The sequence below is a fragment of the Pseudoalteromonas sp. XMcav11-Q genome (assembly GCF_040104525.1).
GTDB lineage: Bacteria > Pseudomonadota > Gammaproteobacteria > Enterobacterales > Alteromonadaceae > Pseudoalteromonas.
Genome location: NZ_JBECOX010000001.1, coordinates 634385 through 692055 on the forward strand (window position 1 = coordinate 634385; position 57671 = coordinate 692055).

General features: G+C 42.9%; 51 protein-coding genes and 2 pseudogenes (2 of these 53 running past the window's edge). 27 read left to right on the plus strand and 26 right to left on the minus strand.

The features are described 5' to 3' along the window. From ABMY45_RS03030 to ABMY45_RS03040, 3 genes are all read right to left on the minus strand, one after another. A protein-coding gene (locus ABMY45_RS03030; RefSeq protein WP_102057256.1) for a TonB-dependent siderophore receptor crosses the window boundary here: on the minus strand, positions 1 to 1362 show its 5' portion. It extends 912 nt beyond the left edge of the window; the window shows 1362 of its 2274 coding nt (coding positions 1-1362); its start codon is at positions 1360 to 1362; the stop codon falls past the left edge of the window. A 197-nt stretch (positions 1363 to 1559) separates the two neighbouring features. Next, positions 1560 to 1934: a rhodanese-like domain-containing protein gene (locus ABMY45_RS03035; protein ID WP_102057257.1), complete on the minus strand. Its 375-nt coding sequence runs from the start codon at positions 1932 to 1934 to the stop codon at positions 1560 to 1562. Further along, complete coding sequence (locus ABMY45_RS03040; protein WP_102057258.1) at positions 1931 to 2419, minus strand: hypothetical protein; 489 nt, start codon at positions 2417 to 2419, stop codon at positions 1931 to 1933. Before ABMY45_RS03040 ends, ABMY45_RS03035 begins: the two co-directional genes overlap by 4 nt. 113 nt (positions 2420 to 2532) lie before the next feature. Here ABMY45_RS03040 and ABMY45_RS03045 point away from each other — a divergent pair, with 113 nt between their 5' ends. Further along, the gene (locus ABMY45_RS03045; protein WP_349288364.1) at positions 2533 to 3051 is read left to right on the plus strand and encodes a hypothetical protein; all 519 of its coding nucleotides are present in this window, start codon (positions 2533 to 2535) and stop codon (positions 3049 to 3051) included. 415 nt (positions 3052 to 3466) lie between these two features. Next, complete coding sequence (locus ABMY45_RS03050; RefSeq protein ID WP_349288365.1) at positions 3467 to 5095, plus strand: methyl-accepting chemotaxis protein; 1629 nt, start codon at positions 3467 to 3469, stop codon at positions 5093 to 5095. 124 nt (positions 5096 to 5219) lie between these two features. On the opposite strand, the gene ABMY45_RS03055 is transcribed toward ABMY45_RS03050, so the two are convergent. Beyond that, the gene (locus ABMY45_RS03055) at positions 5220 to 6647 is read right to left on the minus strand and encodes a serine hydrolase domain-containing protein (protein WP_349288366.1); all 1428 of its coding nucleotides are present in this window, start codon (positions 6645 to 6647) and stop codon (positions 5220 to 5222) included. Positions 6648 to 6785: 138 nt separating this feature from the next. Between ABMY45_RS03055 and ABMY45_RS03060 the strand changes: the two genes are divergently transcribed. Then, positions 6786 to 8303, plus strand: coding sequence for a tetratricopeptide repeat protein (locus ABMY45_RS03060; RefSeq protein ID WP_349288367.1), 1518 nt, complete (start codon positions 6786 to 6788; stop codon positions 8301 to 8303). 25 nt (positions 8304 to 8328) lie between these two features. On the opposite strand, the gene ABMY45_RS03065 is transcribed toward ABMY45_RS03060, so the two are convergent. Together ABMY45_RS03065 and ABMY45_RS03070 are read right to left on the minus strand one after the other, a co-directional pair. Further along, complete coding sequence (locus ABMY45_RS03065) at positions 8329 to 9174, minus strand: hypothetical protein (RefSeq protein ID WP_349288368.1); 846 nt, start codon at positions 9172 to 9174, stop codon at positions 8329 to 8331. Positions 9175 to 9288: 114 nt separating this feature from the next. After that, a complete protein-coding gene (locus ABMY45_RS03070; protein ID WP_010606555.1) occupies positions 9289 to 9831 on the minus strand; it encodes a hypothetical protein in 543 nt (180 codons plus the stop codon). A gap of 216 nt (positions 9832 to 10047) precedes the next feature. Between ABMY45_RS03070 and ABMY45_RS03075 the strand changes: the two genes are divergently transcribed. From ABMY45_RS03075 to ABMY45_RS03095, 5 genes are all read left to right on the plus strand, one after another. Continuing rightward, complete coding sequence (locus tag ABMY45_RS03075) at positions 10048 to 10797, plus strand: SDR family oxidoreductase (protein WP_349288369.1); 750 nt, start codon at positions 10048 to 10050, stop codon at positions 10795 to 10797. Between the two features lie 116 nt (positions 10798 to 10913). Then, positions 10914 to 11261 carry a phasin family protein gene (locus tag ABMY45_RS03080; protein ID WP_017216260.1) on the plus strand — a complete coding sequence of 116 codons (348 nt, stop codon included), beginning with the start codon at positions 10914 to 10916 and terminating at the stop codon, positions 11259 to 11261. 62 nt (positions 11262 to 11323) lie between these two features. After that, positions 11324 to 13090, plus strand: coding sequence for a class I poly(R)-hydroxyalkanoic acid synthase (gene phaC / locus ABMY45_RS03085; RefSeq protein WP_349288370.1), 1767 nt, complete (start codon positions 11324 to 11326; stop codon positions 13088 to 13090). A 113-nt stretch (positions 13091 to 13203) separates the two neighbouring features. Then, positions 13204 to 13884 carry a hypothetical protein gene (locus tag ABMY45_RS03090; protein WP_174169935.1) on the plus strand — a complete coding sequence of 227 codons (681 nt, stop codon included), beginning with the start codon at positions 13204 to 13206 and terminating at the stop codon, positions 13882 to 13884. Between the two features lie 113 nt (positions 13885 to 13997). Next, positions 13998 to 14486 carry a hypothetical protein gene (locus ABMY45_RS03095; RefSeq protein ID WP_029215865.1) on the plus strand — a complete coding sequence of 163 codons (489 nt, stop codon included), beginning with the start codon at positions 13998 to 14000 and terminating at the stop codon, positions 14484 to 14486. Between the two features lie 3 nt (positions 14487 to 14489). Here ABMY45_RS03095 and ABMY45_RS03100 read toward each other — a convergent pair whose 3' ends face one another. After that, the gene (locus ABMY45_RS03100; protein WP_349288371.1) at positions 14490 to 14960 is read right to left on the minus strand and encodes a DUF4920 domain-containing protein; all 471 of its coding nucleotides are present in this window, start codon (positions 14958 to 14960) and stop codon (positions 14490 to 14492) included. Between the two features lie 138 nt (positions 14961 to 15098). Between ABMY45_RS03100 and ABMY45_RS03105 the strand changes: the two genes are divergently transcribed. Continuing rightward, the gene (locus tag ABMY45_RS03105; RefSeq protein ID WP_349288372.1) at positions 15099 to 17327 is read left to right on the plus strand and encodes a TonB-dependent receptor; all 2229 of its coding nucleotides are present in this window, start codon (positions 15099 to 15101) and stop codon (positions 17325 to 17327) included. 75 nt (positions 17328 to 17402) lie between these two features. Here the strand turns inward: ABMY45_RS03105 and ABMY45_RS03110 are convergent, their stop codons facing one another. The 4 genes from ABMY45_RS03110 to ABMY45_RS03125 all read right to left on the minus strand — a co-directional run bounded on the left by ABMY45_RS03110 (position 17403) and on the right by ABMY45_RS03125 (position 23536). Beyond that, entirely contained in the window at positions 17403 to 19133 is a 1731-nt protein-coding gene (locus ABMY45_RS03110; RefSeq protein ID WP_349288373.1) for a hypothetical protein, read from the minus strand. A gap of 256 nt (positions 19134 to 19389) precedes the next feature. Beyond that, a complete protein-coding gene (locus ABMY45_RS03115; protein ID WP_349288374.1) occupies positions 19390 to 21354 on the minus strand; it encodes a pre-peptidase C-terminal domain-containing protein in 1965 nt (654 codons plus the stop codon). A gap of 11 nt (positions 21355 to 21365) precedes the next feature. Next, on the minus strand, positions 21366 to 22037 hold the full coding sequence (locus tag ABMY45_RS03120) for a DUF1566 domain-containing protein (RefSeq protein ID WP_349288375.1): 672 nt from the start codon (positions 22035 to 22037) through the stop codon (positions 21366 to 21368). Further along, positions 22034 to 23536, minus strand: a complete 1503-nt coding sequence (locus ABMY45_RS03125) for an ethylbenzene dehydrogenase-related protein (protein WP_349288376.1) — start codon at positions 23534 to 23536, stop codon at positions 22034 to 22036. The genes ABMY45_RS03120 and ABMY45_RS03125 overlap by 4 nt, the downstream gene beginning before the upstream one ends. A gap of 184 nt (positions 23537 to 23720) precedes the next feature. Here ABMY45_RS03125 and ABMY45_RS03130 point away from each other — a divergent pair, with 184 nt between their 5' ends. Continuing rightward, positions 23721 to 25559, plus strand: a complete 1839-nt coding sequence (locus ABMY45_RS03130) for a di-heme-cytochrome C peroxidase (RefSeq protein WP_349288377.1) — start codon at positions 23721 to 23723, stop codon at positions 25557 to 25559. Between the two features lie 66 nt (positions 25560 to 25625). On the opposite strand, the gene ABMY45_RS03135 is transcribed toward ABMY45_RS03130, so the two are convergent. Together ABMY45_RS03135 and ABMY45_RS03140 are read right to left on the minus strand one after the other, a co-directional pair. Further along, positions 25626 to 26735 carry a GNAT family N-acetyltransferase/peptidase C39 family protein gene (locus ABMY45_RS03135; RefSeq protein ID WP_102057271.1) on the minus strand — a complete coding sequence of 370 codons (1110 nt, stop codon included), beginning with the start codon at positions 26733 to 26735 and terminating at the stop codon, positions 25626 to 25628. Further along, positions 26735 to 28183, minus strand: a complete 1449-nt coding sequence (locus ABMY45_RS03140) for a RimK family protein (protein ID WP_349288378.1) — start codon at positions 28181 to 28183, stop codon at positions 26735 to 26737. The genes ABMY45_RS03135 and ABMY45_RS03140 overlap by 1 nt, the downstream gene beginning before the upstream one ends. A 333-nt stretch (positions 28184 to 28516) precedes the next feature. Between ABMY45_RS03140 and ABMY45_RS03145 the strand changes: the two genes are divergently transcribed. The 3 genes from ABMY45_RS03145 to ABMY45_RS03155 all read left to right on the plus strand — a co-directional run bounded on the left by ABMY45_RS03145 (position 28517) and on the right by ABMY45_RS03155 (position 31352). Continuing rightward, entirely contained in the window at positions 28517 to 29344 is an 828-nt protein-coding gene (locus tag ABMY45_RS03145) for a hypothetical protein (RefSeq protein WP_010606540.1), read from the plus strand. 833 nt (positions 29345 to 30177) lie between these two features. Beyond that, entirely contained in the window at positions 30178 to 30330 is a 153-nt protein-coding gene (locus ABMY45_RS03150; protein ID WP_206473300.1) for a hypothetical protein, read from the plus strand. A gap of 293 nt (positions 30331 to 30623) precedes the next feature. Further along, positions 30624 to 31352, plus strand: a complete 729-nt coding sequence (locus ABMY45_RS03155) for a type II CAAX endopeptidase family protein (protein ID WP_349288379.1) — start codon at positions 30624 to 30626, stop codon at positions 31350 to 31352. A gap of 272 nt (positions 31353 to 31624) precedes the next feature. Here the strand turns inward: ABMY45_RS03155 and ABMY45_RS03160 are convergent, their stop codons facing one another. Together ABMY45_RS03160 and ABMY45_RS03165 are read right to left on the minus strand one after the other, a co-directional pair. Next, positions 31625 to 32596 carry a transposase gene (locus tag ABMY45_RS03160; protein ID WP_211868213.1) on the minus strand — a complete coding sequence of 324 codons (972 nt, stop codon included), beginning with the start codon at positions 32594 to 32596 and terminating at the stop codon, positions 31625 to 31627. A 122-nt stretch (positions 32597 to 32718) separates the two neighbouring features. Continuing rightward, a pseudogene (locus ABMY45_RS03165) lies at positions 32719 to 32862 on the minus strand (transposase); the annotation flags it as partial. 314 nt (positions 32863 to 33176) lie between these two features. Between ABMY45_RS03165 and ABMY45_RS03170 the strand changes: the two are divergent. From ABMY45_RS03170 to ABMY45_RS03190, 5 genes are all read left to right on the plus strand, one after another. Then, positions 33177 to 33362 carry a hypothetical protein gene (locus ABMY45_RS03170; protein WP_029215937.1) on the plus strand — a complete coding sequence of 62 codons (186 nt, stop codon included), beginning with the start codon at positions 33177 to 33179 and terminating at the stop codon, positions 33360 to 33362. Between the two features lie 310 nt (positions 33363 to 33672). Then, on the plus strand, positions 33673 to 34050 hold the full coding sequence (locus tag ABMY45_RS03175; RefSeq protein WP_349288380.1) for a MerC domain-containing protein: 378 nt from the start codon (positions 33673 to 33675) through the stop codon (positions 34048 to 34050). A 23-nt stretch (positions 34051 to 34073) separates the two neighbouring features. Continuing rightward, positions 34074 to 34712, plus strand: coding sequence for a DUF1826 domain-containing protein (locus ABMY45_RS03180; protein WP_235368739.1), 639 nt, complete (start codon positions 34074 to 34076; stop codon positions 34710 to 34712). A 12-nt stretch (positions 34713 to 34724) separates the two neighbouring features. Next, on the plus strand, positions 34725 to 35660 hold the full coding sequence (locus tag ABMY45_RS03185; protein WP_235368738.1) for an endonuclease/exonuclease/phosphatase family protein: 936 nt from the start codon (positions 34725 to 34727) through the stop codon (positions 35658 to 35660). Positions 35661 to 36070: 410 nt separating this feature from the next. After that, positions 36071 to 36973, plus strand: coding sequence for a DUF808 family protein (locus ABMY45_RS03190; protein WP_349288381.1), 903 nt, complete (start codon positions 36071 to 36073; stop codon positions 36971 to 36973). A 54-nt stretch (positions 36974 to 37027) separates the two neighbouring features. Here ABMY45_RS03190 and ABMY45_RS03195 read toward each other — a convergent pair whose 3' ends face one another. Both ABMY45_RS03195 and ABMY45_RS03200 read right to left on the minus strand, forming a co-directional pair. Then, positions 37028 to 38803, minus strand: coding sequence for a sulfatase-like hydrolase/transferase (locus ABMY45_RS03195; RefSeq protein ID WP_349288382.1), 1776 nt, complete (start codon positions 38801 to 38803; stop codon positions 37028 to 37030). Positions 38804 to 38997: 194 nt separating this feature from the next. After that, positions 38998 to 39738 carry a VWA domain-containing protein gene (locus ABMY45_RS03200; RefSeq protein WP_239422237.1) on the minus strand — a complete coding sequence of 247 codons (741 nt, stop codon included), beginning with the start codon at positions 39736 to 39738 and terminating at the stop codon, positions 38998 to 39000. Between the two features lie 406 nt (positions 39739 to 40144). Between ABMY45_RS03200 and ABMY45_RS03205 the strand changes: the two genes are divergently transcribed. Next, positions 40145 to 41011, plus strand: a complete 867-nt coding sequence (locus tag ABMY45_RS03205; protein WP_235368735.1) for an alpha/beta hydrolase-fold protein — start codon at positions 40145 to 40147, stop codon at positions 41009 to 41011. Here the strand turns inward: ABMY45_RS03205 and ABMY45_RS03210 are convergent. From ABMY45_RS03210 to ABMY45_RS03220, 3 genes are all read right to left on the minus strand, one after another. Next, on the minus strand, positions 41003 to 42178 hold the full coding sequence (locus ABMY45_RS03210; RefSeq protein WP_235368734.1) for an alpha/beta hydrolase-fold protein: 1176 nt from the start codon (positions 42176 to 42178) through the stop codon (positions 41003 to 41005). The genes ABMY45_RS03205 and ABMY45_RS03210 overlap by 9 nt on opposite strands. A gap of 121 nt (positions 42179 to 42299) precedes the next feature. Next, positions 42300 to 42869, minus strand: coding sequence for a hypothetical protein (locus tag ABMY45_RS03215; RefSeq protein ID WP_349288383.1), 570 nt, complete (start codon positions 42867 to 42869; stop codon positions 42300 to 42302). Between the two features lie 30 nt (positions 42870 to 42899). Beyond that, complete coding sequence (locus ABMY45_RS03220) at positions 42900 to 43733, minus strand: DUF2306 domain-containing protein (RefSeq protein ID WP_235368733.1); 834 nt, start codon at positions 43731 to 43733, stop codon at positions 42900 to 42902. A gap of 50 nt (positions 43734 to 43783) precedes the next feature. On the opposite strand from ABMY45_RS03220, the gene ABMY45_RS03225 reads away from it, so the two are divergent. Together ABMY45_RS03225 and ABMY45_RS03230 are read left to right on the plus strand one after the other, a co-directional pair. Beyond that, entirely contained in the window at positions 43784 to 44713 is a 930-nt protein-coding gene (locus ABMY45_RS03225) for an AraC family transcriptional regulator (protein WP_235368732.1), read from the plus strand. A 24-nt stretch (positions 44714 to 44737) separates the two neighbouring features. Next, a pseudogene (locus tag ABMY45_RS03230) lies at positions 44738 to 45016 on the plus strand (helix-turn-helix domain-containing protein); the annotation flags it as partial. A 14-nt stretch (positions 45017 to 45030) separates the two neighbouring features. On the opposite strand, the gene ABMY45_RS03235 reads toward ABMY45_RS03230, so the two are convergent. Both ABMY45_RS03235 and ABMY45_RS03240 read right to left on the minus strand, forming a co-directional pair. Next, positions 45031 to 45990: a hypothetical protein gene (locus ABMY45_RS03235; protein WP_211868233.1), complete on the minus strand. Its 960-nt coding sequence runs from the start codon at positions 45988 to 45990 to the stop codon at positions 45031 to 45033. 37 nt (positions 45991 to 46027) lie between these two features. Continuing rightward, on the minus strand, positions 46028 to 46798 hold the full coding sequence (locus ABMY45_RS03240) for an NAD(P)H-dependent oxidoreductase (protein ID WP_349288384.1): 771 nt from the start codon (positions 46796 to 46798) through the stop codon (positions 46028 to 46030). A 91-nt stretch (positions 46799 to 46889) separates the two neighbouring features. On the opposite strand from ABMY45_RS03240, the gene ABMY45_RS03245 reads away from it, so the two are divergent. Continuing rightward, positions 46890 to 47795: a LysR family transcriptional regulator gene (locus ABMY45_RS03245; RefSeq protein ID WP_174170757.1), complete on the plus strand. Its 906-nt coding sequence runs from the start codon at positions 46890 to 46892 to the stop codon at positions 47793 to 47795. Here ABMY45_RS03245 and ABMY45_RS03250 read toward each other — a convergent pair. Further along, on the minus strand, positions 47776 to 49125 hold the full coding sequence (locus ABMY45_RS03250) for an MFS transporter (protein WP_174170756.1): 1350 nt from the start codon (positions 49123 to 49125) through the stop codon (positions 47776 to 47778). The two genes, ABMY45_RS03245 and ABMY45_RS03250, sit on opposite strands and share 20 nt — an antisense overlap. A gap of 380 nt (positions 49126 to 49505) precedes the next feature. Between ABMY45_RS03250 and ABMY45_RS03255 the strand changes: the two genes are divergently transcribed. Together ABMY45_RS03255 and ABMY45_RS03260 are read left to right on the plus strand one after the other, a co-directional pair. Further along, positions 49506 to 50294 carry a CPBP family intramembrane glutamic endopeptidase gene (locus ABMY45_RS03255; protein ID WP_102056341.1) on the plus strand — a complete coding sequence of 263 codons (789 nt, stop codon included), beginning with the start codon at positions 49506 to 49508 and terminating at the stop codon, positions 50292 to 50294. After that, positions 50291 to 51355: a helix-turn-helix domain-containing protein gene (locus ABMY45_RS03260; protein WP_174170755.1), complete on the plus strand. Its 1065-nt coding sequence runs from the start codon at positions 50291 to 50293 to the stop codon at positions 51353 to 51355. Before ABMY45_RS03255 ends, ABMY45_RS03260 begins: the two co-directional genes overlap by 4 nt. 267 nt (positions 51356 to 51622) lie before the next feature. Here the strand turns inward: ABMY45_RS03260 and ABMY45_RS03265 are convergent, their stop codons facing one another. Beyond that, positions 51623 to 54175: an Ig-like domain-containing protein gene (locus ABMY45_RS03265; RefSeq protein WP_206472625.1), complete on the minus strand. Its 2553-nt coding sequence runs from the start codon at positions 54173 to 54175 to the stop codon at positions 51623 to 51625. A gap of 197 nt (positions 54176 to 54372) precedes the next feature. Here ABMY45_RS03265 and ABMY45_RS03270 point away from each other — a divergent pair, with 197 nt between their 5' ends. From ABMY45_RS03270 to ABMY45_RS03280, 3 genes are all read left to right on the plus strand, one after another. After that, the gene (locus tag ABMY45_RS03270; protein WP_010607842.1) at positions 54373 to 54846 is read left to right on the plus strand and encodes a VOC family protein; all 474 of its coding nucleotides are present in this window, start codon (positions 54373 to 54375) and stop codon (positions 54844 to 54846) included. 244 nt (positions 54847 to 55090) lie between these two features. Then, positions 55091 to 55258 carry a hypothetical protein gene (locus ABMY45_RS03275; protein WP_017217813.1) on the plus strand — a complete coding sequence of 56 codons (168 nt, stop codon included), beginning with the start codon at positions 55091 to 55093 and terminating at the stop codon, positions 55256 to 55258. A gap of 111 nt (positions 55259 to 55369) precedes the next feature. Next, positions 55370 to 55528 (plus strand): hypothetical protein, encoded by a 159-nt coding sequence (locus ABMY45_RS03280; RefSeq protein WP_167310207.1) that lies wholly within the window; start codon positions 55370 to 55372, stop codon positions 55526 to 55528. 69 nt (positions 55529 to 55597) lie between these two features. On the opposite strand, the gene ABMY45_RS03285 is transcribed toward ABMY45_RS03280, so the two are convergent. Then, positions 55598 to 56614, minus strand: coding sequence for a UDP-N-acetylglucosamine 2-epimerase (locus tag ABMY45_RS03285; protein ID WP_174170754.1), 1017 nt, complete (start codon positions 56612 to 56614; stop codon positions 55598 to 55600). Positions 56615 to 56727: 113 nt separating this feature from the next. Next, positions 56728 to 57671 carry the 3' portion of a nitronate monooxygenase gene (locus ABMY45_RS03290; protein WP_349288400.1) on the minus strand. Its footprint extends 103 nt past the window's final position, so the window shows 944 of its 1047 coding nt (coding positions 104-1047); its start codon lies off the right edge, out of view; the stop codon is at positions 56728 to 56730.

Consider the following 57671-nt stretch of genomic DNA (forward strand, 5'->3'; position numbering starts at 1 on the left):
AGAGTCTGTTACCGTCAAACTATCACGGCCTAAATCTTTAAATGGATAGCGCGGCACGTCACCTGTCCAATCGTGAAAATTTAACCCTTCTAATGAAATAGTAGTCTGGTCGGCTTCATTACCAAATGACGTACGCTCCCGCTTGAATTGGTTATAGCTGAAAATGACATCATGCGTACGACCAAATAACTCAACCGGCCCTTGCAGTGACAAATCAATTGTCTTTTGTTCATCTTCAGAGCTACTTATTACAGCACTGTAACCGAATCCATTATCGCTGCTGCCATCTGGGTTAATAGGCCCATCAGGATAAACGAAAAAGAGCTGCCCACCTTGCATCTCAATGGTATTGTAAGTCGCGATGGCATGGAGTTGCCAATCGTTTTCAAACGCGTGATCAAGCCCAACAAAATAGGTGTATTCTTCGATTGGCCAGCTACTCCATTTTGCCGTCATCCCGGTGTCACCACGGCGTCCCTGATAGCGACTACCATCAGCGTAAAAGTAAGGTTGAGAGTGGCTATTTATCGCCCCTTTTGAAGCAGTATCAGCATATTCCACACCGAGTCGCAATAAGGTGTAATCGGTCAGATCAGCCTCAACAGTAGAATATATAGACGTTTTCTCCTGGCTATAACGCTCAATGTAGGAATCTCTTTCATAATGTGCAGCAACAAAGCGGCCGCGAATACTGCCCTCTTGGTTTAACCCACTCGCCACATCCACCTCTGCGCGGTAATTATCCCAACTACCAGCCGAAACCGCCACACTGCCCTTAAACTCATCGCTTGTTGCACGTTTTCTTACTAAGTTTACGGTCGCGGTTGGGTCACCAACGCCAGTTAATAAACCATTTGCACCACGTACAATCTCAACACGCTCATAAGCAACCGCATCACCATTTACATTTGGTCTTCGGCCACCTGGGAACTGTTGCACACCGTCTATTTGGATTAAATTGACATCACCGCCACGTACAGAAAAACGTGTCCTATCAAGACTGGCTCCCCGCTTTGCATAAAAGCCCGTTGCATGTTCCAAGATCTCATCAATGTTAACCGTCTGCCAATCTTGCATCATTTGATTTGTGATAACGGTCACCGCTTGAGGCGTCTCACGCTGTGATAAAATCATTTTTAATGCCGCTTTGTTCGAAGACTCGGTGTAATTTTTTACACTCGTACCAGTCACATAAATATGCTCTAGTTCTTGAGCCCTACCATCACCCGCGGCATCAGCAGCTAACGTATCATCAGCAACTTCAGCGGCATGTGCATTGCCGTGTAGTGAGAACAGCACAAAAGTGGCGCAAAGAGAGAGTTTTAAAGAATTATTTATTGTACGTGAAGATGAAGAGCACATCGTTTTTCCCTAAATTAACTGCATTATGAAAACGATAGTGATTATCATTTATATTACCAACTCTTTCAAGTCCCTTTTTTAGTTATATGCCGTTATTTGAAGCGCAATTCAAGTGTGGCAGTGACCAAAACTTATTAAGCTTTGCCGTTTACCTTTTGTTTTTACCCGCTACTATTTACTCAAAAAGTAGGGAGCCCCTATTTCTTCACCACAGGTAAAGACTTCGCCAGCCACTTATTCATATCACCTTCTAGGTGTTTTAAGGTGTAGCCTTTTGGCGCTAGTGCCTCAATAAAGATGCCAGCCCTACGCCCAGAGCGGCAGTACACAACGAGTGGTGTATCAGTCAATTTAGTCAGTTCTTCCTGATGCGTCTCAATCTCGTTAAAAGGAATGTTTATTGCCCCTTTGATATGTCCTGCGGCAAACTCTTCAGGGCTTCGTACGTCCACTATGGTGTAAGCGTCTGCTGACATTTGATTTACCATCAGTGCTTGCTGTGTGATCGTTTCCGATTGGGCATAGCAAATACTGCTAACAAACCACATAAAGCTAATAATCAGTTTTCTCATTTTTCAGTCTCCTTTTTGTACAATCCATCAAATACTATTTGCCACTTTTCAGCCCCTTGCTTACTCAGCCAAACCTGACGTACCGTACCATCTGGGTTCGCAGTCCATGTTATCTTATCCGTCACCTTAATACCTGCTGCATTTTTCCTATCCCCTTGTAATACCATTTTCCCTTCATGAAACTCACCATCCAACCGTAACAACAGTCCGCTATTATCCACCCAAGTTTGATGCCAACGATGAGTGGATGCATCATAAATATTGATACTCTCACCACGATACCCAAGTTCGGTGGTATAACTTTCTTTAATAACACAGCCATCATACTCACGGGTAATGCGATTACGCCCAGACTCAAGGCCTCCTACACTCGTTACCGACCAATCTCCAAGCCAAAAATCAAACTGTCTAAATCCTTGATCTTCACATTTAGCTAAGCTATTACAGCTAAAAAACAAAATACTAATAACCAACCATACCTTCATTTCACTGACTCCTTATATCCAACCTTGTTAGCTTAGCGGGGATTAACCAAACAGCTAAAGAAATCAGGAAATACTCCGATACAGTTAGAAATAGAGATAACAAGGATAACGTTATGGAAATTCAAATGAAGCCACATCACTTTGCCGGCGCACTAAACGCAAACAACGAAACACCTACTGCCACGAGTAATTCCACAGAAGAAACGGAAGAAAAACCTAAAAATGAAGCCATATTGACTGAGTTTATGGACAAACAGGCAAAGAAATACAAAGGTAACAACCCAAATTTTAAGCAACAATATGAAATGTTAGAGCAGTCAGAAGCCCTAATGAAAGAGCAAATCCAGCATTTACAACAGCTTATTAGCGAGTTAAAAAAAACACCTCTACAACGAGCCATAAAAGTATCCACAGTAAGCGATGCTGATATCCCAACAACACAAGAAAATATCCTGAGATATGAGCATACCGGCGCAAAACAGTATCGCGATAATGAAACAGAAAAAGAAATTGAGATTTTAACCCAACAACTTGATGAACTTAAATCACAGCATGCTGATATAAAGCAACAGATGATCCAAATGGTACTTGATGAAATGACTAGGCAACGAGATAAAAGGTATGAAGTCTAAATAGCTCAAGCACTTCTATTACTTCATAACGAGTTAACGAAATCAATATTATGCAGTTTTTTACAACTTAAGTTTAGGGTGAATTTTAATTCACTTAGGCTACATACCTCAACTTTGTCCTTCAACGCTATTTATAAGTCTCCATAACGTAAAGATTTTGAACAAAAAAGTAAGTGATGTGGCAAAGTTAAAAACCGGACATTTTTTAGAAAAGAAAATCACAAAAAGAGGATAAAAAACCACACCACCTTTCAGCTAAAAAATCACAAATCTAAAACACAAAATATAATCAACAAATAATACAAACTGCAAACATTAGCAAAAAACATTTAATTATTAATATCACCTGCTTTTCAAATACAATACCGCCCCTTTAAATATCAATCATCATCCATGGATTCATTGAGCTTCAATAATGCAGTTAAAAAAACTATCTATTTCTAACCAAATAACGTTAAGTTTCACCTTACTTTTTGTCATTTTCATTGGAGTTGGCTTGATGAGCTACCAAGGAATGAAAGAAGTAAACGCCAATCTGAACGACATAGTCAGAACCAGTATTCCATCGATGGAAACCATCAAAGACATTAAAATTGACTTAGCAACGATACGTAAAGATGAGTTTAGTACTGCATTAAACCCTGAAGACTCAGAGGTACAAAACTGGCTCGCTATATTAAGAGATCTGAAGAAGTCATTAAATGACAAGATAGCATTTTATCAATCATTACCGGTCAGCACAGAAGAAAAAGCGTTATTCGACGCATTTATTAAAGCTTGGCAGCGATACGTCAATGCGACCTATCATTATGAAAGCCTTATCTTAAGTGGCAACGCAAAAGAAGCAAATCGTATTATTTTGGATAGCTACCCCCTGTTTGCCAACGCCATGTCTGAGCTTAGTGAACTGGAAGCATTAAATGATAGCAGTGTTGAAAATTCTGAGCGCTCGGCTATATCAGCAGTTAATAGCACCCTATTTACTTTAGCGATTTCTGGATTACTCGTTGCAGTAACCATAGTCATTATCTGCATACTTTTGAGTAAAGCGATTAAGACACCGCTTGCTTTATCCGTGGATCTTGCGAGTAAGATAGCCCGTGGCGAGCTAAATCACGCAATTGCACTTGAAGATACAGGTAAGAACGAGCTCGGTTTATTGACCCAATCTTTAGAAAAAATGCGTTCACAGTTACACGCCTTGATCACCATGATCAATGACTCAGCCATTCAATTAACTGCGGCAGTAGAAGAAGTAAATGCCATTTCTTACCAGAATGCACAAGGTATGAATGTACAGCAAAATGAGCTGCAATCCGTCGCATCCGCGATGACACAGATGCAAGCGGCGATTAGTGAAGTGGCTAAAAGTACAGAAATGGGCGCTGAATCAGCAAATCAGGCAAGTGAAAAAGCCAGAGAAGGCAGCGACGCACTTAAATCAAATATCAATCATATTTCAGACGTTGCACAAACAGTCACATCTGCAGGTGAACTTGCCAATAATCTCGAAAAAAACTCACACAACATTAATGTGGTTGTTGACGTAATCAGAGAAATCGCGGAGCAAACGAATCTATTAGCATTAAATGCTGCTATTGAAGCTGCTCGTGCAGGTGCTCAGGGACGTGGTTTTGCTGTTGTTGCGGATGAAGTCCGCTCACTGGCCCAACGTACCCAAGATTCAACCACGCAAATTGTCGAAATTGTCAATGACCTACAAACCAAGTCGAAGGAAACCGGCGTGGCAACCAAGAGCTGTGAGCAGGGTATTGCACTTTGCGTTGAGCAATCAGAAGTCGCCGGCAATATGATCCATCAAATTGAATCTCAAATTGATAGCATCGCAGCCATGAGTACACAGATCGCGTCAGCTTGTCATCAGCAATCTGTGGTTTCAGAGGAGCTGAACAAAAATATCGAGACTATCAATTACTCGGCTGTTGAAATGACCGAAGGCGCCAACCAAACCGCGACGGCGTGTAATGAAATGAGTAAACTTGCCCACGACTTAAAGTCGCAAGTCGACAAGTTTACGCTCTAAAATACCGCCATAATGGATAAATAGCGCCTAAGCCTAGGTACGGCTAGGCGCTATATAATTGAGGCACTCTATCATCAAAAAAACAATGCTCGGTAACAGACATAGCAAAAGTTGATTGCAGCGCTCACTTTAGGACGGATTCTACAAATCTCTTAGCCGCCTCATGGTTACTATCTAATTGCAATAGCTGCAGGTAAGTAACACGTGCATTGGTTTTATCTCCTTTAATCAGATACGCCTCAGCGAGACTGTCATAGGTATTCGCGCTTTTTGGGTGTGCCGCAACATTCAATTTGAAAAATTCAATTGCGGCGTCGTAATAACCGACTTCCAATAATTGATACCCAAAGCGATTTAGTTGGCGCTCACTTAATCCCTTCCCCGTACGAGCTTGGTGCTGATAACTTTTAATCGCAACTTCAACACCGTCAGATAAAATCGTTGCAAAAAGCAGCCGATATGGACTTAACTTGGGCGATGCTGCAGCTTTACCTGCAAGGATTTCAAGTATGCCATCAACCATCAGTGTCAATGGTGCACCGCCTGTATTATCCAGTAAAATAATAACCGTTTTGTCCTCCAATACTCTTGCAATCTTAGCCCCAAACCCTGGGATTCCACCGGCATGGTGAACCAGCGTTTTAATTTGACTGTCATCTCCTTTGTTGGTGATTTCCCAGCCAAATCCGTAATTTCTGTGTTTGGAAGGGGTAAATAACAATCTCTTGATTTCAGGCGTTAATAGTTTATCTGTGTATAATGCACGCTCCCACTTATACATATCTTGCACCGTTGAATACATTGCGCCCGCGGAAAAAGGCACTGTCATGTCAATAAAATCGGCATGTTTGAACCCCTTTAACGTGGTATCGTAACCATTCGCTAGGCCTTTAATTACCTGCTTATGATCGGCAAATCCAGTTTCTTTCATATCTAGCGGTGCTAATATTTGCTTTTCAAGTAGTTGCCAGTAGCTGTTTCCACTCACAAGCTCAAGGATACGTCCAAGTATAGTGTAGCCGGCATTGCTGTAACGAAACGCAGAACCCGGCTCAAACAACAAGTCTCCTGAGCAAAAATGGTCGATAAACTCATCGCGATTATAAGGGTTGTGACTTTGCACCTGACGAAATTCGGGGTGTTGAAACACATCTGGTAAGCCTGACGTGTGATTAAGTAACTGCCTTATGGTAATTTGGCCTCCCGTATCCTTTCGGTATGTGGGTAAATAGCTGGAAATGTTGGCATCAAGCTCAATCTTTCCTTTCTCAACCTGTTGTAATACCAAAAGTGCCGTAAACTGCTTGGTCACTGATGCTAGCTTAAATTTAGTGTTGGGTTGATTTGCTATTTGCCACTCTACATTGGCAAATCCATAACCTTGCTGCAGTAACACCTCAGATCCTCGAGCAACCAAAGCGGCACCATCAAACTCTTTAATTTGGTGATACTGCGCGATATAGTCATCTAGTTGTTTTTGCAGTTGAGTCGTCGCCTGAGCGGGCATAGAAAACAGGCATAAAAATAACAGTAAATGGGGTAATGCTTTCATGTAAATCCTTGTTTATTGTTATGACGAGTCTTACTCTACGTATTTAATGTTGGCTTGCCAGTGGGCTTTGGTGACATTGCGTGACAGAACAATTAAAAGCATTTAAATCAATAAAATAAAAAATACAGGATTTATTACTTGCAGTATCAGTTGAATCAAAAATGGGATTTTGATGTATCTTCTCGCACCATCAGTCATCGCGATGTATCTCATGTACTGACACCGCTCGCGCATAGATTGTTGCTGAACCTGATTGAGCATGCACCTCACCTTGTGAGCCACCAGCAATTAGAACAACAAGTTTGGCTTGGTCGAGTCGTGACTCATGATGCGATTAAAAAACAAATAGCAAGGCTACGAAAGCTCCTTGAAGACGATGCCAATAAACCAGAATATATCGTGTCTGAACGCAGCTTCGGATACCGCTTTAGTGCAACCGTTAATAAGATAAATCATAAACCGCAAGCGCCAGCAGTAAAGCGATTTACGACTCTAGCCGGCGGAAGTATCGGCCTAGCTCTGGCGTGCATTATTGGTATATATCACTCCCCTTTTACCTCACCATTTTCTTCAACAAGCTATGACGCAACATTGAGCATCGCCCAGCAACACTTTACCCAACAAACTTTAGAAGATAATTCACGGGCGATAGCGCTGTATCAGCAAAGCATCACTACATCACAAGATGTAGATGAGAGTTATAAGGGATTGAGTCGAGCATTATTGAGCGACTATAATTTATATAATCAGGTTGCAGACGCGCTGACAAAAAGCCGGAACAATACAGAAAAAGCACTGAATTTAACACCCGATAGTCCGTCGGCAAAACTGCTTTTGGCTCAAGTCCATTCTCTTCAAGGGCATTACCAACAAGCGCAAAAAATTCTAAATGACACCGTAGCAAATACGCCTAATTGGCCCTTGTTAAAGTCACATCTGGCCGAAACCTATCTCTTGCAAGGCAATACCATTGATGCATACCCACTAGCACGCCAAGCTTATGAGGCTTCTCCCAGCGAACCCAAAGTAGTTGCTAGCTACCTCCACTGCCTGCGCAAAATGCATATGGCCAACTGGTTTAACAAGGTACTTGTCAACCCCAGTCCTGAAGTAAAGGCATCTCCTTGGATACAACTAGAACACGTCCAGTTTTTGCAGCAACAAGCGCGGCATGAACAAGCCATCCAACAACTTAATTTATTAGCCAAAGCCGCGCCAAATTCCCAGACATTAAACTGGTTCACAGCCCTTTCTTATCTAAGTAACAATCATCATGATAAAGCGACCAATGTTTTAGCGCTGACGGTTGAAAAGCACAGTAAATACGCATTATTCAGTCAATTATACTTGGCACTCCTCACTGCTAAGCATCAATCAATAAGTAAATATACCAATGATATTGCCAACCAGATAAAGACCGGCAACCAAGACCCTGAATTGGTCTTTAGCCTCGGCCTCATCAGCCTTTACCATCAGCAAAATGACAAGGCTCAGAACTATTTCAAACAGGCTATTGACCAGGGATTTAGTGACGAGTTTAGGTTTAAAGCATTGCCCTTCAACATCACGGCAGCTCAAGCTCACTTTTTAGATAACATTGTTGAGCAGCTTACTCTGGCCAACTTAAAGAAAAGAATAAAGCGCACACCAAAATAGTCTCTGTGTTCTGTATACCAATAGATTAATTGGCAGGTCTTAGCATTTCGATGACCTGAGCATCAACCCAAAAAATCTCAGCATCTCTTGAAGGTGTGGTACGGTTAAAAAACAGATATTTGCCATCGGGCGTTACACTCGCTGACGCCTCTCGCGCACTCGTATTCACTTTGTCTCCCAAATTAACCGCTTCGCCCCAACTACCGTCTTTCAAACGAAAGCTGATATAAAGATCTGAGTTACCAAACCCTGAATCTCGAACCCCGTCCCATATAATGTAAGAATCATCGGGCGCGATAAATGGATGTGCATTATAAAGGCCAGTGTTAATTTCAGGACCTAATTTAACCGGTCTTTGCCGTTGACCATTTTTCACCTCAGAGATCCTAATAACATCGCCACTTTTATAATCGTCAAACACATACGTACCACTCGCAGATGCACTTAACCGCATGATCCCCCAGCTTTCTTTATCAAACATAGGACCAAGACTTTTGGCTTCAGACCAGCTCCCCTCTCGACGCGTCATAATATATTTACCCATATGCATGGTCTCGCCATCTGGTGCTAGCAATGGCCTGCCAACTCTTGGACCTACTGTCGTTTCATACCACTGTTCACCTCGCTGCTCGTATGCAATTAAACTCCAACGGTTCACGTTCAGGTCCTTTCGCGTAAAATAAAAAGTTTTCATGTCGGGAGAGAAAAACGCATTGTGATCTCTGTGCTCTGTTGACACCGTGCCAAGCGCAAATACTTGAGGTGTGTCCCCAGGTGGTGTTTGCCCAAGATAAGGACCGGATATAAGCTGCGCATAACTCTTAGCAGACATTGATATCATCAACAGCGCTAAACCAATGTTTATTTTCATTTTTATTACTCACTTTCTTCTGTTAGAGATTATTTTATGAGAGTGGGTAAGGTAACAATTTCAGCAAAATTCTCTTGAATTTCTGATGATTTATTAATGACCTTTATCTGATTTCTACCGTTTTCCTTTACGTTTAAGCTCCTCTAATCGCTCCCGCTCCGCTAAAATCATCTTTAACATCTGGATGCGAAGTTCCGCTTCTTGCTGTTTAAATTCAGAGAGCTGCTCTTCAAGCACTTTCACTTCATCTACTTTTGTTTGGTCACGATACTTTTTACTGCCTACATGTTCGATTAAAGCTTGCTGCTCATCATTAGTCGCGTCTGGGAGTTGTTCGACCCGTAAAAAACGCTGCTCTTGGGACTGCATTAGCTTATTAATTCTCTCTTGGAGCTTACGAATTTGCGCTTGAATGAGGTCCATTGCCTTTTCTAAGTTTTCATAATCCTCTTTAAATACAGGGTTATCTTCCTTATAACCAGCCGCTTCGTCATCGAGTTCTTTGGAAAGCATCGCGGGTACCTCTTGCTTTTCCTCCACATCGCTTTGGGATTGCGATTCTAACTGGTTTGAAGCAGCTTGAGCCGAGCCCTGTGATTTCAACTCAGCCAGTTGCTTTAACGGTGATAAGCCACCTTGATGTATTTGAATATCCATTTTCACTCCTTGGGATAGACACTGATTGTTATACATATCGGAAAAGCTGGAAAAAACTTAATTAAATTTATGTTGTGCGTTCCTAATTTCGTTTCCGCTGTCTTCAAACTGACATCAACTCGCGACCAATTTGTCATAAATACCAGCAAAAATACTCGATAAGCTAACTCGGCTAGGAAGTATGTTGGTATAGCCTCTTTTTTTCGCGGGAGCGTTATGGAAAACAAGCAAATTGCAGTGGTAACTGGTGCCTTTGGTGGGATTGGTTCTGCTATTACGAAAACACTCATTGAAAAAGATTTTTTTGTTATAGCGATAGCAAGCGAAAGGCGTAATGAGGCCGACTTTGATCTCTGGCTTAACACGCTACAAATAAATCCAGCTGCAGTAAAACCTTTATTCTTGGATGTGACTAACGCTGAACAATGCCACGCAGCGATGATTCAGGTCCTACAAGAATTTGGTAATATCGATTTACTCGTAAACAATGCCGGGATCACACGCGACTCAGCGTTTAAAAAAATGACCCACGCGCAATGGAGCGAGGTGATCAACACCAATCTAAATTCCCTTTTTAATATGACCAACCCTGTCTTTGCGGCAATGTGCGCTAATAAGCAAGGTCGTATCGTTAATATCTCTAGCGTTAATGGCCTAAAAGGTCAATTTGGGCAGGCAAATTATTCCGCTGCGAAAGCGGGCATGATTGGGTTTACTAAAGCGCTAGCCTATGAAGGTGCGAGAAGCGGTGTCACCGTCAATGCAGTAGCGCCAGGCTACACGGAAACGCCTATGGTAAGCGCCATGCGTGAAGACGTATTAAATAGCATAAAAGCACAAGTACCGATGCAACGTTTAGCCACGCCTGACGAAGTTGCAGCCGCAGTTGCTTACTTAGCATCAAATACAGCCGGTTACATTACTGGCGAAACCCTGTCGCTCAATGGCGGCCTATATATGCAATAACCTAAAAAACCTCAGGTTAAATACCACCGAGGGAGCGCGCTGTCCCTGATGTTCGGTGGTGCTAACTGATCACTATCATCCATTGTGTTAATTTAATCGATAACAAGGAAAAGACCATGTACAGCGATTTATTCAAAACATTCAACGAACAAACTGAGCAATTCTTTGCACCAGCGGTACAGTTTAACCAAATCGTAGCAAAAAACATCGAAGCACTCTCAAAAATTCAGCTGCACTCGGCTGAACAGATCACTAAAACATCCATTGAGCAGCTAAAGCAAGCGACTGAAATCAAAGATGCAAAATCTATGATGGATTTTAACGCAAGTCAGTTGAACGCGTTAAACGCTCTAAGCCAACAGATGATCCAAGATGGTCAAAAGCTTTCTCAATTAGGTCAAGAATTTAAAGACAGCTTAGAATCTCTTGGCAAAGAAACCCTAAAAACCGCGAAAGCGCAATAACCTGCAATTTTGGGCGACTTAGGTCGCCTTACCCGTTCAAACAACACAAAGGATCTACCTGTATGGGCACTCAAGAAAATATTGAGCAAGGGTTAACTGCGTGGTGGCAATATAACCAAGAATTGTGGCAGCTCGCAGCGACACATTTTGGTAAAGAGAATCCATTACAAAATGCATTAAATGAGCAAAACCAAGCCGACTTACAAAGCTGGCTCAGTGCACTCAATCAGCAACCGGAAACCTTTATTAAACAGCAAAATGCGTGGTGGCAGACTCAGTTTGCAATTTTTCAAAACAGTTTTATGCCACAAACTACCGATGATAAAGAAGACATTATTAGCCCAGAACGTGGAGACAAACGCTTTGTAGACCCTGATTGGCAAGAAAATCCTTGGTTTAACTACCTTAAACAAAGCTATCTTTGGTTTGGACAATCACTACAAAACACCATTGAAAATACTCCAGGCCTCGACCCAAAACTTAAGGAGCGATTAGCGTTTTTTGCAAGACAGTCCGTTAATTCAGTATCACCGAGCAACTTTGTTTCAACCAACCCTGAATTACTTAAGCTGACGTTAGAAAGTAACGGGCAAAATCTATTCGATGGACTGGCGCGCTTAAAAAAAGATCTAGCCAAAAGTACTGAAATGCTCCGAGTCAGCATGACCAATGAAAATGCGTATACACTCGGGGAAGACCTAGCTTGTACACCGGGTAGAGTGGTATTTCAAAACCACTTGTTTGAATTGATCCAATATCATCCGACTACGGAGCAAGTACACAAGACTCCCCTGCTTATCGTGCCGCCATTTGTTAATAAATACTATATTTTGGACTTGAGAGCAGATAACTCCATGGTTAAATGGGCACTTGAACAAGGCTATACCGTGTTAATGATGTCATGGAAAAACCCAGATCCAAGCATGGCAAATATTGCGTTTGACGACTACGTCGTAGACGGTGTGTTATGTGCTTTAGAGCAAACTGAAAAACAAACAGGCGAAACACAAATCCATACTGTGGGTTATTGTATCGGCGGTACTCTACTCACCTCATGTATGGCCTATATTGCTGCTAAGCGCATGAAACAAAGAATAAAAAGTGCAACCTTGCTGACCACGATTTTAGATTTCTCACAGCCAGGTGAACTTGGCGCATTTATCAATGAGCCCACCATTAATGCGCTAGAACAGTATAATAATCAAAATGGCGTGATGTCTGGGCATCTGCTCGGTACTTCTTTTAGTATGCTGAGAGAAAACAGCTTGTATTGGAATTACTTCGTTAATAACTACCTCAAAGGCAAAGCGCCTGCCGACTTGGATTTACTCTATTGGAATAGTGATAGTACAAATCTAACAGCGGCCTGCCACAACTTTATTTTGCGGGACTTATATCTTAATAATCAGCTTATTGAAGACAAGTCTGTCAGTATTCGTGGCACTAAAATTGACCTCAGTAAAGTAAAGCAACCTGTCTACTTTCTCTCTACCCGTGACGATCATATTGCGCTGTGGCAAGGCACTTTTGAGGGCGCCAAAAGACTCAGCAGCCCGCTCACTTTTGTGCTTGGGGAGTCAGGTCATATTGCCGGAGTGGTCAACCCGCCAAGTGCAAACAAATATGGTTATTGGTTTGATGGACAAGACCACGAGAACCCCGCTGAGTGGCTTGCCTCGGCAAAGCATGAAAGCGGGTCATGGTGGTCGCATTGGGCACAGTGGTTACATCAAATAAACCCAGAGCAAGTTCCAGCCCGTGCCGCGCAAAGTGATGAACAACCGGGGATTTACGATGCCCCCGGAGAATACGTCAAACAGAGTATTTAAGAAACTTACAATCAAATCAATTAGAGGCAAGCTATCTTGCTTCTAATATTTCCCGTTATTGACACACGCTACACATTCGGTCAGTCTAGGACGCAAAAATATAGGGAAATAACATGATTGGATTTCTTCTACTTGTTGCGGTATTTGTGGTCTTTGTTGGTGTATTACAATATCAAAAAGTAAAAATGACGGCGCGTAGACGTAGTTTTATTCAAGATTACGATCTCACGCATTTAAGACCCAAACTCAGTCAACATTATCCTGAACTTACCAATGAGCAACTTACACAGGTTGAATTGGGCCTTAAGCAGTTTTTCCAAGCGAACTTATTGCTCGAAGATCAGTCCTTAGCTATGCCCTCCCAGGTTGTCGATGCGCTGTGGCATGAATTTATTTTACACACACAAGAGTATCATTCCTTTTGCTATGAGGCCTTTGACCGTTTCTTACATCATTGTCCATCTGAGGCAATGAAAGGGAAAAACAAAGCTCAACTCAGTCTGCGTAAAACATGGAGAGCCTGCTGTAGCATCGAAGGAATATCTCCTCGCAGACCGGCTACTTTACCTATATTATTCGCAGTTGACGCTTTACTTAATATTCCAAATGGCTATTACTACTCGGCAACTGATTTTCGAGAGCCCATTGCCAAAGGCGACTCCAGCAGCACAACCTATGCGGGGCACATCGGGTGTACGTCAATGGACAGTGGCGACAGCAGTACCTCCTCGTCGAGTTCTTCAAACTCAAGTTGTAATAGTGGCTCAAGTTGTGGCAGCGGCTGTAGCAGTTAGTCTTAATAATTGATGAAGTAACCTTTTACATTCGTTAACGTTAAGACCTTATATTGACGCTTAAGATTAGCTACTATTTGTACCGGTTTAACTAGTTTTCGTTTGGTGATCCGGTGCCTATTGTTAACAAATATTACAGCTTAGTATTTTCAGCTTTACTGGTGTCAGGGTGTCATCAGTTGGGTGAAGGCCAACCTTTGTGGAAAATAGCCTCTGAGGGCATTATCTTTGACGGGCAGCTGCAAACACATCTTTCCGCTGCTTCAATTCAATGCGAACAGTGTGAAGTCAAGCGCCAGTCCGATATGCGCCCTTCTGGCCCCGCGGATTACACATTGGTGTCGGAAAACCACAAACTAAAAGCGATTTGGGGTAAAAGTAGTAATGCCGCTTTATATATTCCAAATAACGCCGGCAGAACCTTAATAAATTTAGCACCAGATACCGAAACTGGTGTCTGGATAATGGATTTAGATAGCACACCAAAACCCCTAAAGGTGGGTAAGGTGAATTATGTGATGCTTGGTGCTGACACTTACCAAGTGGTGATCAGCCCAAATTCACAGCGTACAAACTTCGAGTACGCCGTCCTTGTGAAATAGCTTTTATTTCGTTTCTAAAATCGTTACTGCATCCGGTTTGAGCCTAACTAGACTCATCCCCTCAGTGACTTTGCTTGCATCAAACGCTTCACCGTTTTCGTGCGCTCTATGGGCCAAATAACGCTTCGTTTTCTCAATACCTAGCTCGAACTGCTCAAGTACACCAGTCGCATAAGCGCGCTTGCCAATGGCTGACATTGGAAAAACCATATCGCCATCCCGTACCTTTACGTTTATTTCCTCACCATTATCTACCTTCAGTGTCATCCAACAGCCACGCTTTTTGCACACTTTTACCACTTCACCTGACAGCGTGATCTCACTTCCCGTAAACTGCTCCGAGTTTTTCAATACATCTGCGGCCGCAACAAGCTTGTTCATGTTCGCACCGCCGCCAAACTCAATTGTTTTAGCATCAGCCGTTGATACTAGCAGTGTGATAACTAAACCACAGAGTAAATTGTTTATCTTCATATTTTTCCTTAAAAGTCAGAATAGTAACGCCTTTATCTATATAACTATAAGTAATTATTTATTGCAATTAGATCTTATAACAACTAACATCTTCGCCGCAATTGCAAATGGTAATTATTTTTATTAAGGATTAATAATATGAAACTCTCTACTCTCTCTTTATCCATCCTTGCAACCTTCAGCGGCTGGAATGTATATGCTGAGCCGTCTTCCCCAACCAATTCCGAAATTGAAAAAATAGAGGTGTTGGGACACAAATTATCGACCTTAAACCATGATGTAGCGGCTTCAGTTTCAGCGCTAACGGAAGAGCAAATAGCGCGGCAACAAGCATCCGATTTAAACCAATTACTCAAGACTCTCCCCAATGTTGAACTATTTGGTAGCGTGACGCCGCTCTCTGGACAACCCGCCATTCGAGGGTTGTACGGTGAACGAATACACATCTCTGTAGACAATGTGAAACGTAAGATTGATTCGGATGGCAGCCAAAATATCGCGCAAATTAATTCCTTGGGAATAAACCCAGATCAATTAAAGCAAGTGCAAGTATTACGAGGTGCCGATTCTTTAACCGTCGGTTCAGGGGCCATCGGAGGGAGTATACGACTCGTAACCAAAAACGCTGCAGATTACCTAAATGACCAGCATGGATTTGGCGTCAAAGCTTCGGTCACACATTTATCTGTATCGGATGCCAATGATATTAGCGTCAGTCTATTTCACCTGAATGATCACAGTGATACGGTCTTGTCTCTTGGCCAAGTGGAATTTAACGATATTGATGTCGTGGCAGACACCAAAGCCGCAGAAGACGAAAGTATCCAGCAGATAAGTAAAATAAAGAATCAGTCAAAACGTCAAAACCTCGCGCTTAAAAATACTTGGTACATCAACGAACACCATACTTTGAGCAGTAAAATTGATTACAGTAAAACCGAGTCAATCGATCAGCCATATGCCCAGCGCATAGACTTAGCGTTGGCCTATCCGACACTTGCAGAAGATTACAAAAATGACTATCTGGAAGGAATGCTCAACTACACGTATCAAGGTGTTAGCGAGTTGCTTGACTTAGATATACAAGCATTCTTTGCACAAAAAACCTATGATGAAATCACCAAAGGTTATATTGAACGCGGCAGCAACAAAATTAACTATGATGGAGAGAAAAATGGAGAAAGTACGCGCAAAGGCTTGAGAGTCGCTAACTTGGCTACATTCACTGGGAAAATAAAGCACAAGCTAGCCATTGAAGCGCAGTACGAATCCGAAAGCTTCGACCAACAGCAATGGGACGAAAATCCTGCTGATAAGTCAACCTACTATGGCGATAGCGACGCCTCCAATTGGTCAATTTCTGTTATCGATCAAAGTCAGTTTTTAAATGAGAGATTACTCCTTACAGGAGGTGTGAGATTCGATAAATACACCCGCTCAAGTAACCATTTTGTCGCCTATTCCGATAATGATGATTCTGAACTCTCTAGCGAGCTAGGAGTAACTTTTAAAGTCGCGGATTATCTTAATTTTTACGCTAAAGCCGCGGAGGCATTTCGAGCACCTTCGCTTCAAGAGTTGTATAAAAAAGATGAGTGGAGATGTCATATTGGTGGAAAAATTTGCTTTAGCGAACCGCAACCAGATTTAAAAGCCGAAGACTCTCAAAGCTACGAAGTTGGTTTTGGTTTGAGTTGGCAAGACTTATCCTTCGCTGATAACTTCAGTGTAAAAGTCATGTACTTTGATAGTGAGGTAGATAATTACATCGACAATGTACCTTTTATGTACTACATCGATGAGAATGGCAATAAACAGCTCGGCTCACCCGGTCCCAATCCCAGCAATGGGGTCCCTGTCGCCACACACCGTGATTATAGTGCGAAAAACATCGGCAAGTTATTCAGTCACGGTATTGAAATTGAGGCACAGTATTCATTTAAAAAATTAGACATCTACCTAGGATACGCCTCTATGAATATGGATGTCGTCGGTGTACCTAATTTCTTTTTAGGCACTATTGACCATACACGCCAGCCATATTCTGAAGCACCAGCAGATAAGCTTACTTGGAATACCAATTATCAATTGAACAGTAATTTAAATCTGGGTTTTCAATTGTTACACTACAGAGCTCAACAGCGCCTTAGCGAAGATCTCATCACACGCGGATACGGTACTGGGACCTATACTATCTACAACCTCAACGTAAAATACCAAGGTGAGGGAGTATTATCAGGCTTTTCTGCCCGACTGGGTGTAGACAACCTAACGGATAAGCGTTATTTGCGAGCGCCAGCAAGTGAAGCGAACGACCCCGCAGAGCTTGGCAGAAACATTAAAGCGACAGTAAGCTACCAATTTTGATAAAGTAAATGTGATTTTAGAACAAAAATGCCGACTTAAAGTCGGCATTTTTAACATCATTTGGGTTTTTGCTCGTTATAGTTTTTTCAGCTTCATATCAGTGCCAAATACAAGGCCATGATCTGCAACATCCATACTAAACTCAAACACCATATTTTGCTGTAAAAGTGCATCAATACCTTCGGGCATTGGTTGACCAGTCGCTTTTGCCGCCTCTAACATTGGCGCTAAAAACGCTTGCATATCCATACTGAAATGCGTCATGCCATTAGTTTCTAGTGCTTGGCTTGCCATTTTCTCAGCAATAATTGTCGCCTTTTCACCCGTAAACAGCACTAAGTGATCGCCTTTAACCGCCAACTTGATATCCATACCCAATGGCTGCGGAGATGGAATGTACTGGTTAATTGAAACCGGAGTACCATCTTCTGGGATTTGAATTTGACCCAGCATAGGTGCAAGCCCTTTCACCGTATTAACAAGTACTAAAGGATCTTCAGCAGATAATGTGACTAGCGCATCAAACGTTTTAGGTTCTGGCATGCCTTGGTCGTTTGGCTCCATAACAAGATCAAAAACGGATGCACTCACGCCTTTAACCGAGTTCGCCATGCCTGTCATCATCGCAATAGCCATTGGACTGTTTTGTTTCGCTTGCTGCTGTAGTGCAACGAGTTCAGAACACTTGAATTCAGCTTTAGTAAAGCGGCCCCAAAGGGTGTTTACAAGCGGTGCAACTTTTGCAACATCAACACCATAGCCAAACCCTAGCACTTTCTCTTCGCCGTTGGTGACGTGCGCAGGAATAAAACCACGGATAGACCCAAGCGCTTTCATCAGTTCAGCATCTTTACCCACCACCACAGTATCAACTTCAAAGTCGATTGCGGAATTTGTAAATTTGATATTCTTGGTACCCAATACCGTCGCAGGCCACAGATTGGCGATTTCGCTGTAGTCCGCCTGACACTCTGGAGCACGTACCGCTGCTAATTTCTCAGTACCACCACCTAGCTGCAATAGATTATTTAACATACGAGTCAAATCAGACTGCTTGTTTGCAGTAATACCATCGACGATAGCCACATGGTTCAGAAACGCAATTGACGAACCATCAAAACCAAACTGCGTATTGTATTGCTCAAGTTTGCCAGATTGCGCCAGTGACTGGGCTGGTTTGGCAATACCCAAAGCAACTTTTAAATCCGCTTCGGTGTTAATTGGCGTGTTAAATGTTGTTGTTACCCATTGACCTTGCACGGATGTGATAAGCTCAATTTTAGCTTCTGGCGCGAACTCAAGCTGATAACGCGTTAATGCGACACCATCAAGCGTATCTTCTTGGTATGTGATTTCGGCATCTTTTGCAGCCATTTTTATCGTACGTTGAAAAGCCTCAGGATCCGCCAGTTCATAGCGCAATGTAGGCAGCAAACCAACTGTGTAGAATACACTTCTAACCGTATCACCCATGCCTAAGATAGCTTTCATTTGTTCAGGTGAAGTCAATGCTAAGTTGTATTGCTCAAGTAGCGTTGCTACAAAGTCCAAGTGCTTATCATTTTCTTTTCTAAGCAACCCAGTTATCTCTTCGATATTTTGAACCTGTCGAAGCTCTTCAGGCATAAAAGACAAATATTTTTGTTGCTCAAAAGGCGTTAATTGCCCCCAAAATACCGCGGTATCAGCCGGAACATATTCCAGTTGTTCCATCGCGATGCTTGAAGAAGATGATGATTGAGTGGTTACATAAGCACCAACGGCAATAGCCACAGCACCTAAGCCAACGAGAAGTTTTGTATTCATAATGTGATCCTTGTTATCACCACGGAACATAGCCAAACACGTGGTAAATTTATTCTTCCCTACGAACCGCAACGATTGCGCGCGTCAGAGGTCGTTGCATAAAGACAATTGCATGTCCAAAAATGCAGCGGTATTGTACCTCGATTATTGTCTCAATTCCATTAATTGTGAATGATCAAGCTACTCTCAATATTCGGTCAGTTTTAAAATGAGCTTGATCGTTACACCAATAACCACCAAGCTCTCATTTACAGGGTTATTGACTTTCTGCTTGTAGAGTCAACCCTGAAAAAGCGGCGTAACCATAGAGCCCAATATGCCAAGTTCCCGCATTTGGATTGGTGATTGTGCACGTTTCATTATTGCCATTTTCATAAGGCCGACATTCGTAGGTATTACTATTTGGTTGTTGACCAAAACGCAGATATAAATCAGCATCTCCAGTACCACCCGATGCCTTTACTTGCAGGCTCTGTGTTCCCTGTGCCACGTCAAAAGTATAATACTGCCACTGACCTTTACTGGCGGATTGATCCAACCATTGCTGGCTATTACCTTGATCTGGAGGAGTGTCAGTATAAACCGTAGCTGTTAACGCAACGCCCGAATAACGCTCATAGCCATCAAGCATGACATAGTAACGACCTGTTTGTACTGGAGTAATTGTACAGACTTCATTATTACCTGATTTATAGGGTCGACAATCGTAGTTTTGTGTCGTTGGTTCCGCATTAAAGCGCACATACATATCTACATCCCCACTGCCGCCCGCCGTTTCAACTCTTAGCTGCGTTGTTCCTGCTGGCACATCAATGTAATAAAGTACCTGAGAAGACTTAGCACCAGTGACATTCGCTTGTGTTTGACCACTGATAAGTTCAATTGCAGCTGGCGGCTCAATAATGGGAGTTTCTATCACAGATAGATTATTGCTTGCTTTGATCAGATTCAGTTCATCACCAATTTCGGCGGCATACCACCATGTCATATTCATAGGTAACGCAAGCGGATCGGCATCTCGCTGCGCCTTAGATAAGGCAGTTGCATTGCTTGAAAACTCAGCAGTTCGAACAGTAAGCTTATCATTTGTCACACTCAACACTTTAAACTGTTGAATACTCGCAAGGTCGATAGTCCAGCTTTTTGGATCATTGGCGCTTCTCGCTGGTGCACCCCAGCTTCCCTCACCCACATAAACGGTGCCGCCTTGGGTCGTTGCAGTAAAGCCATTGCTGGTAGGCGTTAGTGCGTAAGTCAGTTTATTGATATGAGTATCGGACTCTACCACTAAGTTCATCGCATTATTATAGAAGTCTTGTGCCCACCAAGTGTGTAATATGGTGTTGTCTGACTTACCTGAATAGTGAGGATACATCGGCTTGTGATACTGAGCGATACGCCACGTTGCGCTGTTGCCCTGAGACTGTAAGTCGCTTTTCAGCCAATTGTTCATCGCTGTGGCATAGCTCGACCAGCCACTATTTTTAAATTGGCTGTTTAAGGTATAAACCCTTAAAAGCCCCGCCACGTTAAAAGCACCATAGGTATCTTTTGCTGTACACGCACCATCTTGGTCATAATCTACGCCAAATACTTCGCATAGCGTTTTGTAGTTATCGTCTTCGTGATTGCCATGTGTTGCTACAAATGGATAAGTTCGCTTGTATGCAAGGCCATCAATCAAATCATCCGAAAAGGTTAATTGCCAATCTTTTAAGTATTCACGCATTTCAGAAACGGAGTTTGCATTGGTGTAATCGCCACCATGCATAATAAATAGCGGTCGAATTTTAGCGATCAACTCATTGCCTTTACGGCGTGTTGTCCAACCCGTGCGCGTATCACCACCAGCTACAGCAGTGATCCCTGATGCCGTTTGCGGCGCAGTTCTGAACCACAAACGCTGACCGCAACCTTGTGAATCACAAACACGATAATAAACCGCACTATCAGGGGTTAAGCCGGTTAATTTCACAAATGAACTTGAGAGGCCACCATCAAAGGTATGCGTAGCGCTGACCGCAGCACTTTGCCAACTCTGCTCATCCGTTGTGCTGCCATATTTTACAATATGATTAGTGCCTGATGTAGGTGTAAACCCTATTGTTGCTGAAGTGCTTGGACTGGTGTCCCACACAAGACGGTGGTAGTCACTCGCAGCAAAACTGCTGCAAGATAGACCTGCTGCAACCACAAAAGTTGCCATTTGAGTATATTTCATTTCCTTGGTTCCTAGTTTAGAGTAACAGGCTCAGCACGACTTTGAGCCAATGAGAGTGGTGTTGATGGCGTAGCCACCAACATGACAAATGCGGCGTTTGCGTATGGGAGCGAAAGCGCCTCTGCAGATTGAAAATTCACAGCCGTTGCTCCTAACTTTTCACGCTTAAATGACTTGGGTAATGGCACGCCAGCCTCACCACTCCAATAGTCACCATTTTTAATGTGTGGGAAAAAATCACTTGCGATATGGGGTTGTCCGGGACTATTTGGCGTTTGAATTAAAGAGCGTAGCTCATCAGGTGTAGGTAAGCGCCATTCGGCACTACCACATAAAGAAGCTTGGTTGGTTTTACGGATCAGATCTTGGCTATCGCAGTGGGATGCTTCGAAATAACAATCACCTTGATCAGCATGACCAAATTGACCGTCATACCAAGAGTAACTCCAATAGCCATCGTGGATAGACTCATCATCTCGTTTTACTTCCCAGAGCAGATTAAGCTTTTTGTCATAGACACAATGCCAAGGACCCTGCCAGACAGACAAAAACTGCATGTCATTAGTGACTTTAATAAAGCGTGTATGAGTTGGAATTTCTCGCTCAGAGGGGCTGAATAACAAGTAGCTAATCGCCACAGCGGCAATCGCTAAACTAAGTATTAAACGTGAGGCTACGGTCATAGCATATACCTCAATTGAATCGCTCTGTGCTGACGAGTATGCGCGATTTGTGCGTGATCAAATGCCGAAACCCACATGCAAACACCAGAGCGCAGTTCAACATCAAGGGGAGAATGCGTTTGGTGTTTACGTACCAGCTCTAGCGTCCAATAGCCATCGTGCCACTCTCCCCTAGCTCTAACATCGGCTCTATCTCCCTCAAAACGATTTGAACGGTACAACACGGACGGGAGCTGTTCGCCAATTTTCGCCATGTCTCGTTGTGGGTTGTAGGTTTCGCTGGCAAACCAGTCAAGGACTTTGCGCTCAGTGGTATCCGGCGATGGAATTGGCATTCGCTTTGGCGTAACCTCAGTTGGTGAATACCAGCGCCAGTTCATCACATAAGCACCGCTTTCTTTGCCATCAGGTTGATACCCTGCGGTGTAGCGTCTTTGCCCAAGAGCAACGCTTTGAGGCGGCCCAAAAAAATTATCATCGGCCAAGTACATGTCATTGGTTCTCAGCGCTTTCCAGTGCCATAAGTCTCGCGTGCGGCCGTCCGTACTTGCGTGATAGCCCTTGCCATGCCAGTTACGGGGCTTGTCTGTAAGCGGCGCATCGCCGTATTGAACGGTGCCATCACCTCCTAGTTCACAGGTTGTCGATAACATGATGGCAAACTTATCTTCGTAATAAGTGCGCTCGTCAAAGCGATAAAAGCCATTTTCTTGTACTTGCCAACCGTCCGAGGTTTTTTCCAGCGGCAGATGCTCTAGGCTTTCGGTCGGATCTTGCCAGCGGATCAGAAAGAAGGTTTCATCATGGTTGCTCAACGCTTTTATTTCGACCTCACTACTCCCATCCAAGAAGTTTGCACCACCAAATGTAGTTAACTTAATAGGCTTAGCACGCAACCATTCAGGCTCGTCTCCTTTACCGTCTATTTCAAGGTGACTTTGCCTTGATAGCGGCGCAACTTCTAACCGTAAATGCTGATCTGCAACAATAAGCTTTATGCCAAGGCCGCAAAAATACACCAGAGCAATACTGCAACTGAGCAAAATAAGCGCATTTCGGGGCAATAACACGCTCAGTACTTGCTTGCCCTTAAACACCGTGTGCTTTATGCCATGTAACACCAAATACAAAAAAATGCCTGTCGCTGATAACCCATGAATGACTAAACTTAGACTCTCTGGATTGAGCCAAAGTAACCATCCTGTGGCTATACTCAGCACAATAACAAGATACCCAATGTAGTTAACAGCTTTATCAAACTTGCTTGGTGCACCACGAAACGGTGCGCGAATGGTTGCCAAAGTAAAAACAATCGCAATCAAGGTGAGTAAGCAACCAAATAACACATGCATTGACAGCAACGCGCCTTGTGGAAGCAAAGGCGAAAGAAACGCCAGAAAATCATGATTGATAATGCCTAAACGAGGACCTGTCAGTAACCCAACCAAGATAACTATTACCGCCATAACATGAAAAATGGCAAAACTACTTCGACGCACAACCGCTCCCAAACAAATAAAGTAAATTTAGTGTAAACAAATAAATTTACATAAATATTTCATATTTGGAAAGATGAGACTTTCTCATCTTGTGAATCAGCGGCAAGTGTAATGCCGTGTAACTTGATTGTTAATTAGTTTGTACTAAGGTAGTTGGTACTTCCACCGTCACGGACAGTTCAACATGAACAATAGACTAGTAATAAAATATGTAAGTGCAGCAGTGGCTTGCACATTGTTTCTCGCAAGTTGTAGCTCACCAAGTAAAAAACCTTCAGTGCCAAAAGAAACGCTCGACCCAGTTGCAGAATCTGGTCAAGTGCCTGAGCGAGTTTGGCTCAATCAAGGATGGTCAGATAAACTTCGGCAAGACTTTTGGTTCACAGGCCAAGGGTCACAAATCATTCCCTATACTTGGTTTACTTGGTTAGAGCAACCTAACAGTAAAAAGCTCTTTCGCGATAGCGAACATATGGAAATGCTGCGCTACCTGCCCAGTAAAACCGCCGCCAATAACCCTTCAGGCTTGCCCATCGGTTTTGCAGTGCATAACAATCAAACCACGGGACAAGCTTGGGTCGGAATGACCTGTGCCGCATGTCACACTAACCAAATTGACTATAACGGCACAAAAATCTTGATAGAAGGTGCGCCCACCCTCGCCAACTTTGTACTCTTCTTTAGCCGCCTAAATGCCGCGTTAGAAGCGACCCTTAACGATAATCAAAAGTTTAGCCGTTTCGCGATGCGCGTATTAAAAGAAGGGGCATCGCAAGAATTGATTGATGATTTACGAGACGATCTCAAGCATGTGGCGCTTGCAACCGCCGAGCGACAAACCGTTAATGACTTACCCGAAGACTATCCAGACGATTTTACCAGCTATGCTCGACTTGATGCGTTTGGCAATATTCAAAACGCCGGTACGGCATTTGCGCTTGACGACCTTAACAATAAAAATGCGCCCACCGCGCCCGTCTCCTATCCATTTTTATGGGGGACGCACCAGTCAAATGTTGTGCAGTGGAATGCTTCCGCACCCAATATTCCTGTGGTCGGCCCATTAGTACGCAACATTGGTGAAGTTGTGGGTGTGTTTGGTTCGTTATCCATTGAAGAAACACCGGTTTGGCAGCGCGTTTGGGGGAAACATGCTCGATATAGCTCAACGGTAGACTTACATGCGTTAGGGCAACTAGAAGCGTGGGTAAAAACACTTCTGCCACCAGCTTGGCCTGAGCAATACCTTCCAGGGATTGACACCAATAAGGCGGCACAAGGAAAAATGCTATTCCAAGCAAATTGTGCTAGCTGCCATCAATTAATTGACCAAAAAAATCTACTTAAAGATTACGAAGCGGTAAAAGTACCGGTAAAAGAGATTGGTACCGATCCGACTATGTCTAATAACGCCAGCTGCCACATGGCAAAAACATTGTTCTTGGAAGGCACAAAAACCGACATTATCGCGGGAGACAAATTCCAAGCGGTGGATAGCGCTATCGATATCCCAGTAAATGGGGTTGTGGGTCTAGTGCTAAAAGATCCCATCAAAGCAATCGAAGCGGGCTTAATAGCAGAGCGCACCGGGCCAGATGGTAAGAAAACCACCGTGAAAAAATCCATTGAAGAGCGCCTCAAAGTCTATTTGGCAAATAGACAACAGTTAACCCCCAATACTAACGAAGACTGTGTGGATGGTTTTTACGATGCGGGTGTCTACAAAGCAAGGCCGTTAAATGGAATTTGGGCAACCGCGCCTTATTTACATAATGGCTCTGTGCCAAACCTATGGTCACTACTACAATCACCAGAGTCGCGCCCAGATACCTTCTGGGTTGGCAGTCGTGAATTCGATCCTATCAACGTTGGTTATATTACTCATCAAGGCATGAACGAGTTCAAAGTGAACAAAGCCAGCGGTGAAGTGATGCCGGGCAATGATAATAGCGGTCACGTTTACGGCACAACCTTGAGTGACAATGAAAAATGGCAAATCGTTGAGTTTTTGAAAACGCTATAAACGCCGTTTAGCGCTATAAACAAAGGGCCGAATACAGGCCCTTTGACTTATAACCGAAAAGGTTATTTAAAATGACTCGTGCAACACCACCAGCGCACTTAACTTGCTTGCGCCAAACGTCATCATTTTTTCAAAATCCGACCTTGCGATGGGTACTTGCTGGCAGTCGATAGGGTTTTGGTCGTCCTCAACATCAGGGTCATTAAGATATAAGCACAACTCATCCAACCCCGTAATAAGCACCCAATGCGGCGCTTTTTTACCGTTTAGCCGATAAGTGCTGATCAAGGCCAATACCGCACTGCCCTGTAACAACCATTGTTCAACCTGTTCAAGCTTTACATCGGCTTGGTGAATAGCAATATCACGATATTCACACTCTTGACGGAATTGCTCATGAACTAAGGTCATCACCTGCTTTTTCTGCGCGCTTCTCACGCCATCTAAAAATAGCGGGCCCGCCGTATTCACCATCACCTCTGCCGCAAAACCACGGCGCTCCGCAGCCAATGCCAAACCAAATGGGTGACAGCCGCCGTGACCTGCGGTCATAAAGATGGTGGTCGCTTCACGCCATATTTCAAGCTCTAAGGCCTGATCGCCCATACAGCCTGGATCTATACTCGCCATTGCCATCATTAGCGACGCCGGTCCGCAAGTGAAGTCTGTCGTTTGCTGATACCAAGGTGCCTGATGCAACACCGCCTTTTGCGACAGCTTACGCACACATTTTTGCATTCTTAGCGCGTCATCATGATCCGCGTAATAGTTTTGATACTCGCCAAATACACGATAACCCATGCGTTTATATAAGCCGATGGCAGCGTCATTGCGTTTAGCCACTTCTAAACGCATATATAACCAGCCCATTTCACCCGCTCTGGCCTCAAGCTCTGACATCAGTTGGCGTGCGATCCCTTTACCTTGATGATGAGGCGATACCGCCAATGAATAAAGCCTTGCCAGCCGCGTTCCTTGATGCAACCAAAGCAGCCCATAGCCCACAAGTTCCCCTGCCAACTTTGCAGTGAGCAGCAGGCTATGTTCAAAACTGATGTAATGCTTGAGTTGGCGACGACTCAGTCTATCCGCACTAAAGCAGTTTTGCTCCAGCGCATTCAGTGAGTTCAAATCCTGCAGTGTCGCCTTTTCAAGCACCAACGCGGCTTGCAACATTACTTTTTACCTCTCGCTTCAAGGCGTCTTGAAAATTCAGACATCACTTGCATGTACAGCTCGTCACCGAGATATTTGTCTTCAACCCCTTGGTCAATATTCGGGTTATCATTTACTTCAAGCACGTAGGCTTTGCCGTTGTGCTCTTTAATATCAATACCATACAAACCATTACCCACAACTGCCGCCGCTTTTAACGCCGCACGTAACACCGCTTTTGGCACTTCAAAGGTTGGTAGCGTGTCAAACCCACCCGAAAAGTTGCGTTTTGACTCATGGTTATAGATTTGCCAATGGTTACGTGCCATATGGTAACGGCATGCGTAAATTGCACGGCCATTTAATACCCCAATACGCCAATCGTAGTCCGTGTATAAGTAAGCTTGCGCCAACACAATCGCAGAGACGCTCATCAGCTCTTGTAAACGCTCGCCAAGCTCTTCTTTGGTTTTTACTTTAAATACGCCTTTTGAGAACGAACTCTCAGGCATTTTAAGCACCATAGGTAACGATAACTCAGCAATGAGTTTATCGATTACTTGTTCATTACACTGACTCACAAATCGCGTTTCTAAACTTGGCACCTTCTTGTAATTAAAGGCATCATGCAAAAACACCTTATTACAACAGCGTAGGATCGAGCTTGGGTCATCAATTACCACTAAATCTTTTTGCTCTGCTTCTTGTGCAAGGCGATAAGTATGGTGATCAATCGCTGTGGTTTCACGAATAAATAGCCCATCGTATTGGCCTAAGTTGTATAACTCAGCCGCTTCTAATGGATGTACTTTAATGCCAAGCTTTTCACCCGCTTTAACAAAGCGGCTGATCGCCCCTTTATTACTTGGCGGCAATTTTTCATCGTGGTCCACCAGCATCGCAATATCCCAGCGATACTTTTTGTGACTCTTACGTTTGTTCCACTGAGTGGCATGCACATGACCTAATACTTGAGTACAAAACTCAAGCTGCGCCGCCTGTAGAGTCGAAAAGTCTCGACGCTGCACCTGCACACGCACGCCTTTATCTTGCTGCTGTAATGTCACTTTTAGTAAAGGCGCTGGAAATTGCTGAAATAAATACGCCGCCAACTTACTAAACTCAGGCTGTTGGGTTTCGCCCATACAAATGATCAGCTCAGCGTCATCGGTAATCGCAATCCCACGCTTATCAAACCAGGCTTGCGATAAAAACAACGCATTATCGCCATCACGTAAACCGTTAATAACCTTTAGACTCGGAAGTACTTGGTGATTACGCGCTTCAGCAAGTAAAGAGCAGTAATAACCTTGGCTTAAATAACGGCCACAGTCACATAAATTAATCACTCGAAGTTTTGATTCACCGAGCTTTGGGTACTCTTGCAAATACGTTTCAAACGTCACTACGTTATTTGCCAAAGGCAGTACATCTGCATTTTGATCAACAACGAATAGAGTAGATAGCATCTAAATAATCCTTAGGTGGCGATGCGTTAGCACATCAGTACATGATGCTTTAGGCACCCCACGATTTAACATAGGGTTAGTGGGCAAATTCAAGGGCCACATTAAAGTGGAGTAGTTGTAATCTTAAATATAGCACTTGGCAATTGAGTAATTTTGATTCTCAAGATAAATCTTTCTTGCTGTCGGCGTTTGGAATAAAAAGCTTTATTTTCAATCGGTTAAATAAGTTAAAGGTTCGATAAATAAGATTAATGCTAACGATGAAGAAAAATTGCATTATCAGTAAAGTTTACAATACTTAATTGATCAAAAATAAAATAACAGGACTTCCTCATGCAAAGGAAAGCAAATCTTCTGGCCCGACTTCGTATCGCATATGAAACGACTAAAAAAGAACTACTAATATTATTGTTGTTACTTGCAGTCGTTGTTGACATGCTGCCAACTGAATTATTTTTTAGAGTTGAAGTCGCCAACACCATCAAAACAGGGTTGATGTTACCTATTGCATTTATCTTGCTGGAGCTTTTGTTCAAAATATACGATGCTGTTTTGCACAATCGTAGAGAAGTAAAAATAATTAAATCCAATGACTTGTTAGGAGACATTGGTCGACTATGTGAATCTGAACGAGAAATAAATATCAAATATATCGGTGTCGCAGGAAGACATGGCTGGAGTACTGTAATTGCCAGATTTTTAGATCCAAGCTCAGAGATGTGTCTTTTGAGTAAAAAGCAAATAGTCATAGAGATAGCTTTATTAGCGCCGCAACAAGTCGGCTCAATCGATGGTGGTACGGAAAGATATTCTGTAGTCCAATCGGTATTAAAGGAAATAGAATTTACCAAGCAAAGGTTGCAAGCCGAGGGAATGAAACACGTCACGATCAAAACTTACCTTTATGAACATACTCCTAATTTTCTTGGTTTTTTGGTTAATGACAATTATTTATTCACTTCCTTAACCTATTGGGAATATGTTGGCACCGGAGAGAAGTACCTTAGAGGTGGCGGCACTGATTACATTGTTTATGATAAGAACGATGGATTCGGAGGAGCTTATTATCTCAAACGTTTTGAAAGCTGGTTTTGTCATTGCGTAGAAAGTACGCATCAAGAATCATATTGCTCTGAAGAAGCAAAGCATAAAAAGGACTAGCGGTTTAACATGATTAAAGAAGAATAATCACTACTATTCGACTTTCAACATAACGTTGCCGGTAAATTTAGGTTTAAAAAGAGAGCGAACAGATAATACCCATCCCATATTTTCACCGATACAGGGAAGGCACTTCAAAGTTGAAGCTGTCATCTTTTGAATACACAAACTTTAGGTGGGTGTCAGCACAAACTGAAGTGGAATCCCACCCTGTCGGCTACATACCTGAAAATAATTATTATGATTGGCAAATCTAGTTGTTATTGCTCTATAACAAACACAACTAACACTATGATATAATGTGATAAATTTTATTTTATTGATTTTTGTTCTTGTGAATTTTTATGGTAGTTTTATCAAGTCGCATCTTAGGACTCGTACACAGCGAGTCCCCGACTGGAATTGACTAGATTAATGTAAATGGTTCTATACTCGCGGAAGAAAAATATAATGTGAAAGCTTGCAGTCGCAGAAATAACACAAAAAATAAGAGTAAGATTAACAAAGTAGCAAATGCAAGCATATAAACAAAAAGTAAAGTGACATTTGAAGCTGGTACTATGTAAGAGCATGGGGCTTTAATTGAGTGGTTGTTAGAACCCATTTATAGCCTAAAAGGAAGAGTGAGTTAATACCTTACTTAGAAGAACCGAAATAAAAAGATTTTTCTATTTAGGCAATATCGAACAGCCTTGTTAGAAAATAAAACGGCTGACTTTAGTCAACTTTAGCGAGATAGCTAAAGCCAGCCTAATTAACAGCTCATTATCATGAGATATTGAGCAAACTAATCACCCGACACTCTTTTCTAAAAAGAAAGCAAGGCCGGATAAATGAAGTATAACATTATGTGTGAATTAAAAGCAAATGAAATTAAACAAATAAATGGTGGTAGTAGGCTTGTTAAACTGTTACGTTGGTTAGCTCTTGAATCGGACGGCGGAGCAGGAGGAGATAGGTATGGTGCTGGAGGATGGAGACCTTAATTTTAGTTAATTAATCTTAATAACAGTGATCGCTCCACAATCTTAATTGAATAGTTAAACTTAACTAACTGGAGCGACTTTAAAAATATTTAATGTTATAAATTACCTTAACACCTTATAAGTTTATAGGTGTCTGTAAAGTTTCAACCACCTCTTATTTAGTTGTTAAAAACACATCTATTATACTATAGAATTTCAAATTTCATTCGTCCATTTAATCGAATTTGTAACTTTTAGATATATAAAAATGCTGGTTAATTTAACTATTTCAGGCTTGAAATAGAGGGGCTATTGTGGTTGAAGGCGTGTATCATGAGAAATCTAACTTAGATTTCTCTATATTTGGGTGGTGTATCGCATTAAGTTTTGCACCTTCTGTACTATTTAGTTTTATTGTATCTGTTATCTTAGCTATAAATGGACTGAACATTTATGAAACAAAAGATCCTCAGATAGAGGTGATGATAGCGCTTTGGACATCGATTTTATCTCCAATATTATTTTTTCCATTACTAATATATGCCGCTGGCTGTAAAAGCATTTACGAAACACTATCCTATTTAAAATTTAACAAAGTAAAGTTAACTTATATTTTATATGTGATAATTTTTACAGCGCTTTTGGAATTTTCTTTTGATGTTTTTTTCAGTTTCAATAATATTCCTATTGATGGCTTTTCACTTGAAGTTAGAGAATTCATCAACTCATATGAGAAGGCTACTTTAACTGCATTTGCTATTTGCATTATTACCCCTATAATGGAAGAGTTTATATTTAGAGGGTGGTTATTTAAAAAGTTGATTAGTACGACGCTCGGTTCTGTTGGAGCTGTAGGGATTCCTAGTATTTTATTTACACTATTTCATTTCCAAAACCAACAGATATTGCCGCTCATAGTCCTTTTAATTTATAGCCTTATTTTAGGGTTCATTAGACTTAAAACCGAAAATATCAATTATAGTATTGTTGCTCATATGACTTCGAATAGTTACGTTCTTTTTGCACCAATATGGTTCGTTTAATGGAATCGATGATCAAGAGAAATCGATTAGGAAATCGATGACATCCACAGGAATCGATAGGAATCGATGACACCCACTACTATTTGTATCAACGCTGAATAAACTTAGGTAAAAAGGTATAAAATTACTTCAATCACTTTGGTCAAAAACGTTTATAGATAGGCTAATTTTTAGCGCTCAGGCGTATCTATTCAACAAAACAGGTTTATCGCGCACGACAAGGCGCTGTAAATACAACAGTAAGAAATTCTAGAGTTGAAAAGCTTGCTCTGCTAAGCCAACAAACGCTCGCAGTTTGTTAGGTTTGTCCGTCGTCGTTTTTGCAGTGTTTCACAGTAAGCGGTTATTGTTCGCTCTCGACCAACAGCACCGTGGAATACCCGAGAAAACTGCGTAGTGAGTTTTATCCAGTTTTCAGGCTCTATATTTAATCGAGTAAGAATAGGTTGCGCTTCGTTGATATAACCGCGTTTATCGGCGCGAATACATTTGCCCGTGAGCTCAACTAATTCAATATAGGACTTGAATTCAAAGGGCAGGCCTTTAGGCATATGTTTTCGTGGGCTACCAGCAAAGCGTAGTAGGCTTTTTGGTTGTTTGCCCAGCTTAGCGTGGTCGATGCGTTTTTTGATGCTGGTGTAGTCTGAGGTCTCAGGCGTTGCTGCGATTTTGGCTCTAATGGGGTTTAAGTCTACGTAAGCGAGACAAGCTGCCAATGCGGCCTCATCCAGTAATGCTTGGGATTTAAACCGTCCTTCCCAAAAACGGCCTGTACAATTATCTTCTTTATTTGCTCGGCGGGCGATGTCTTCGTTAAGCACTCGCATAAACCAGCTAATATCTGCGAGCCTTTCCCTGTACTTGGCGACATGCTCATCGAATATCAATTGTTCCGATTCATTGAGTGGTTCTCCCTCAACGAGCTTATGGGTTATCCAATTGCCTTTAAACAGCTTGTGCCACCGTATCACAATCGCTTTATCCGACAGACACTTAGCCTTTTTATCATCAACATATAAAACAATGTGGGTGTGATTACTCATCACGGCATAAGCACAGATATCAATACAAAACACGGAGCCCAGCATCAGGAGCTTTTCTTCAACCCAATCCCGGCGGTGTTCATATGATTTTCCAGTAAATTTATCTTCACCGCACAGAAAGGCGCGCCTTACGCAGCGGGAGATACAGTGATAATATTTGGTGTCGGTTAAACTGATTTGTTTTTTACGAGCAGTTGCCATAGTTTGGTTTCCTCAATCCTTTGAGTGCAAAATTAAAGCGTAGGCGGAATCTTAAGAAGGTGCAAATTAGTGGTGGGTGTCAGCTATTTACAAACAGTGGGTGTCAGCTATTTAACAGCTATTTCAACCCAATCACGGCGATGTTCGTATGATTTTCCGGTAAATTTATCTTCACCGCACAGAAAGGCGCGCCTCACGCAACGGGAGATACAGTGATAATATTTGGTGTCGGTTAAACTAATTTGTTTTTTACGGGCAGTTGCCATAGTTTGGTTTCCTCAATCCTTTGAGTGCAGAATTTAAGCTTAGGCGGAATTTTAGGAAGGTGCAAATTAGTGATGGGTGTCAGCTATTTAAGCTATCAGCTATTTAAGCTATTTAATTCATAGGGAGTCAAAAGTGCTCATACATGGGGCTTTTAGCGCTTGCCACATTACAGCATTGTTTAGGCTTGGAGATCACGTTATTAATATATTTAATAAATGTTTTATATATTGATTTTTTGTTTCTCCGCTGCCAGTATAGCCATTAGTAAGTTTCCGATTTGGAAACTTTAAACAATGATTATCAAGGAAATAAAATGAAACTAAGCCTTAAGAAAAGGAACATGAAAGTACTCAATAAAGACAATAGCCACGTTGTTAAAAATGTTACTTTGCAAATTGCTGGTGGTTATAATCGAGGTTATACAGACTTTTATTTTTGTGGGACAACGCATTGTCCATCTGCGTATCCAGAGTGTGAAACTATGGGGTGTAACGCGTAACCTTGCTCCATAGTTGGCGATTACTCATCAATTCATAGGTTTGTTCTGAATCTCAAACTTATGAATTGTAATTCAGTGCATTCCTATTTTATCAAACACCTTCCAAAGTGCCTTTGCGTGTACTTGCTACAACACAGAAAAATCACGACAAGTAGAGATTGACTCTCTGAGTGCTTTAAATATACGTCACTTTTATATGTTGGGCTTTGTATCGAACACTCTTTTGTAGTATGGCTTTTAACGTTTTACTCTTTTTTGATTGGTATGTTATATTGTATCAATTGCGGGCGAGCATGACAAAGGAGAAAGCGTGAACGTAAAAGTACAGTCGCTTGGAGACAAAGCAGCAATTGGGTTATCTATGTTGTGCTTAGTCCACTGTTTAATATTACCTTTTTTATTACTTGTACTTTCTCCCTTCGCGGGTTTATTAGCGCTCTCTGATGAAGCTTTTCACGAGTGGTTACTAATAGCAGTAATACCTATTAGCGTTTTGGCCCTTGGGTTTGGCTATGTGCGGCATAAGTCAGGTCTTGTTGTGGGCATGGGGTTAGTAGGCTGCACATTCTTGGTGCTAGCAACTATTTTAGGTGAACAACGCGGAGAAACCTTGTTCACAGTGCTTGGCTCTATGCTCATCACCTACGCTCATCTTCGAAACTATGCGCTGCGTCGCAATTTTCACTAAATAAAACCCTATTTGGAGTTACTATGAATAGCCTTATGCCTATAGAGCCGTTGCTTGACGTGGACTCAGTGCATCATCAGCAGTCAGAACATGCAACTGTGTTAACCAAGATTTATGAGTCCAACACCAATATTGTGATTTGGCAACATGCATTATCACCTGCTTTGAAAGCAGAGTTTGGCCACTACTTAGAAACAGCAAAAGAGATAGAATTAGCGCTACAAATTGCGACTAGCAATATCACTTGCGAAGTTAGTGATCCGTTAAAGCAGATGAATTTTAGCGATGCGATGGTGGCGCATATTATTGAAATAGTAGATATGTTTAGCTGTTTATTTGAACTTCGCATAGTTGGTTTACGGTTAAAAATGCTCGAGACTGCAATGTGCCCGAAATTTCATGTTGATAAAGTACCTGTACGACTGGTGACTACACTAGCAGGCGCTGGCAGTGAGTGGCTTAGAAACCAGCATGTATCAAGGGATGGCAACAAACTGACTGTTGTCCCGGAAGCAGACGCAATATCACTAGCCTGTGGGGATGTGGCATTATTAAAAGGCGAGCGTTGGGAAGGCAATGAAGGCCGTGGCTTAGTGCATCGCTCACCAGCAGTAGTAACAGGGGAAAAACGATTGCTACTGACATTAGATTTTATCGCATAGACTGGATTTATTATGACAACAAAATTAACTGCATTTGTATTTAGCGCTATTTTTAGCCTCTCGCTTTTGGGATGCCAGTCAGAGCCTACAAATATCGGTACTTCCGCGGTAAGTGGCCAAGCAACCGTCGCTCCGCTTAAAATCGCGACTTGGAACATGGAGCATTTAGCATATCCATCGAACACAGGGTGTAGGCCTCGTGATGAGCAGGAGATAAGCGCACTGCGCGATTATGCAAAAGGGCTTAATGCAGATGTTATTGCGCTGCAAGAAGTCGCATCGGTTAAAGCATTAGAGCAGGTCTTTCCAAGTAGTGAGTGGCAATTACTGATTTCAAGTAGAGCTGATAGCGCGACGTACGACTGTAGAGGAAGTGGCAACGTCTCTACACAGCAGAAAACCGCTTTTGCAATTAAAAATAGCCTTGCCTCAAGCAAAGTGGATAACGTGAGCGAACTTAGCGTGGATGTTGAAGGGCTAAGACATGGTCTAGTTGTGACCTTAGATACTCAGTTTGGTGAGCTTTCACTGCTTAATGTCCATCTTAAAAGCGGCTGTTTTGTTGATAACTACTCGACATCGGATAAAAAACCCTGTCGATTGCTGGCAGAGCAATTACCAGTACTCAAGTCCTGGTTGAAGAAACACGCAAATAGCAACACCATTGTGTTGGGCGACTTTAATCATCGTTTAAGCCATGGCGACAATCAATTTTGGCAGCAGTTAACCAAGCACCAAAATAACGCCTCTACACCTTTGATAAATGCAACTAAGACGCTGACAGGTTGTCACCCTCGTTACCCTGTGCCGATTGACCATATATTACTGAGCAACAAACTTGCAAACACGGTAAAATTCGCCCCCAGCGTACACTTTTTTGCGGATATGTCTGAAGAGAAAATGCTCAGCGATCACTGCGCTATTTCGGTGTCAATTAGCGTGCGTTAAGACTGTTGCTAGTTGTACTAAAAGGGAGCGCATATAGCCAACCGCTGCCGTGCAAATATTATCAAGGTCTAATCAACAAAAAAAGCAGCATCTTTAATGGCAACTTTAGTGTTGAAATTAGACCTTATTTGCTTTTGCTAACGGCTTCTGTTGTCGTGATTGGATAAAAGGGTATGAGGCTTATCTAACGGCATAGCAGGGCGACACTACGCCTTTGATCCCTTGGATCCAGTATAAAAAATTACCGAGCCGAGAGAATTAAAACAACATTTAAGTTGTCTTGAAGCGGTCATGCCTGCAATATCATGTTTGGCCTATGATAAAAATATTGTGTATTAGGGCCTGTTGCTAACATAAGCAGCTATTTGACAACCGCACTTAATGAATAACTTAAACGAAAGGAGTGTGCTATGCCATCCGCAAACTTACTTGCCTTGCTCGATGATGTCGCTGCGCTAACAAAATTAGCCGCAACCAAAACCGCTCCGGTGTTAGGAGACGATCTCGCCGTCAACGCAGAGCAACTCTCGGGCGGGATCAAACCAGATCGGGAGCTTGCAGTGGTATGGAAGGTGTTTAAAGGCTCCTTGCTAAACAAGTTTATTTTAGTGCCCGCTGCTTTGGCTTGCAGTTACTTTGCGCCGTTTATGATCCCCATTATGCTAATTTTGGGGGCGCTGTACTTGCTGTTTGAAGGTGGCGAAAAAATTCTCCACGCTATTTTTCACCGTCGGGAACAACAGCAAGAAACCGATGAGTTTGTCAAAGCGCTTGAGGATGAGCGTGTTGACTTAGTCGAGTTTGAAAAAGACAAAATCAAGGGCGCTATCGTTACCGACTTTGTTCTATCGGCGGAAATTATCATTATTGCGCTGGGGGCGATTGCTGATCAGCCTTTTGAAAAGCAAGCAATAGTCCTTTCGTTAATTGGGCTTGCACTGACAATCGGGGTTTACGGAATCGTGGCCCTGATTGTTAAGCTTGATGATATTGGTTTAGCCATGATTAAGGACGCAAGTAAGACTACACTTGCAGCGATAAAACGTGGGGTGGGGACGGGGCTGCTTTATTTTGCTAACGGTCTGATGAAGTTTTTGTCAGTCGCCGGTGTGCTGGCAATGCTTTTAGTTGGCGTTGATATTTTGGCTCACCAGTTCCACTTACTTGAAGAAATTGTTCACGCTATTGAAAATCTGATCCCTGCATTGAGCTGGCTTTTGAGTATTATCGCCAAGCTTGGGTTGGGTGCAGTGATTGGTGTCATTATTGCGGCGGTGTTAAGTCAGTTGTTGGCAATGTTTAAAAAAGCATAAATATCTATATCGCAAGTAGCCGTATATTTCAGGGCTACTTGCAGAGCCTTTCGATTACCTTCTAATCGGCACTTGCTGGTTGACTGGCTTTTGCGGTGCTTCATTGAGGTTTTGTGGTAATAAACGTTTGGCTTTACGCTGCTCCCGTAGCGTAAATTGCAGCGCTTTTAAAATCCGCGCATCCAATGGCGTTTCGCAAAACGGGCTTAACAGGTTGTTCTCTTCCGTCGGATCTTCACTCAAGTTATAACACTCGTATTCACTGGGAATGAACTGAGTGGTTGTTATTCCGTCTGGGTTGCTGACGCCAATGACATTACTCACAGACGATTGCGTGGTAGGCTCATCGTTAACACCAAGATCAACTAAATTCGGGTCTTGCTCATAGAATCGAGCGTTATCAAAATAACGCACAAACTTCCATTTCGTATCACCGCTGATATCCGGTAGTTGCGTTATTACAGCTTCGATATGGTTCGGTTGGATAATACTATTGTAAGCTTTACCGGTAAGCATATTCGTCATATCACTGCCAACTTCGATGTTGTCATCGGTCATAAAGTAAATGGCTTCTTCTTTGGGCGACGCTTCACCTAAAATGACGTTGGATAGGTTTCTGCCAACGAGTGGCTGTGCCTCACTGTGATCTTTAGCAAGCTGAGTACGAGTTTGCTCAATATCTATATCCGCTAGACCAAGCAGGGTAGGCAGTAAGTCGATATGTGATGTGGTGATATCAAGCTGCTTAGGTTGATTGAAAAGCACAGGATTAGAAATAATAAACGGCACGTTTAATACTTCTTGATACGCGGTGTACCATTTTTGATGTAGACCGCCGTGAGCACCCAGTAGCTCACCATGATCTGAGGTAAAAATGACAATAGTATTTTCATAAAAAGATGACTGCTTTAATGCGTTAAATACCTGTTCTATATGCTTGTTCACTTCTGCGATAAGGTAGTAATAAAACTGTCGATAGGTTTCATCTGGTGGCTGTGGTAGATACATATGCGGGTACATAAGCTGATAGTCTTTTTGGCATCTAGGCTTGTCCATTAAGCTTTCAGTTTGGCTTGGGGCTGGCGCAACACTTGGAAGGTTACCGGCTTCTTTTTCGGCATAAAAGTTGGAAAACCAATCTTTTTGTCCCATTAATACAATGTCATGAGGGTTTACGAATGAAGAAACCAGTAAAAATGGTGTTTGGTCGCCGTTTTGTGCCTTTTCTTCAAGTTGTTTAAGGGTTTCACAAACTTGATTGGCAAATCCCGGATCTCGAGACGTACCTGAATTGTTCTCTGCAGCGCCATGAGGTTCAGGACCTATCCATTGACTAAAGCCAAACTTATCTAGACGCTCTGCGCGCTCATAGAGAGCTTGTTTTGCTGGGTAAGGCTCTCCAGTTTCAGAGTTACTATACAGCGCTTGCTGACTTCCCGGCACGATAATATCCTCATCGGAGAGGTGCCATTTACCACGATAATAGGTTTGATAACCCGCTTCGCGAAACCAAGAGCCCATGGTTGGCACAGTATTGGGAGTCAGCCAGAACATGTTTTGATCAAATGACGACTTGCCAATTCCTGGAGTTTGGCTCACGCCGTGTAGGGATGGATATTGTCCCGTGTAAATGGATGTTCTACTTGGTGCGCATGCCGTCGCTGCTGCATTATGATTCATGAATTCCATGCCACAGCGGCGCATTTCTGCCATGCACGCACTGTGCTTGAGTCGATACTCTTTTGCTTGTGAATTTTCGTAAGGCGGAGGGAAACGCTCTTCATCTGTGGTAATGATTAGAAAATTCGGTTGTTTGCCATTAATCTTCATTACAATCTCCTTTTAACTTGCACAGGGCAAATGCCCACGGAGAGTGTAGTTGAAGATCCTTAGGTATTTGCGTTTTATGTAATTTAATTGTTTTTTATTTTAAATAATGTGTAAAAACAACATTCTGTATTTTCTCAACGGCGAATAGAAAAAAGGCCTTATCGGCCTTTATATATGCTTTGGTATTTGGTGAGTTACCAATCGCCTGGGTCGCCGCCATCTGAGTCGCTGATCTCTTCGTAAGTACCGCCGGTGTCAATACTCAGCTGTTTAAGAAACTGAAATGTAGGGGTACTAGATACCGACTGAGATGCAGATGAAACATCTAATACATACATCTTATCTTTATTAGCCAGAATATTTTGCACTGTGCCTGTATAGATTGTGGCATTGAATTGCACTGGTGGTAGCTCAAACAGGTATTTAGAGGTTACGCTCGTTTGCCAATTTGAGCCGCCACAGCTAGAGACTGGACTGTCATTTTCGCCGCCATCAGTAGAACCATACACTCTTAGCAGTGCGCCATTAGCGGCTTCCGTTGAGTAATTTGCTCTTAACTCATCAGCGCCATCACACATAGCTTGTGCAAGTGCAGTTAGCCCCGAGCACCCTTCTGGATCTAGTTGATAGAGTGCCATCATTGCCGCATTGAAACCGACAAACCCGTTAGTTAGAGATTGAATTTGACCGCCACTAGCAAACGTTTTCACATTTAACTGTTGGCCATTAATTGTGGCATCTAGAAAGAACTTTGATACTTTTTGCACTGCCTGTTGCTTTGAGAATGAACATCGGCTTTGTCCATCTGGGCGCAACGTGTTCATTGAACTACTGCGGTCTAAAAAAAGCACGCCATAAGATTCAGGCGCAGCGAGCGAATTGAAACTCGACATTGTGGTTGCCAATGCAATGGCAGATACTAAGATTTTCATCATTGTGAACTCCATGTCAAAAGGTACCATTTGCATTATCTAATCGGAAAACCTCAAGGCTGCGACAAGATATTGTTCAAATGGTGTAAGAAGTATCTGGCTGTACTGCTGATGCAGATACATGATTTGCGCAAGTAAATAAAATGAACCTAGTTGGTTGCAAATTTGTTGCGCAGCGTAAGGGTAGGGTAGATTCTGATTTTATCCATTACACCACATTACAGCGATAATTTATTTTTAAAACATAATGTTACATTGAATTGTGAAGTAAGTTTCAGTGTTTTCAGTATGTTATGTTTAGCTGCTTGATATTATAGCGGTTGCGATTTAGTTTCTAAAAAATATACAGTAGGATGAAGTAAACTGTATTCAAAAGTACGAAATAATAAAAACAATGACAGGAAGTTTTATGAAGCGATATCTATTTTCTCTTTTAGGTTTAATTGCAATCGTCGCTGCTGGTTGGAAGTTTACCCAGTACCAGTCTCATTACACTTCAGATTATGTTGATGTAGTGTTGTCTTCACAAGTGCTTAATGAAGATCGAAAGGTCTTTATTCGCCTCCCAAAAGGATATGACAAGGCACATAGTTATCCACTCATTATTCGCACCGACGGCAACTTTAATCTCGCGCGGTGGGATGAGGTACTAAGCAGCCTTGCCGAACAAGGTAGGGTAGAAGATGCCATTTTAGTGTCTATTCCCAATCAATTTTGGACTGAGACCCGCAACCGCGACTTAGTACCGCCTTATGCTCGACAAGATGTTGCGATTGAGGCTCGTCCAGAGAGTGACAATGATCCTGCCATTTTTGGTCGTGCAGATCGTTTTTTGCAATTTGTTGAAAGCGAGCTGTTACCCTATTTAGAAGCTAACTACTCAATTAACGACAACCGTGTGTTAAGTGGGTTCTCTGCTGGTGGAAGTTTTGTACTTTATACCATGGTGACTAAACCTGCGCTTTTTGATGGCTACTTTGCTTTTAGTCCTGCTGCGTGGTATGACGACTCGGTTGTCGTAAAAGAATTCGCAAAAAGCCTAGCCAATATTCAAGGCAAACCTAAGTATATTTACCTCTCCATAGGCGGTGCTGAGAATGACATCATTACGGGGTCATTTCGCGGTTTATTAGAGGCACTTGAACAGCATGCGCCTGCCAATGTGCGTTGGGGACACAGCATTAGCGAGGGCGCGGGGCATTCACAAAATCCAGTGGTTTCCGTGCCACTTGCCTTGAGTGAGTATCATCACTTTAGAAAAAATCAGTTAATGTAAGTGTTGCAATGCTTTGATTTCAGAGAGCAAATGTTTTTGTTCACTTTCACTTAGCCCTTCAAGCTTAAGCATGGCTTGGTAGGTCTTTAATAGTGATGGCTTATCTCCTTTTTGCTGATAAGCCATGGCCAATTGCTGCAGTGCATTGAGGGACGCTGAGTTGTGCTGGCTCACAAAGCTGAACAGGTTGATGGCCGCAGTGAAGTTACGTTCGAATAGGGCGCCATACCCGAGCGAAGTCAGTGCGTCGTAGGGGTAAGTCTTGAGTCCGTAAAGCGATTTAGCGATGGCAACATGATTTTCCAGCTGAGTGACACCCGCGGCCGCTACCTTCAAGGATGGCTGATAATGGTTAAAGAGGTGCTGCAGACCATGATAATAGCTTGGGTAGACGACGCTCATATGGGATTCGCCGCTAAAGTGCTGCGCTTTGAAGTCAATTCCATTTGGCTTTCGCCAAGCATCATTAAGACGTTGAAATGGCTGCGTTATGATTGCGCTTTCGTCAGCCATGCTGATGTAGATACACTTGTTGATTAACGCTTTTGCCAGTAAGTCATTTAATAATCGCTCTTTATCCCACCAAAGGCTTGGACTTGCCAACATCACACCATTAAATAAATCGGGTTTTTCAAGTAGCGCATAGGTTGCAAACAGCCCACCGAATGAGTGTCCTGCTAACGCGCGATAGCCTGATGTGCGATAATGCTTGTCTACGTAAGGGATGAGTTCTTTGTCGATAAATTGCAGTAGCATTTCTGCACCGCCCGGATTTTGCTGCCGTGTTGGACCTGCAAAATGTCCCAGTACCGCAAGGCTACCTTTGCGATAAGACGGGGTCAGATCTCGAGTGCGGTGTTCGTTGGTTTCGATGGCAACAATGATAAGTTCCGGTATTTTATGTTGTTGTGCCAAGAAGCGAGCCGCTGAAGCGGTATGTTCAAGATTGCTCTGGCCATCAGTTAGATATAACACTGGATAGCCTGTATTGCCTTGCTCATAGCTTGGTGGCAGGACGATATGAACCGTTCTTTTTTGCGAAAAATAAGCGGACGAAAGCTGCAGTGTCGAGTTCGAATCTACTGATTTATTAGCAATAGCGCTACCAATTGACAGCAACGTAAAAATAGCCACGATAACAATGTGAGTAACTAACCTAGCTTGCATAACCGCTCGTTCCTTGCTTAAAAATCATCACTAATTTAACACGAGTCAAAACGACAAGGAACGAGTTATATAGCAGCGCCTAGGAATTATTTGTGTTGTCTTGAGCCTTCTAAGGTCACTATTACTCCATTCTCATTGGTGTTTGTGTCTTCTTAAGTAATTTAGAAAAGATAGGTTTTAAGCAAAAAAGAGAAAACACTGAAACGATTGCCATCACTAAAATGCCAACTAGTGGAATAGCATAACCAAAGGTAAAACTAGCACCGACCACGTGTCCCAATATGCATTCTGCGCGGTAGATTGGATAAAATAATCCAGCTATCAAAAGTCCTAAGGCTGTATACATGGTGAGGCTTTGATAACCGAACTCCCAAAGGGCTGATTGCAACAAGCTAAAGAGTAACATCACAAAGAATGCGACCAAAAACTCAGTAGGAATAACCACGGGTGCTGTTTTTTTAATGCGCTCTGTGCCAATTGCTTTATGTAGCCGCAGTGCAGTAAGCCAAGCTAATACGGGAATTATGATAATGCCCCATGCGTTAGATACTGCTGGAAAATCAGCTCTGTGAAGTAAGTAGTGACTCACTATTCCGCCATTTAAATGTTGCCACATCAGCGTTAGTATCACGAGCAAGATTGCCGATGTAATTAGGCCTTTGTTGATTTTGTTCGCTTTGACTGAAAGCATGTTTCTACTCCTAACTGATTAAACTGTAATTTAACTAAAAAAGACGGCTGAAATGCGTGGCCACCACATCATGACAGCGGCCGCGCAGACACCAATCGCGGTGATCACAAAACCTAGGCTCATCATCACCGTGATTATCCAAACCGGTGCGCTGACGTTGGTTTGGCGTTTTGCCCAAAAGTAGAGCTCTGCGAGTACCATTGGTAGCAGATAGCAGGCAAACGAAATAAATATATCGACAGGGCCATCTAAGGTTGCGGTATTGCCATTGAAGCCTTGATTGACCATGTACCAACCAAACAAATAAAGACGAAACGTCCACACCCCATTAACCAAGAAAAAACTATGTGCGGCATAACGTTGATGTGCGGCGATATTTTTTTGTATGGCAGCGCGCCAAGCAAAAAATATCGCAATGGGAATTAATATACCGTTGAGTGTTATCCCAATGGCACCAACATCGCTTAGCCTAAGACCGGTTACCCAAGTGAGATATAACCCTGTGAGTGCGCCCGAAATACCGAGAATAAAAAATACGCGTCCGTTGTAGCGATGAAAGCGTGGAAAGCGTTTTCGCACCGCAGGAATAAGCTGTAATAAACCGTTGGTGGCCAAAATCACAGCGGGTAAAACATGACTAAAAAACACCTTGGCATCTTTTGTGTGTCCACTCGCCGGTGAAACCGCTGCACTTTGCTCTGTGAGTCCCACGATAAGCGGGATGGCATATAGGCCTAAGATATAAACAGCAAACATCCATTGCCCGAGCAGTGCGACACACACCCAGCTCTTTGCGGCACCATTCAATACGCTAAAGGGACTAAAGAAAACCCCTGTTGTTTTGGTCAGATTGAGGGAAGACAAAATACTTATCCTTATAAATCAATAAACTTGGTATATAAAATGACAAGGTTTTGCTATCTCGTCGCTTTGATTTTGAAAATCAAAGCAAAGAAAGTAGGCCGAATTTTAAAAATGCTGGTGTTAAGTTTACTTACAAAGTTAATTTGAATGCTTTTGGTGTGGCTGTTAGAGTTTCTGCGTCTATCAATATTCCTTCAATCGCCATGACTATTGAAAACTATTACCTACTTTTGCTTAGCCTATGTTGCACTTTGGTTGTTGCTCAGCTTTTTGTAAAAGAGAAAAAAGCAGCACATTTACTCTTTGCTTTGGTGTGCGGCTCAATAGCTTTGGCCACCACCAAAAAGCTGACGCAGGACTCCTTAAATGGATATCAGTATTTAATTGGCATGGGCGCTTGTGTGACCTGTAATGGGTTTTGGTTGCTTGCAAGGGCATTATTTAGAGAAAAACATGCCATTTTAAAAAGGCATATTGTGTTTGCAATCGCCATTGCTGCCTTAGTCGTGTGGCGGCAAGGCTATTTGTTTATCGATAGTCAATTACACATGGCTGCTAGCGGATTAGTTGAGTGGCTTAACATTGCGGCGTATGAGCTTACTTTGTTGTTGTCATCTAGTGTACTCATGCTGGCATTTTGGGAAGGGTGCCGAGGGTTCTCGCAGTCTCAAGGGCAGGAAAAAGCACAAAGGGTGCTATTCTTATCCGCTTATTTTATTTGCGTCGCAGGCACCAAATTAGTCGAAAATCGCTTTGCCGATAATCGTGAGGTTCAAGAATGGGCAGTGACAAGCGCAGCTATCCTCATCATATTGACGGCGCAAGTGTTACTGTATTGGCGATTTTCATCTCAACGTACAATTACATCTGTTAGGTGCGTTGAATCAAACGAGCCAACACAAACCGAGGATGATATTGCGCTCCAGCAACAGGTGGAACACTTTCTTATCGAGCAAAAAGGTTTCCTCAAAGAAGGGTGAAAAGTCGCTGACTTAGCTCAGCAATTTAATGAACCTGAATACAAGATAAGCCGAGTGATACGACAAAACCTGCAAGCGCGAAATTTCAGCCAATTGGTCAATGAGTTGCGGGTTGAACATGCCAAAGTGCTGTTACAAGACCCCGCTAAACAGCATTGGCCAGTACTTGTCGTTGGACTGGAAAGTGGTTTTGCGTCGGTTGGACCATTTACTAGAGCATTTAAAATCGCTACGGGAACCACGCCAAATCAATTTAGAAAGCAAAATGGTCAAACGCAAGTGCTACGTGAAGCACAAGAGTAAGTGGCAATTAGGGCCTAATCTAGCTTAGTCAGTTTGTATTGTAGCTGCTGAATAGGCAGCTCTATCGTCTGTGGGTCAAGCTCTGGCGTAATATCACTGACAGGAAAGACGTTATCTATTTCCACCGAATTCGCGATAGCGTTAGTATCGCCATTGGATAAAAAAGTAAGTTGGGTGTAATCACTGGGCTGTAAGTCATACCGAGCCAGCGTTGCCTTTAAATCTATACTGTATTCGTATGCGGCTAATAGGCTACCTGCGTTATCGTTGTATCTGCAGATCCGCCATTGATAGCTACTTTCGATAAACTCCAGCGCCCAAATCCCACCTTTATCTTGGATCATTTGTTGTGGTTGTTGGCAGGGCTGTGGTAGGGGCAGTAAACGGCTATGAGACCAAAGCCCCTCGTGGTTTTGGCACAATAAGTCGCCCTTACCAAGGTCGATAATATGCGAGCTTAGACCATATTGGCAAAACTGGGAGGTGGGAATGAAAAAGGGAGCGCTGTGCTTGTTAAGCGCGCCAAACGCAATATAGCCCATTAATACCTCAGTGTTGGTCATCCAGCCAAGGTAAACATATTCATCATCTTGCCAGTTTGTTGATGCGATTTTCCCCTGTTTAACGGTGTTAGTCAGCGTGAAGTGGTCGCTTTTACCATTAAATGTACAAGTCAAACTGCCCAGTGTAGTGTCGATGTTGCATGATTGCTGAGCTTGCTCCTGTGATAGCGGCTTTATTTTAGAATTTGGCGTTTGATGAGTTAGCACTGAGGTGAACTTAGCCACAGCAGACAATTGGCCGGTTTGATCTTGTTTAAAACGACATTTAGGCTGTATCTTTGAGGAATTGAGCACGACACTACCATCAAGCACAGCAAGCTCACAGCTATTGGCTATGGTACAAGCCGTGAGCAGCATAACGCCACAAAAGGCAATCCAAGTGTTTTGCAAATCACAATACTCATCAATCATCAGCTACATCCTATAAACATAGCTGATAACACCTTGATTAAGCAATATGTGCAGCAATACCCGCTTTTCCCATGGCGACTTCGGCTTTTAGTACTTGGCCGTTGATGTAATCGCCACTATTTTGCTTTCGATAGGGGATTGGCTGTTCACTAAATACGTGTGCTAAGCGCTCTGACCAATTAGCGATTTCATCAGCTATACGTTGATTAGGCTCGCCTTTTGCGTCGAAAATAACATGGTTTTGTAGAACGTCCATACCTGGGAAAAACAAAGTCCCGTGCGTGATCGGAAATAGTAATTCGTCCATTGTGCCGTTTATCCCTAAAGGAGAGTAATCCTCGTATCCACCACCTGTGGTTACACAAATTAACGCTCGTTTTCCCTGTAAAACTCCCTCGCAGTAGCGCAATTGGTTCCCTTTATTTTGATAACCGTAAGCAAAGCCATAGGCATAGACTCTATCGAACCAGCCTTTAAGTATGGCAGGCACGCTGTACCACCAAAGCGGAAAATGAAAAATAACCAAGTCGGCAGCCAGCAATTTTTGCTGCTCTTGAATAACGTCTTCGGTTAGGGTGTTTGAGTGATATGCCTTGCCAGACGCTGCAATAATCGCAAGTGGTGCTTGAGAGTCATCTTGCGGGAAGTCGGTTGCGTCAACCACAGCCTTCCAGTCCATTTGGTATAGATCTGAAGTTTGAACTTGCAAGCCCATGCGCGTTAAGGTTTCGACACTTGTTTTGGCGAGTGTCTGGGTTAAGGAAATCGGCTCTGGATGTGCCGATACCACTAGTGCGGATTTGGTCATGATAAGTGCTCTGTAACGAATAGGAGTTGTTACTATCTCTGTAATCTTGCTATAAATGAAATTGAATATTTTTACCCTAGGTATAAATTAAATGGATAGCAAAAAGGTGGACTTAAACCTGCTTCAGACTTTGGTGGTGCTACTGGAAGAGTGCAATGTGACCAAAGCGGCAGATAGGCTGAACCTCAGCCAGCCAGCAGTAAGCACTCAGCTAAGTCGGCTGCGCGGGCTATTTGATGATCAGTTATTAGTCCCTATTCATAAAGGCATGCTACCAACTGCCAAAGCGCTTGCTTTGCTGCCGGAACTTCGCGCTGCGATGAAGCTTGTAAGTAACGTGTTAGTAGAGCATCAAGACTTTATCCCTGAAACGGCCAATTTAACCTTTAAAGTGGCATGTACCGACTATTTACAGCTGGTGGTGATGACAGAGGTGATACGGCGTTTAAAAATAGCTGCGCCCAATATCAAGGTCGTGCTTTGCCACTTAACAATAGCAACACTTGCAGCCCAGCTACAACACTCAGAACTCGATTTGGCATTAATGTCGCCGGAATGTGGGCCTGATTCGTTAAGATTTAAAACCTTATATCAAGAGAAGTATGTCTTGATTGGCAGAAAACACCATCCACAGCTAACGTCAGAAATGACAATAGCAGATTATGTAAAGCTTGAGCATATTGTGGTGTCTTTTGAAGGAAATAGCACCTCAACATTCGTTGATTCAATCTTGCAGCAATATGGTGTATCGAGGCAGGTGATGACGTCAGTGCCCTCATTTTTATTGGTGCCGGAACTGGTGAGAAATACCGAGTTGGTTGCACTGATTCCGGCTCGTCAGGCATCAAAACTCGAAGCAGATTTTACCCTCGTTGAAAATCCGATACCTGACTGTGCTTTTGACGTCGCTATGGTGTGGCACGAAGTACAGCATCAATATCCTGCACTTCGTTGGTTACGAGCGTTTATCAGTCAGACTATGGCTGAGGTTTGTTAGTTATTTCGTCCAGCTCCTCGGTTGGCTCACTATTTTGCTCATTGTCGTCGAGTTCATCGTCGTTATCGCGAGGCGTGTCTTCGTCAACGACAAGCAGCTGTTCGTGTGCTGTTTTTTCTTCGATACGCGGGTCCATGGTGGCTGCGAGCGGTGAGCTGGTAATATCAGAAGTCGCAGCAACATAGTCGCTAGGCTCTGGTTGCTCAGCTTTTTGTCTGGCGTTGATAAAGTGGAGCAGTAAGAACATGACAACGGTTAGTGCGCTTAACGAAGCATATAGGGCTTGATGACCAAAATGGGACATGATCTGTGCAATAGCGGCCGAGCCAACACAGGCACCTCCCCCAAATGCCACCAACAGTGCAGAAGAAACGCCAACACGGTCTTCATCATCAACGCGGGAGTTTGCTAGTGCCGAAGAAAGTGGATACATAGTAAATGCGAATAACCCAAAACCAAAAGTCAGCCAGAGACTGTAGCTTGGACTCAGTGGAAGCAAAAATATACAAAGAGAAATCAAACCGATAAAAACAGCGTTACTGCGCAGTAAGATACTTCTGCGAACTCGGTCAGAGATAATGCCCATTGGCCACTGCGCAAGCAAACCTGCAAAAATCGTTACCGACATATACATAGCAATTTCTTCGGCATTAAATCCTGACTGGCTGGCAAAAGTCGGGGCAAGGCCATAAAAACTACCATTAATCACTCCGGCAAAACAGACCGCCGTGAGAGACTGAGGCACTTTTTTGAAGTAGGTAAACAGACTTACTTGAATAGGCTTAAGTGGCTTAGGGTGGATCCGCCTCGTCGTTGAAATAGGGATAATTCCAAAGGATAAGGCAACAACAATTAAAAACAGCGGCGCATAGCCAAGCTCAGGAAAATTAGAAAGCGCAAATTGCCCTGTTACCATACCGAGGTAGGAGGTGAGCATGTAAAAAGAAAATACTCGTCCCCGCTGCTCAGGCGCTGCTTGTTCATTTAGCCAGCTTTCGAGCACCATAAAGTTACACATCATGCCAAGACCCACCACAAGTCGTAGTCCAAGCCAAAGATAGATATTGTCACTCACCCCATGTATTGCTACGCAGGCAGTCACTGCCGCTGTGCTTGCCGCAAACGCGCGAATATGTCCAACTGATTTGATCAGGTGATAGCCTAGTTTGGCACCGAACAACAAACCCAAGTAATAAAACGAGGTAAGCAAGCCAATCCAAAACGTACTGACGCCGTGCTGGCCTAAATAAAGCGCTAAGTAAGTAGTCAGCAGGCCTGTCCCACCGACTAAGAATAGATTTGTTAAATAAAGCGATGGAAAAGATTTCATATCGACCTTGGGACTCATTATGGATTTGCGTGTAACGCTATAATAGTAGGGGACAAATAGTTTATTTCCAAGCAATCTTTGGTGTTTGGCTTAGATTCTACCTAGTACATTTTTATTCAGGTTTTCAGCTTGTTGCTGGGGGGATCTGATAAGGCGTTGAATAACGAGAGTGAACCTTCTTTAGCGCCAGCATTTAAAGATAACTGTGCTCAAAAAGCAAAGTAACGAGTGCATAGGCGGAGAAAATGTATGAGTTAAAGCTCTTTTAACTAATTGAAATAGAAAGTTACTTTTTTATATTTACTCCAATTAACTAGCAGGACGTATAAACTGAGCTAGTGCGGTAGATTCATTGCTCAAGTTTATAAAGGAGTAACAGAATGCGTTTCAATTTTTCGCAGCGAGCAATTTATATTCAGGTCTTTCTAGCATATCTTGGAGCTATTTTAGTACAGCGACTAGGGTGGGAGTTAGCAGGATGGTTTAGTGGATCTCCACATTGGCGTAACTTTACTGAGAATTTACTCGGTGTAGTGTTTGTCATTTTGATTGCTAGATACTTAAAAGTCTGGGAAAAAATATATTGGTTAACCGTAGATGCCAAACAATACTGGTATCTTTTTGTATTGCCACTGGCATACGTATCAATCAATATTTCTCAGTGGTACCCGCATTCGTTTTCGGAAATTGCTATTGGTAGTATCTCAACCCTTTTCACTGGAATTTTAGAAGAGGTGTTATGCCGAGGTATTGTAGTGTACATATTACTTTGCTGTTATGTCAGTGGTGGCGCTCGGCGTCCAGTGTTGAAAGCTGCATTCTTCTCTGCGCTTTCGTTTGGTATAGTTCATTTGGTGAACGTGTTTGAAAAACCGGATTCAATTGGTGTAATAATTGGACAGGTTATTTATGCGACCTTTATTGGTATGGGGTTTGCGGCATGTTACCTAAGAACTAGAAGCTTAATTCCGCTTATTGTTATACATATACTCATTAATTGGTTTAGCTTTATGGGTCATGATCCTACGAAGGCTGAAGCTGCCTCTTTTATTGCCACCGTTCCTGCTATCATTGTGTGTTTTCCGCTGTTTGTTTACGGCGTGATGATCCTTTATAAATCGGAAGAAGCGGTGCTCAAGCGTTGGTTAGTGAATAAGGAAGTAAATTGATAGATTGGAAGACCTTGCCGCTATTTATTGCCAGTATTTTATACATACTACTTGCTGTGCGACTAATGCGATTGAGGTATGCTCAGCTTGATGATGAGCATACCTCGGGTCACCTGATTGGACTGTTTGTTGTTTTGGCTACTTTGTTGGCGGATGAGTTTTTTGTTCAAAACAGACTTTTGACGGAAGGTCAGGGTTATTGGGCGTTACTTATTACCAGCCTAAACCTAGTACTCGGGCCTTTGACCTATTTATATGCATCGGCACTATGTAAACGTTTTAGTTGGAGTAAAGTGCTACTGCACTTAAGTCCGATTATGATGTTTTTCATACTGAGTATTTGCGCTCAAAAGATATATCCAGAATTACAGCAAAATAGGTTGTTTCTCACTTTTTTTAGTTTACTTTTTTTGGGAAGCTTATTGCCATATCTCATGTTTACGTTTGCACTATTGAAGGAATATCTCGACTCTATTAAGGCACACTTCTCAAACGTGCAACGTCATGATGTTAGCTGGTTTAAGTGGTGGCTCTACTTAATTACGGCGATGGCGATTTTAGTCTGTACATCGCCATTTATGCCTCAGCTCTTTTGGCTTGATACACATTGGCTGTTGTTTATTTTTGCTCTGTTACTAAGCACCAAAGTTGATTTTATTGCTCCTTCTGCAATTGCCCCTTTAGATACTCAAGTGACGGTAGAAAAGGAGGCGTTAAAGGGCATTGAGAAGGTGTTTACTAAAATAGATAGCGAAGTTAAGAAGCAGAAATTGTATCTGCGCAACGGTTTAACGCTTAACGAGTTAGCCAATGCGTGTGTGATGACTACCCACGAAGTGTCTCAAGCGATAAACCTGATCTATCATTCAAACTTTTATGATTATATGAACAACCTTAGGGTAGAAGAGTCAAAGCGTTTATTACTGCGATCACCAGCCCAACAAGTTACAACAATAGCTTATGAATCAGGGTTTAACTCTAAATCTTGTTTCTATAATATTTTTAAGCAGCGAGTGGGTTGCACGCCTACAGAGTACCGTAAAAAGTCGGTATTGAATTAGCTTAAGATGACAGGCTAGTTTGCAAATTTCAAGAGCTGTGCTTGATTGGCATTTCTACATTTTGCCAGCCTGCCGGGCTGAGTGGACTGTTGTAAAAGCCAGCTTGAAAATGAACACTTCCTTGTGTTCATAAACAATAGTGATATTTATGTGGCTTAGTATCAGTCCTGTTCGAGGAATAATACCAATTGAAGTAATACTCCAATACTTAAAATAGCTGGTATAAAAAATCACACAATCAGGGCATCTCACCCTGAGCAGTTGGTATTAATTCCCCTGATTCATCTGCGTTAATTTATCACCAATGGGTTGAGAGAAGTTATAGCCATCGTATTTGTCCCAGTTAATCGACCATGTCATCACGCCACCAAAGTTCGGATAAGTCTTGCTTGGTTGGATAGTGCCACATCCTGTACCTTTGGTTAAACAATCTAAGGCATTGATGATATTGCCGATAGGCGCTTGACCTGAATTTGCCGACTGTGGACCAGAAGGTAGACCGATGGCTACTTGGTCATCCCTAAGTGGTGCAAAGCGGGTGCCATCAGCAAGATCAAATCCCTCAATCAACATTTTTGCATGGGCAACCATCATGTTCACTGAGCCCTCAGGGGCGCTTCCCGGTTCGTATGGGTTAGGTAGGCCGCCATTGTTGTATAGCTGTACGTGAAGTAAATCTAATGTATCGCGTAGCTCGTTTATAAGTGGAATATAAGCGCCCCAAATACCTGAATAGGCAATCATGCCACCATGTACATAGGGATGTTCAGGGGCCATGGTAAGTACCATATTACCACCAATATTTTGTTCAATTTGCTTTAATGCTCTTGGCAGCCGAGCTTGGATCTGAGAGCCATGCACAAGGTTCGAGCCACTCTCTAAGTCGATATCGAGCCCGTCAAATCCCCATTGTTGAATAATATCGGTGAGGCTACTGACAAATGCCGCTTCATCGGCATCCGTATTGAGGGTAATTGTGCCTTCTGCACCACCAAGGCTTAGCACAAAAACTTTACCTTGCGCTTGTAGTGCCTGCATGTCGGATTTGAATTTTACCGGATCGATAGGCGGGCAGTTAGAGCGAATGTCTTTTTCAAATGGTGTGAAGTGCACTGTGCCATTCGAGTTTCTATCATTTTCAGCAAAGGCAATATCTATGATGTCCCAAGCAGTAGACATCTGATCAAGTGGAATAGGGCAACCAGCTGGATTGACAAAGTTATGCCAATAGCCAATCAGTTTGTGCTTTTTACCGATGGGTTTGTCGATGACTTGAACAGTCACGCCGCTACTGGACACTAGATCATTATTGTCGTTGGTGGCCGTGGCATAAAGTGTTTTTGTGCCGATTGAGGCCGGTGCATAACTATATTCGTAGGGTGGCGTTGTGTCTGTATTGAGTAACACGCCATCAGCATAAAACTGTACTTGAGTGATTTGTCCAACAAAAGAGGATGCTTGTGCAATCAATTGAGTGGAATTACCCAAGGTAATTTGGCTGCCGCTAGTGGGGGCAAGTAAATCAACGGCAATCGGTTTATCTGTCACATTCACTGTAATTGTTTGCTCGCTTTGATTACTTTCGTTATCGACGGCAATGGCTTTTAAGCTCACAGGATTGAGGGCTGTCGGTGTCCAGCTGTGACTAAGTGTTTCCTGATTGGCTGTGGCGAGGAGTGTGTTGTCGGCATAGAGTGACAGCGTAGCAATACTGCCGTCTGTATCTTGAGCTCTGACAGAGATAGTGGTGGGCGTATTGACCAAAACAGTACCGTTATTGGACGGGCGTTCGAACGTTACGGTTGGCACGATTGCGCAGATCCCTAAATCGCTCCATGCATCGGTCCAATACTGGCCTGCACCTGGCTCGTATGCCCATTGCGCGTTTGAGCTACACCAACCTGCAATATCACAGCGATATTTATGATTATTATGAGCGACCAGTTCACCAGTCTGGTAATTTTGTCCAGCGCTGTATGCTCTAAGGCCTAGGCAGCCACCTCCCACTTTTGTTAGCACATCGATGGCAAGGTTTGCCTCACTTACCAAGCCTTGATTGTCCATCGCTTTTACATTTAGTTGGTTCACGCCAACTTGCTCCGCTTGGAATTGGAACTCAAAAGGAGAGGTTGTTAGGTTCGCGACAAGCTGATTGTTCACGCTAATTTCCACTCTCGCAATAGTACCGTCGCTATCTTCAGCTGTGATGCTGACCCCTACCATATCGCCTTGATAGAACTGCTGACCGCTGGCTGGCGCTACAATGGATACGTTCGGTGGTAAATTTCCTCCGCCCGGTTTTACTGTGATCCGTGCTGATTGCGAACTTCCGGTTAGCCCTTGGGCATCGGTGGCAATTGCACTGATATCGTATTCGCCAAGTACTGCGTTCCAAGTGGTTTGAAATGGCGCGGTAGTGTCCGTAGCGATAACTTGCCCATTTACTAAGAATTCGACATAAGCCAGGTCACCATCGACATCATTGGCATTAGCGGAAAAAACAGCGCTGTCATTTTCGCCCAGCACAGCGCCATTATTTGGGCTGGTGAGTACGACACTCGGCGCTTGACCTGACCCCGTTGCACAAGTCCCCAATGACCGCCAGACATCATAAGGACCGGAGTGGCCTGCTGGATTGTCGTTCTGACTATACCACTTTGCTTCATATGCTTGGTTTTGGGACTGTGTGATATCCCCTTGTCTGTAGACTTGTTGTTCAGACCAAGGGCTTAAATTACTACAGTCGTAGGCGTTTGCTTGGCCTGCGAGGATGAGAGCTCCACTCGTCCAAGCCAATCGTAATATAGAAGTTGGTTTCATACTGATCCCTTACATGTTGTTGTGTGTTTTATGAACAAAACCAAATTAGCATATAGGTAAATAATTCGTTAATCAACACTCGAGTTATGAGTAAATCTCATCGCTGCAATAACCTGAGCATCGCAATTTTAATTCGCATATTTCAAATAATCGGCTAGGTTTAGAGGGAATTTAACGGACTTTATAGGATCCATATCATGGCGACTTCTTCAATTCCCTCCGGTTATCATTCACTCACGCCTTACCTCATTGTGGCTGGTGCAGCAAAAGCTATCGAATTTTACCGAGCTGCTTTTGGCGCGAGCGTAAAGCTTCAGTTACCTATACCAGATGGAGGAATAGCACATGCGGAGCTGCTGATTGGTAACTCTTATGTGATGCTTTCAGATATGTGCCCTGATATGCACTTTAAAGATCCCAGTGAGCTAGGTGGTACGCCCGTTAGCTTGATGTTGTATGTTGACGATGTGGACACTGTGTTTGCGGGGGCAATTGAATTGGGGGCACAGCAAGTCACGCCCGTTTGTGATCAGTTTTATGGTGATAGGGCGGGAACGCTACGAGACCCATTTGGTCATGTCTGGACGATTGGCACGCATAAAGAAGATCTCACAGAAACCGAGTTACTCGCGCGTATGGCTGATTTTATGGATAAGCAACAAGATGCCTAGTTGAGGTAAGCTTATCTCATTAGATTGCAGATTTATTAATTTTTTGTTTGTTTTTGATGGTGCGTTTCTTTGAGGTGCTTGGATAGAAGTTATTATTTAACATGTGGTTAAGTGTTGTATTTGTGGTGAGTGAATTTTAAAGTTGATTTTATTGTTAATAATGTTGAATTTTTTATTTTTTCATGGCAGCTTAAGAATTAGTGATAAATTTTGATCACTAAACGACTATTTCAAGGAAATGATAATGAAATTAAAATTAAAAAAATCAGCGTTGAAGCAACTAGATAAAAACCAAAACCTACCTTTACAGCAAACCCCTCAAGTAGCTGGCGGTGCTGAGCCAAATACCAGAATCCCATGCCGTTTAACGGAAACGTTGACTGGTACGGATTATGGTCAGTGCCGTTGTTAGTATAGTCGAGCAGTGTTTTAGGTTAGCCTGATGAGGTGGAGAATCTACTTGTTGGACTATCAACCTTAAACAACATAATTTATAAATTAAGATTAACTCAAGGATAATAAGATGAAATTGAAATTTAAAAAAACAGCATTAAAACAATTAGATAAACAACAAAGCTTGCCTCAAGAGCAAACACCAAACATCGCTGGTGGTGCGACAGGTATTCGTTGTCGTCCGCCTTTGACGGAAACTGGTAACCAATACTGGCAGTGTGAGTGTTAAGGTTAGTGATAAATTAACTTGCATAAGCTCACAGTAAAGTGAGCTTTTTTATTTCCGAAAGTTACCAGTTTATTTTATTTTCATATAATTCAATGATTTACGTATTTTGTAACGCCTCAATAAGTTAAGCGGTTTACGCTTTAATCCAGCAGCAATTACGGTCTCTGTTGCAGCGAGTATGCGCTCGGCGCTTTTACCATCGCGGTAAGGGTGCACTTGCTGAATATATTGCTCAATACGTTCACTTTGTGCGTCGGAGAGGTTGAGTGCTTGTTCAACCGCTACAGATAATTGGCCTGCGTCGGTAATATTGATTAAGGCATCTTGAGGTTGGTGATTATTAAAAGTGATAACCGGTTTACCAATTAATAGTGACTCATCAACGGCGCTAGAGGTATCAGAAATCACCATATCGGCTTGCTGAATGAGTGGAATAAGATTGTCATTTCCGGCGATTTCAAAGTCGCTGATGGTTTCAAGTTCTATGTACATCTGTTGCCACTGCTGTTTCGTCTTAGGATGAAACTTAAGTTGGACTTTGTATTTTCCTGACTCTGCGAGCTGTTTGATTTGTGCATGTAATGCTTCAAGCGACGTGAGATTAGGTGAAAAAGTGGGAGCGTACAGTATGACTGGCTTTTCATTCTCTTGCTTGGTGTAATCAAAATAAGGGTCGAGTTTTGGCCAGCCAGTTTCAATCACTGAGAAATAACCATGTTTTTGTGCAAGTTGGTTAAATGGCACGGTGGTAATTGGGCCGTGAGTACAATATAAATCGAAGAAACCGCGGATCCCAAAGTGACCTTTCTTTTTATATTCCAATCCGTGAAATACTTGCACTTTGGCGCCTGGAAAAAAGTCAGGAACAACGTTTCCAGGTACAAATACTGCTCTGGGGTTAAACGCCTTGACGTCCTCTACGCTCAGTAACTCTGATTCGTCTGGTGCAAGTGAACTTGAGTTTACATCTTTACCTTTTAAAAACCATTTCACCACATCACCGTTTGCACGGATAGCATTTTGGAGGGGTCTTAGAATGGCAAAGCTATATGGCTGCTCAATGTAGAAAAGATAATGTTTAGGCATTGAAAGTCACTTATAAAATCAGAGTTTATGGCCAGCACTTGAATGGCGCAGCTAGGGCCAGAGCGATATTAAGCAAATAATACCGCTTTTACCGCATCAATACCAAACATCCGTTACTTGGCTGTACTGTTGCTGATACGTGAATGCACCTCAGTGGCTTGAGCCATCATGTTATCCATTAAGGTTTGTACTGATTCGATTTCTCGAATTAAGCCTTGAGATTGACCAATAAATTGCACGCCATGGTCTAAATCTCCGTGGATTGTGGCGGCTTCAAGCTTTTCGGTGGCGGCACCAAAGAGTGACAGCATCTTAATTTTATCGAATTGAGATAACAGTCCTAGTAGTAGCTTCCATAAGGGCATGTCGACCATTTTTGCAGCCTTGAATGATTTTATGATGGCCATGAAAAAGTTCATCGGGCGGCGCGTTGCCTTTTCAGCCATGGGGGTTTTCATTACTCGAGCATAAAGACCATCGAAGTTTTTGGAATAAATCGTCTGTTCAACGTCTTTTTCCACAACGGTATTTTTGACATGTTGATGCAAAGGGCTTTCTTTAGATGTTGCAAAACGAGAGCCCATCGCAACGCCCTCTGCGCCAAGCGCTAGCGCGGCGATAAGTCCTCGACCATCGGCAAATCCCCCTGCGGCAATTACAGGTATATTGACGATATCGACTATGCTCGGCACTAAACACAGTGAAGTTACCTCACCACCATGGGCTGCGGCTTCATGACCTGTAACTAATAGCGCATCAACGCCAGATTTTTGTGCTGCCAATGCATGCTTTTGCGTCACCACTGTGGCAATGACTTTTCCGCCGTAGGCTTTAGCTGCTTGTACTAGCCAATCGCCTTTTCCTAAAGAAAAATTGATAACAGGCACTTGCTCTTCTAATGCGACTTTGGCATTTTCTTTGGCGCCTGGCATCATTAACGTCACACCAATGCCAAAAGGCTTATCGGTGAGTTCACGAATTTTTCGTATTGCTTGACGTGTCTCGTCCTGACTGAGCGGGCCCGTGGCTAAAATACCTAAGCCACCAGCATTGCTCA

Coding starts and splice junctions, on each gene's coding strand:
- ABMY45_RS03035 (WP_102057257.1), bottom strand. CDS start 1,934: ATGAGAAAACTGATTATTAGCTTTATGTGGTTTGTTAGCAGTATTTGC.
- ABMY45_RS03040 (WP_102057258.1), bottom strand. CDS start 2,419: ATGAAGGTATGGTTGGTTATTAGTATTTTGTTTTTTAGCTGTAATAGC.
- ABMY45_RS03045 (WP_349288364.1), top strand. CDS start 2,533: ATGGAAATTCAAATGAAGCCACATCACTTTGCCGGCGCACTAAACGCA.
- ABMY45_RS03050 (WP_349288365.1), top strand. CDS start 3,467: ATGCAGTTAAAAAAACTATCTATTTCTAACCAAATAACGTTAAGTTTC.
- ABMY45_RS03055 (WP_349288366.1), bottom strand. CDS start 6,647: ATGAAAGCATTACCCCATTTACTGTTATTTTTATGCCTGTTTTCTATG.
- ABMY45_RS03065 (WP_349288368.1), bottom strand. CDS start 9,174: ATGAAAATAAACATTGGTTTAGCGCTGTTGATGATATCAATGTCTGCT.
- ABMY45_RS03070 (WP_010606555.1), bottom strand. CDS start 9,831: ATGGATATTCAAATACATCAAGGTGGCTTATCACCGTTAAAGCAACTG.
- ABMY45_RS03075 (WP_349288369.1), top strand. CDS start 10,048: ATGGAAAACAAGCAAATTGCAGTGGTAACTGGTGCCTTTGGTGGGATT.
- ABMY45_RS03080 (WP_017216260.1), top strand. CDS start 10,914: ATGTACAGCGATTTATTCAAAACATTCAACGAACAAACTGAGCAATTC.
- phaC (WP_349288370.1), top strand. CDS start 11,324: ATGGGCACTCAAGAAAATATTGAGCAAGGGTTAACTGCGTGGTGGCAA.
- ABMY45_RS03090 (WP_174169935.1), top strand. CDS start 13,204: ATGATTGGATTTCTTCTACTTGTTGCGGTATTTGTGGTCTTTGTTGGT.
- ABMY45_RS03100 (WP_349288371.1), bottom strand. CDS start 14,960: ATGAAGATAAACAATTTACTCTGTGGTTTAGTTATCACACTGCTAGTA.
- ABMY45_RS03105 (WP_349288372.1), top strand. CDS start 15,099: ATGAAACTCTCTACTCTCTCTTTATCCATCCTTGCAACCTTCAGCGGC.
- ABMY45_RS03110 (WP_349288373.1), bottom strand. CDS start 19,133: ATGAATACAAAACTTCTCGTTGGCTTAGGTGCTGTGGCTATTGCCGTT.
- ABMY45_RS03115 (WP_349288374.1), bottom strand. CDS start 21,354: ATGAAATATACTCAAATGGCAACTTTTGTGGTTGCAGCAGGTCTATCT.
- ABMY45_RS03120 (WP_349288375.1), bottom strand. CDS start 22,037: ATGACCGTAGCCTCACGTTTAATACTTAGTTTAGCGATTGCCGCTGTG.
- ABMY45_RS03130 (WP_349288377.1), top strand. CDS start 23,721: ATGAACAATAGACTAGTAATAAAATATGTAAGTGCAGCAGTGGCTTGC.
- ABMY45_RS03135 (WP_102057271.1), bottom strand. CDS start 26,735: ATGTTGCAAGCCGCGTTGGTGCTTGAAAAGGCGACACTGCAGGATTTG.
- ABMY45_RS03140 (WP_349288378.1), bottom strand. CDS start 28,183: ATGCTATCTACTCTATTCGTTGTTGATCAAAATGCAGATGTACTGCCT.
- ABMY45_RS03145 (WP_010606540.1), top strand. CDS start 28,517: ATGCAAAGGAAAGCAAATCTTCTGGCCCGACTTCGTATCGCATATGAA.
- ABMY45_RS03150 (WP_206473300.1), top strand. CDS start 30,178: ATGAAGTATAACATTATGTGTGAATTAAAAGCAAATGAAATTAAACAA.
- ABMY45_RS03160 (WP_211868213.1), bottom strand. CDS start 32,596: ATGGCAACTGCTCGTAAAAAACAAATCAGTTTAACCGACACCAAATAT.
- ABMY45_RS03170 (WP_029215937.1), top strand. CDS start 33,177: ATGAAACTAAGCCTTAAGAAAAGGAACATGAAAGTACTCAATAAAGAC.
- ABMY45_RS03180 (WP_235368739.1), top strand. CDS start 34,074: ATGAATAGCCTTATGCCTATAGAGCCGTTGCTTGACGTGGACTCAGTG.
- ABMY45_RS03185 (WP_235368738.1), top strand. CDS start 34,725: ATGACAACAAAATTAACTGCATTTGTATTTAGCGCTATTTTTAGCCTC.
- ABMY45_RS03190 (WP_349288381.1), top strand. CDS start 36,071: ATGCCATCCGCAAACTTACTTGCCTTGCTCGATGATGTCGCTGCGCTA.
- ABMY45_RS03195 (WP_349288382.1), bottom strand. CDS start 38,803: ATGAAGATTAATGGCAAACAACCGAATTTTCTAATCATTACCACAGAT.
- ABMY45_RS03200 (WP_239422237.1), bottom strand. CDS start 39,738: ATGATGAAAATCTTAGTATCTGCCATTGCATTGGCAACCACAATGTCG.
- ABMY45_RS03205 (WP_235368735.1), top strand. CDS start 40,145: ATGAAGCGATATCTATTTTCTCTTTTAGGTTTAATTGCAATCGTCGCT.
- ABMY45_RS03210 (WP_235368734.1), bottom strand. CDS start 42,178: ATGCAAGCTAGGTTAGTTACTCACATTGTTATCGTGGCTATTTTTACG.
- ABMY45_RS03215 (WP_349288383.1), bottom strand. CDS start 42,869: ATGCTTTCAGTCAAAGCGAACAAAATCAACAAAGGCCTAATTACATCG.
- ABMY45_RS03235 (WP_211868233.1), bottom strand. CDS start 45,990: ATGATTGATGAGTATTGTGATTTGCAAAACACTTGGATTGCCTTTTGT.
- ABMY45_RS03240 (WP_349288384.1), bottom strand. CDS start 46,798: ATGACCAAATCCGCACTAGTGGTATCGGCACATCCAGAGCCGATTTCC.
- ABMY45_RS03245 (WP_174170757.1), top strand. CDS start 46,890: ATGGATAGCAAAAAGGTGGACTTAAACCTGCTTCAGACTTTGGTGGTG.
- ABMY45_RS03250 (WP_174170756.1), bottom strand. CDS start 49,125: ATGAAATCTTTTCCATCGCTTTATTTAACAAATCTATTCTTAGTCGGT.
- ABMY45_RS03255 (WP_102056341.1), top strand. CDS start 49,506: ATGCGTTTCAATTTTTCGCAGCGAGCAATTTATATTCAGGTCTTTCTA.
- ABMY45_RS03265 (WP_206472625.1), bottom strand. CDS start 54,175: ATGAAACCAACTTCTATATTACGATTGGCTTGGACGAGTGGAGCTCTC.
- ABMY45_RS03270 (WP_010607842.1), top strand. CDS start 54,373: ATGGCGACTTCTTCAATTCCCTCCGGTTATCATTCACTCACGCCTTAC.
- ABMY45_RS03275 (WP_017217813.1), top strand. CDS start 55,091: ATGAAATTAAAATTAAAAAAATCAGCGTTGAAGCAACTAGATAAAAAC.
- ABMY45_RS03280 (WP_167310207.1), top strand. CDS start 55,370: ATGAAATTGAAATTTAAAAAAACAGCATTAAAACAATTAGATAAACAA.
- ABMY45_RS03285 (WP_174170754.1), bottom strand. CDS start 56,614: ATGCCTAAACATTATCTTTTCTACATTGAGCAGCCATATAGCTTTGCC.